This window comes from Pseudomonas sp. B21-051 (genome assembly GCF_024748795.1).
GTDB lineage: Bacteria > Pseudomonadota > Gammaproteobacteria > Pseudomonadales > Pseudomonadaceae > Aquipseudomonas > Aquipseudomonas putida_A.
In genome coordinates, this window is the sequence record NZ_CP087166.1 from 3,585,551 (window position 1) to 3,641,081 (window position 55,531).

Annotated in this window: 55 protein-coding genes and 1 pseudogene (1 of these 56 only partly in view); 19 read left to right on the forward strand and 37 right to left on the reverse strand. The window is 60.8% G+C overall.

Translation table 11 applies throughout. The annotated features are described in order from the left end of the window. The 12 genes from LOY52_RS15850 to LOY52_RS15905 all read right to left on the reverse strand — a co-directional run. A protein-coding gene (locus tag LOY52_RS15850) for a LysR family transcriptional regulator (protein ID WP_027613233.1) crosses the window boundary here: on the reverse strand, positions 1-267 show its 5' end (the start). It extends 648 nt beyond the left edge of the window; only the first 267 of its 915 coding nucleotides appear in the window; it begins with the start codon at positions 265-267; its stop codon lies off the left edge, out of view. 60 nt (positions 268-327) lie between these two features. After that, positions 328-951 (reverse strand): hypothetical protein, encoded by a 624-nt coding sequence (locus LOY52_RS15855; protein WP_258674953.1) that lies wholly within the window; start codon positions 949-951, stop codon positions 328-330. A 97-nt stretch (positions 952-1,048) separates the two neighbouring features. Further along, entirely contained in the window at positions 1,049-2,104 is a 1,056-nt protein-coding gene (locus tag LOY52_RS15860; protein ID WP_258674955.1) for a ketoacyl-ACP synthase III, read from the reverse strand. Then, positions 2,101-2,343 (reverse strand): acyl carrier protein, encoded by a 243-nt coding sequence (locus LOY52_RS15865; RefSeq protein ID WP_258674957.1) that lies wholly within the window; start codon positions 2,341-2,343, stop codon positions 2,101-2,103. The genes LOY52_RS15860 and LOY52_RS15865 overlap by 4 nt, the downstream gene beginning before the upstream one ends. A gap of 36 nt (positions 2,344-2,379) precedes the next feature. Beyond that, the gene (locus tag LOY52_RS15870; protein ID WP_258674960.1) at positions 2,380-3,735 is read right to left on the reverse strand and encodes a fatty acid--CoA ligase family protein; all 1,356 of its coding nucleotides are present in this window, start codon (positions 3,733-3,735) and stop codon (positions 2,380-2,382) included. Between the two features lie 18 nt (positions 3,736-3,753). Then, the gene (locus LOY52_RS15875; RefSeq protein WP_103484689.1) at positions 3,754-4,068 is read right to left on the reverse strand and encodes a hypothetical protein; all 315 of its coding nucleotides are present in this window, start codon (positions 4,066-4,068) and stop codon (positions 3,754-3,756) included. A gap of 41 nt (positions 4,069-4,109) precedes the next feature. Continuing rightward, the gene (locus LOY52_RS15880; RefSeq protein ID WP_258674962.1) at positions 4,110-4,928 is read right to left on the reverse strand and encodes an SDR family oxidoreductase; all 819 of its coding nucleotides are present in this window, start codon (positions 4,926-4,928) and stop codon (positions 4,110-4,112) included. Beyond that, positions 4,928-5,701, reverse strand: coding sequence for an SDR family NAD(P)-dependent oxidoreductase (locus LOY52_RS15885; RefSeq protein WP_003223958.1), 774 nt, complete (start codon positions 5,699-5,701; stop codon positions 4,928-4,930). The genes LOY52_RS15880 and LOY52_RS15885 overlap by 1 nt, the downstream gene beginning before the upstream one ends. Further along, positions 5,698-6,879 carry an NADH:flavin oxidoreductase gene (locus LOY52_RS15890; RefSeq protein WP_258674963.1) on the reverse strand — a complete coding sequence of 394 codons (1,182 nt, stop codon included), beginning with the start codon at positions 6,877-6,879 and terminating at the stop codon, positions 5,698-5,700. Before LOY52_RS15890 ends, LOY52_RS15885 begins: the two co-directional genes overlap by 4 nt. After that, entirely contained in the window at positions 6,876-7,952 is a 1,077-nt protein-coding gene (locus LOY52_RS15895; RefSeq protein ID WP_258674964.1) for an AfsA-related hotdog domain-containing protein, read from the reverse strand. Before LOY52_RS15895 ends, LOY52_RS15890 begins: the two co-directional genes overlap by 4 nt. A 60-nt stretch (positions 7,953-8,012) precedes the next feature. Further along, on the reverse strand, positions 8,013-9,146 hold the full coding sequence (locus LOY52_RS15900) for a DUF6537 domain-containing protein (protein ID WP_258674965.1): 1,134 nt from the start codon (positions 9,144-9,146) through the stop codon (positions 8,013-8,015). Further along, positions 9,097-11,661, reverse strand: a complete 2,565-nt coding sequence (locus tag LOY52_RS15905) for an indolepyruvate ferredoxin oxidoreductase family protein (RefSeq protein ID WP_258674966.1) — start codon at positions 11,659-11,661, stop codon at positions 9,097-9,099. The genes LOY52_RS15900 and LOY52_RS15905 overlap by 50 nt, the downstream gene beginning before the upstream one ends. Before the next feature lie 1,253 nt (positions 11,662-12,914). Between LOY52_RS15905 and LOY52_RS15910 the strand changes: the two genes are divergently transcribed. Beyond that, a complete protein-coding gene (locus LOY52_RS15910; protein ID WP_258674967.1) occupies positions 12,915-14,723 on the forward strand; it encodes a monovalent cation:proton antiporter-2 (CPA2) family protein in 1,809 nt (602 codons plus the stop codon). 181 nt (positions 14,724-14,904) lie between these two features. On the opposite strand, the gene hcnC is transcribed toward LOY52_RS15910, so the two are convergent. From hcnC to LOY52_RS15930, 4 genes are all read right to left on the reverse strand, one after another. After that, positions 14,905-16,164 carry a cyanide-forming glycine dehydrogenase subunit HcnC gene (gene hcnC, locus LOY52_RS15915; RefSeq protein ID WP_258674968.1) on the reverse strand — a complete coding sequence of 420 codons (1,260 nt, stop codon included), beginning with the start codon at positions 16,162-16,164 and terminating at the stop codon, positions 14,905-14,907. Then, entirely contained in the window at positions 16,157-17,566 is a 1,410-nt protein-coding gene (gene hcnB / locus LOY52_RS15920) for a cyanide-forming glycine dehydrogenase subunit HcnB (RefSeq protein ID WP_258674969.1), read from the reverse strand. Before hcnB ends, hcnC begins: the two co-directional genes overlap by 8 nt. After that, the gene (gene hcnA / locus LOY52_RS15925) at positions 17,563-17,877 is read right to left on the reverse strand and encodes a cyanide-forming glycine dehydrogenase subunit HcnA (protein WP_258674970.1); all 315 of its coding nucleotides are present in this window, start codon (positions 17,875-17,877) and stop codon (positions 17,563-17,565) included. Before hcnA ends, hcnB begins: the two co-directional genes overlap by 4 nt. Positions 17,878-18,363: 486 nt before the next feature. Beyond that, positions 18,364-19,305 carry a hypothetical protein gene (locus LOY52_RS15930; protein ID WP_258674971.1) on the reverse strand — a complete coding sequence of 314 codons (942 nt, stop codon included), beginning with the start codon at positions 19,303-19,305 and terminating at the stop codon, positions 18,364-18,366. 307 nt (positions 19,306-19,612) lie between these two features. Between LOY52_RS15930 and LOY52_RS15935 the strand changes: the two genes are divergently transcribed. Both LOY52_RS15935 and LOY52_RS15940 read left to right on the forward strand, forming a co-directional pair. Beyond that, on the forward strand, positions 19,613-20,296 hold the full coding sequence (locus LOY52_RS15935) for a response regulator transcription factor (protein WP_027613239.1): 684 nt from the start codon (positions 19,613-19,615) through the stop codon (positions 20,294-20,296). Beyond that, complete coding sequence (locus tag LOY52_RS15940) at positions 20,274-21,668, forward strand: HAMP domain-containing sensor histidine kinase (RefSeq protein ID WP_097088039.1); 1,395 nt, start codon at positions 20,274-20,276, stop codon at positions 21,666-21,668. Before LOY52_RS15935 ends, LOY52_RS15940 begins: the two co-directional genes overlap by 23 nt. A 113-nt stretch (positions 21,669-21,781) precedes the next feature. Here LOY52_RS15940 and LOY52_RS15945 read toward each other — a convergent pair whose 3' ends face one another. Both LOY52_RS15945 and LOY52_RS15950 read right to left on the reverse strand, forming a co-directional pair. Further along, positions 21,782-22,192, reverse strand: coding sequence for an SRPBCC family protein (locus LOY52_RS15945; RefSeq protein ID WP_258674972.1), 411 nt, complete (start codon positions 22,190-22,192; stop codon positions 21,782-21,784). A gap of 30 nt (positions 22,193-22,222) precedes the next feature. Next, positions 22,223-23,020, reverse strand: a complete 798-nt coding sequence (locus LOY52_RS15950) for an SDR family NAD(P)-dependent oxidoreductase (RefSeq protein WP_258674974.1) — start codon at positions 23,018-23,020, stop codon at positions 22,223-22,225. A 182-nt stretch (positions 23,021-23,202) separates the two neighbouring features. Here LOY52_RS15950 and LOY52_RS15955 point away from each other — a divergent pair, with 182 nt between their 5' ends. Beyond that, on the forward strand, positions 23,203-23,862 hold the full coding sequence (locus LOY52_RS15955; protein ID WP_258674976.1) for an isoprenylcysteine carboxylmethyltransferase family protein: 660 nt from the start codon (positions 23,203-23,205) through the stop codon (positions 23,860-23,862). A 103-nt stretch (positions 23,863-23,965) separates the two neighbouring features. Here LOY52_RS15955 and LOY52_RS15960 read toward each other — a convergent pair whose 3' ends face one another. Together LOY52_RS15960 and LOY52_RS15965 are read right to left on the reverse strand one after the other, a co-directional pair. Further along, entirely contained in the window at positions 23,966-24,634 is a 669-nt protein-coding gene (locus LOY52_RS15960; protein ID WP_258674977.1) for an HAD-IA family hydrolase, read from the reverse strand. A 78-nt stretch (positions 24,635-24,712) separates the two neighbouring features. Next, positions 24,713-25,126, reverse strand: coding sequence for a response regulator (locus LOY52_RS15965; protein WP_258674978.1), 414 nt, complete (start codon positions 25,124-25,126; stop codon positions 24,713-24,715). A gap of 199 nt (positions 25,127-25,325) precedes the next feature. Between LOY52_RS15965 and LOY52_RS15970 the strand changes: the two genes are divergently transcribed. Next, a complete protein-coding gene (locus LOY52_RS15970; RefSeq protein ID WP_258674979.1) occupies positions 25,326-26,267 on the forward strand; it encodes a class I SAM-dependent methyltransferase in 942 nt (313 codons plus the stop codon). A gap of 124 nt (positions 26,268-26,391) precedes the next feature. Here LOY52_RS15970 and LOY52_RS15975 read toward each other — a convergent pair whose 3' ends face one another. Next, positions 26,392-27,171: a helix-turn-helix transcriptional regulator gene (locus LOY52_RS15975; protein ID WP_258674980.1), complete on the reverse strand. Its 780-nt coding sequence runs from the start codon at positions 27,169-27,171 to the stop codon at positions 26,392-26,394. A 111-nt stretch (positions 27,172-27,282) separates the two neighbouring features. Between LOY52_RS15975 and LOY52_RS15980 the strand changes: the two genes are divergently transcribed. Both LOY52_RS15980 and LOY52_RS15985 read left to right on the forward strand, forming a co-directional pair. Beyond that, on the forward strand, positions 27,283-28,398 hold the full coding sequence (locus LOY52_RS15980; protein WP_258674981.1) for a polyamine ABC transporter substrate-binding protein: 1,116 nt from the start codon (positions 27,283-27,285) through the stop codon (positions 28,396-28,398). Between the two features lie 174 nt (positions 28,399-28,572). Continuing rightward, positions 28,573-29,691, forward strand: a complete 1,119-nt coding sequence (locus LOY52_RS15985; protein ID WP_258674982.1) for a P1 family peptidase — start codon at positions 28,573-28,575, stop codon at positions 29,689-29,691. 93 nt (positions 29,692-29,784) lie between these two features. On the opposite strand, the gene LOY52_RS15990 is transcribed toward LOY52_RS15985, so the two are convergent. After that, entirely contained in the window at positions 29,785-30,372 is a 588-nt protein-coding gene (locus tag LOY52_RS15990; RefSeq protein ID WP_258674984.1) for an NAD(P)H-dependent oxidoreductase, read from the reverse strand. An 86-nt stretch (positions 30,373-30,458) separates the two neighbouring features. Between LOY52_RS15990 and LOY52_RS15995 the strand changes: the two genes are divergently transcribed. Beyond that, positions 30,459-31,097 carry a TetR/AcrR family transcriptional regulator gene (locus LOY52_RS15995; protein WP_258674986.1) on the forward strand — a complete coding sequence of 213 codons (639 nt, stop codon included), beginning with the start codon at positions 30,459-30,461 and terminating at the stop codon, positions 31,095-31,097. Positions 31,098-31,289: 192 nt separating this feature from the next. On the opposite strand, the gene LOY52_RS16000 is transcribed toward LOY52_RS15995, so the two are convergent. Next, positions 31,290-31,976 (reverse strand): GNAT family N-acetyltransferase, encoded by a 687-nt coding sequence (locus LOY52_RS16000; protein ID WP_258674987.1) that lies wholly within the window; start codon positions 31,974-31,976, stop codon positions 31,290-31,292. 256 nt (positions 31,977-32,232) lie between these two features. Here LOY52_RS16000 and LOY52_RS16005 point away from each other — a divergent pair, with 256 nt between their 5' ends. Together LOY52_RS16005 and LOY52_RS16010 are read left to right on the forward strand one after the other, a co-directional pair. Continuing rightward, on the forward strand, positions 32,233-32,556 hold the full coding sequence (locus LOY52_RS16005) for a YXWGXW repeat-containing protein (protein ID WP_047295047.1): 324 nt from the start codon (positions 32,233-32,235) through the stop codon (positions 32,554-32,556). A gap of 41 nt (positions 32,557-32,597) precedes the next feature. Further along, complete coding sequence (locus LOY52_RS16010; protein WP_123588252.1) at positions 32,598-32,810, forward strand: YXWGXW repeat-containing protein; 213 nt, start codon at positions 32,598-32,600, stop codon at positions 32,808-32,810. A gap of 15 nt (positions 32,811-32,825) precedes the next feature. Here LOY52_RS16010 and LOY52_RS16015 read toward each other — a convergent pair whose 3' ends face one another. The 3 genes from LOY52_RS16015 to LOY52_RS16025 all read right to left on the reverse strand — a co-directional run bounded on the left by LOY52_RS16015 (position 32,826) and on the right by LOY52_RS16025 (position 35,944). Continuing rightward, positions 32,826-33,386 carry a YceI family protein gene (locus LOY52_RS16015; RefSeq protein WP_258674988.1) on the reverse strand — a complete coding sequence of 187 codons (561 nt, stop codon included), beginning with the start codon at positions 33,384-33,386 and terminating at the stop codon, positions 32,826-32,828. Between the two features lie 92 nt (positions 33,387-33,478). Then, positions 33,479-34,474 (reverse strand): acyltransferase, encoded by a 996-nt coding sequence (locus LOY52_RS16020; RefSeq protein ID WP_258674989.1) that lies wholly within the window; start codon positions 34,472-34,474, stop codon positions 33,479-33,481. 111 nt (positions 34,475-34,585) lie between these two features. Further along, positions 34,586-35,944 (reverse strand): MATE family efflux transporter, encoded by a 1,359-nt coding sequence (locus tag LOY52_RS16025; RefSeq protein WP_258674990.1) that lies wholly within the window; start codon positions 35,942-35,944, stop codon positions 34,586-34,588. Positions 35,945-36,070: 126 nt separating this feature from the next. Here LOY52_RS16025 and LOY52_RS16030 point away from each other — a divergent pair, with 126 nt between their 5' ends. The 3 genes from LOY52_RS16030 (at position 36,071) to LOY52_RS16040 (ending at position 39,037) form a co-directional block, all read left to right on the forward strand. Next, positions 36,071-36,640: a chorismate mutase gene (locus tag LOY52_RS16030; RefSeq protein WP_258674991.1), complete on the forward strand. Its 570-nt coding sequence runs from the start codon at positions 36,071-36,073 to the stop codon at positions 36,638-36,640. A 124-nt stretch (positions 36,641-36,764) separates the two neighbouring features. Next, a complete protein-coding gene (locus LOY52_RS16035; RefSeq protein ID WP_258674992.1) occupies positions 36,765-37,166 on the forward strand; it encodes a hypothetical protein in 402 nt (133 codons plus the stop codon). A 227-nt stretch (positions 37,167-37,393) separates the two neighbouring features. Then, positions 37,394-39,037 carry a diguanylate cyclase gene (locus LOY52_RS16040; RefSeq protein WP_258674994.1) on the forward strand — a complete coding sequence of 548 codons (1,644 nt, stop codon included), beginning with the start codon at positions 37,394-37,396 and terminating at the stop codon, positions 39,035-39,037. A gap of 23 nt (positions 39,038-39,060) precedes the next feature. Here LOY52_RS16040 and LOY52_RS16045 read toward each other — a convergent pair whose 3' ends face one another. Both LOY52_RS16045 and LOY52_RS16050 read right to left on the reverse strand, forming a co-directional pair. Continuing rightward, complete coding sequence (locus LOY52_RS16045; protein ID WP_258679883.1) at positions 39,061-40,146, reverse strand: polyamine ABC transporter substrate-binding protein; 1,086 nt, start codon at positions 40,144-40,146, stop codon at positions 39,061-39,063. Between the two features lie 51 nt (positions 40,147-40,197). Then, positions 40,198-41,499 carry an FAD-binding oxidoreductase gene (locus LOY52_RS16050; RefSeq protein WP_258674995.1) on the reverse strand — a complete coding sequence of 434 codons (1,302 nt, stop codon included), beginning with the start codon at positions 41,497-41,499 and terminating at the stop codon, positions 40,198-40,200. Positions 41,500-41,659: 160 nt separating this feature from the next. Here LOY52_RS16050 and LOY52_RS16055 point away from each other — a divergent pair, with 160 nt between their 5' ends. Then, positions 41,660-42,544 (forward strand): LysR substrate-binding domain-containing protein, encoded by an 885-nt coding sequence (locus LOY52_RS16055; protein WP_258674996.1) that lies wholly within the window; start codon positions 41,660-41,662, stop codon positions 42,542-42,544. Here the strand turns inward: LOY52_RS16055 and LOY52_RS16060 are convergent. Then, positions 42,541-42,927 (reverse strand): cytochrome c family protein, encoded by a 387-nt coding sequence (locus LOY52_RS16060; protein ID WP_258674998.1) that lies wholly within the window; start codon positions 42,925-42,927, stop codon positions 42,541-42,543. The genes LOY52_RS16055 and LOY52_RS16060 overlap by 4 nt on opposite strands. A 160-nt stretch (positions 42,928-43,087) precedes the next feature. Continuing rightward, positions 43,088-44,419, reverse strand: coding sequence for a PLP-dependent aminotransferase family protein (locus LOY52_RS16065; RefSeq protein WP_258674999.1), 1,332 nt, complete (start codon positions 44,417-44,419; stop codon positions 43,088-43,090). 91 nt (positions 44,420-44,510) lie between these two features. Between LOY52_RS16065 and LOY52_RS16070 the strand changes: the two genes are divergently transcribed. Beyond that, complete coding sequence (locus LOY52_RS16070; RefSeq protein WP_258675000.1) at positions 44,511-45,404, forward strand: DMT family transporter; 894 nt, start codon at positions 44,511-44,513, stop codon at positions 45,402-45,404. A gap of 105 nt (positions 45,405-45,509) precedes the next feature. On the opposite strand, the gene LOY52_RS16075 is transcribed toward LOY52_RS16070, so the two are convergent. Next, on the reverse strand, positions 45,510-46,955 hold the full coding sequence (locus LOY52_RS16075) for a SulP family inorganic anion transporter (RefSeq protein ID WP_258675002.1): 1,446 nt from the start codon (positions 46,953-46,955) through the stop codon (positions 45,510-45,512). A 157-nt stretch (positions 46,956-47,112) separates the two neighbouring features. Here LOY52_RS16075 and LOY52_RS16080 point away from each other — a divergent pair, with 157 nt between their 5' ends. Next, positions 47,113-47,403: a hypothetical protein gene (locus tag LOY52_RS16080; RefSeq protein WP_258675003.1), complete on the forward strand. Its 291-nt coding sequence runs from the start codon at positions 47,113-47,115 to the stop codon at positions 47,401-47,403. Positions 47,404-47,486: 83 nt separating this feature from the next. After that, complete coding sequence (locus tag LOY52_RS16085) at positions 47,487-48,032, forward strand: hypothetical protein (protein ID WP_258675004.1); 546 nt, start codon at positions 47,487-47,489, stop codon at positions 48,030-48,032. Positions 48,033-48,072: 40 nt separating this feature from the next. Here LOY52_RS16085 and LOY52_RS16090 read toward each other — a convergent pair whose 3' ends face one another. Continuing rightward, positions 48,073-48,708 carry a hypothetical protein gene (locus LOY52_RS16090; RefSeq protein ID WP_258675006.1) on the reverse strand — a complete coding sequence of 212 codons (636 nt, stop codon included), beginning with the start codon at positions 48,706-48,708 and terminating at the stop codon, positions 48,073-48,075. Between the two features lie 241 nt (positions 48,709-48,949). On the opposite strand from LOY52_RS16090, the gene LOY52_RS16095 reads away from it, so the two are divergent. Further along, positions 48,950-49,591 carry a TetR/AcrR family transcriptional regulator gene (locus LOY52_RS16095; protein WP_258675007.1) on the forward strand — a complete coding sequence of 214 codons (642 nt, stop codon included), beginning with the start codon at positions 48,950-48,952 and terminating at the stop codon, positions 49,589-49,591. Positions 49,592-49,877: 286 nt separating this feature from the next. Here LOY52_RS16095 and LOY52_RS16100 read toward each other — a convergent pair whose 3' ends face one another. Both LOY52_RS16100 and ggt read right to left on the reverse strand, forming a co-directional pair. Beyond that, positions 49,878-50,411: a cysteine hydrolase family protein gene (locus LOY52_RS16100; RefSeq protein WP_258675009.1), complete on the reverse strand. Its 534-nt coding sequence runs from the start codon at positions 50,409-50,411 to the stop codon at positions 49,878-49,880. A gap of 68 nt (positions 50,412-50,479) precedes the next feature. Further along, positions 50,480-52,207, reverse strand: coding sequence for a gamma-glutamyltransferase (gene ggt, locus LOY52_RS16105; protein WP_258675010.1), 1,728 nt, complete (start codon positions 52,205-52,207; stop codon positions 50,480-50,482). A gap of 150 nt (positions 52,208-52,357) precedes the next feature. On the opposite strand from ggt, the gene LOY52_RS16110 reads away from it, so the two are divergent. Next, entirely contained in the window at positions 52,358-52,873 is a 516-nt protein-coding gene (locus LOY52_RS16110) for a methylated-DNA--[protein]-cysteine S-methyltransferase (RefSeq protein ID WP_258675011.1), read from the forward strand. 128 nt (positions 52,874-53,001) lie between these two features. On the opposite strand, the gene LOY52_RS16115 is transcribed toward LOY52_RS16110, so the two are convergent. From LOY52_RS16115 to LOY52_RS16125, 3 genes and pseudogenes are all read right to left on the reverse strand, one after another. After that, complete coding sequence (locus LOY52_RS16115) at positions 53,002-53,592, reverse strand: NUDIX domain-containing protein (protein WP_258675012.1); 591 nt, start codon at positions 53,590-53,592, stop codon at positions 53,002-53,004. Between the two features lie 153 nt (positions 53,593-53,745). Further along, positions 53,746-54,747: pseudogene (locus tag LOY52_RS16120) on the reverse strand (chitinase); the annotation flags it as partial. Between the two features lie 40 nt (positions 54,748-54,787). Beyond that, on the reverse strand, positions 54,788-55,423 hold the full coding sequence (locus LOY52_RS16125; protein WP_258675013.1) for a lytic polysaccharide monooxygenase auxiliary activity family 9 protein: 636 nt from the start codon (positions 55,421-55,423) through the stop codon (positions 54,788-54,790). Positions 55,424-55,531: the final 108 nt, after the last annotated feature.

Below are 55,531 nucleotides of genomic sequence, written 5' to 3' on the forward strand. Positions count from 1 at the left end.
GACTTCACTGATGCCCAGCAGCGCCACGTCCAGATCATCCAGCAAACGCTCGACGCTGGGCATGAAACCACGCCCGGCCTGGGTCAGGCTGACTTTGCGCGTGGTGCGCTCGAACAGCTTTACGCCGAGGGCGTCTTCGAGTTTTTCGATGCGCCGGCTCAGGGCCGGTTGTGACAGGCGCACGGTGTCGGCAGCCTTGCGGAAACTGCCCTGCTCGACCACGGCGCGAAAGGCTTGCAGGTCGTTGAGGTCGAAGTTGATGGCCATGGCGGGACTCGGAGAGACTGATTCGCAGAGGCTATCAATGTAACCAATTGATGCAGTTTTTTACACAACCCGTTCCGTCGAAAATTGCCGCTGAATGGCAGCAAGGTTGCGCCGCCGAATCCAGCCGCTGGCCAGACGAATCAACAGCCAGTAAGGGGTAAACAGCACTTTGCTGCGCGTGGTGGCGCAATACACGAAGGTTTCGGTGCGCAGCGTACGCATGCCTTTAGGGTGTTCGACGACCTGAAAACGCAGCACCAGTTTGGCTACGTGTGGGTCATCCAGAACTTTGAATGCATGAGCGTCAGCGATGTGAGCGGTCTTCAGATCAGGGCGCCAGAAGCGTCCGGCCAGGCCTAGAGACACCTCAGTCGGGGTGCGTTCGAGCAAGGTGAAAGCGTCAAATCCGAACGGCGCAGGTTCCTGCTGCACTGTTCGGTCACCAAACTTGCGCAGTATTTTCCCCGGCAGTTCGCGCAGGGACAGCAGCACATCGACGACGCGGTCATCGCGCATGTTCAGCGCGCAAACTGCGGCGATGATGGCCTCGGGTTGCGCACGAATCGGGCCTGACTCATGGCGCTCGTGAAACTGGAACAGCGGCAGAAACGGCGAAGGATATTCCCATAGCAGATTGTCCTTGCGCCCGATGATACCCAGTGCGTTGCAGAAGGTGCGGCTCATGACAGCTGTCTCGTTTGATCAGTCGATTTGAACCCGGGCACGGCAGCTTTGCGGGTGGATGCGGGCTTCGCCGCGAAGCTGCCGTGCAATGCTTGATTCAGGCTTGCAAACGCTCACTTGCTGCCTGAGCGATTTTTTCCGGCACATCGCAAGGCGCCACGGCGACGGTCTGGCGCAGATCCGCCTTCAACGCACCCCACGACAACCCGGCGCCGAAACCGCACAGCACAACGTGTTCAGCCTGCGGCGTACCCATCGCGGCGTGGCGCGACAATACGATCGGAATCGAGGTGGAGCTGGTGTTGCCGACGCCATCGAGGTCGACCGGCATTTTCTCCGCTGCCACACCAATCATCCGCCGCAGGTAGTTGAGCATGAACGCGTTCGCCTGATGCAGCACCAGCAAGTCCAGCGTAGCCGGACTCAACCCCGTGGCATCGAGCAAGGCCTTGACGGTCTGCGGTACCCGGTTCAGGGCAAAGTTCATCACCGCCGTGCCGTCCATCTGCAAGCGCTGGATAGTCGCGCAGACGGGATTGCCGTCCTCTCTGGCGTAGGCGATGTCGGACTGCAGCGCCGTACCGCCGCTGCCGTCGGCGCCGCAGATGAATTCGAATTTGCCTTCACCTGCTTCCAGCAAGGTCGCCGACGCGGCGTCACCAAACAGCATTTTCACGTGACGGTCGCGCTCGTCGAGGATCCGCGTGGTGACATCACCGGTGCACAGCAGGATCTTCTTGCAGGCGCCGGAGGAGATCAGCGCGCCCGCCTGGACCAGCGCACTGATGTAGCCGGAGCAGCCAGCGGCCACGTTCAGCACCAGACAATGCTGTGGCAGGCCGAGCGCCTGCTGCACCACGAAACCGACACCCGGTACCCAGGAATCCGGGGTTTGGGTCACCACGATCAAACCATCGACTTCCTCTGCCGCAACATGCCCCTGATCGAGCAGGTTGCGGCACGCGGCGATGATCAGATCGGAGGTGTGCAGGGTTTTGGTTTCGCGGATCGAATGGATGCCGGTGCTCTTGGCGATGCGCTCAACTTCCTTGGCGCCGAACAGTTCGGCAAAGTCTTCTTCAGTCACACGACGCTCAGGCAGTGCGGCCGTGACCGCACGGATGGCGACGCCTTCAATGGTCAGCAGGCTCATGCGGCGTCCTTGATTTTCCGGTCGATCAGATCGAACAGATCCTGCACCGTGACCACGCGCTCGATCTCTTCGCCCGACACGCTCACGCCGGCTTGTTCGAACACCATGGCGACGATGCCGATTCGCGCCATCGAGTCCCAGTTGTCGCTGTTTTCCAGCACGGTTTCACCGCGCAGTTCGGCCGGCGCAATGAGCAGGATTTCAGCGATGCTTTCGCGTATTTTTACCAGATCAACCATTGGTCATTTCCTTATAACGTGATGAGTAAACCGGTCTCACGACTGGGCGAGAACGCCGGGGTGACGCATTTTCTTGAAACGGCTGGTGTACAGCGGGGTCTCGGCAATGGAGATCACCCTGGGCAGCTGCTCCTGCGCCAAGACACCACGAACGTGTTGATACAAGCGAACCTTGAACGCCTCCAGTGCCTCCGGCTCGATCAGCGTGAACCGCGCGGCAACGATCTGCCCGAGCAGCGGATTCGGCTGCGCGTACACGACCACGTCGGAGACGTTTTCCAGGCCCATCAGCACGCTTTCCACGTGCGACGGAAATACCTTCTTGCCGCCGACATTGATCAGATCGACCGCCCGCCCGGTCACCCGAAAGTAGCCGTCATGCTCCTCGGCCAGATCGTGGGTGATCAGGTAGCCATCGTGCGACAGGTCACCGGCGCTGGCCAGGTAGCCGAGCATGTTGGTCGCCCCGCGCACCTGCAAAATGCCGTCGACCACCCGCAGGCTGTAGTTCGGGTCGTCGATCTTCATCCACGCGCTGTCACCGTCCTTGCTGCGACATGGCAGCACGCCGATTTCCGACATCCCGTACAACTGCTGCAACTGCACTTGTGGCAGCAGGCTGGCAATGCGCTGGATCGCTTGCGGTGAACTCGGCTCCGAGCCGAAATAGATGCGCTCCAGGCTACGGGTGTCCCACTTCTGGAACACGCCGGTGACCGTCGCCAGATTGAGCAGCGTCGGCGATACGTGCAGGGTTTGCACATTGAACGATTCGATGCAGCGACCGACCTCTTGCGGCGAGCGCTCCTTGGGCAGGATCAACGTGCCGTGGGTAGCCAGCGCCTGCAGAACCGTGACCAGACCGCCGATGTGATCGAACAGTAAAAACGCCAGAATCGCGCCGCAACGCTCGGCACTCAGGTAGCGCTCGAAGAACGGCGAAATGGCATGCACCACGCCTTTGGCGGGACCTGTCGAGCCTGAGGAAAACACGATGAAACCGGCCTGACGGCGCGACAGCAGTCCGTCAACGGTCGGCGGCACCCGACTGTTTTCGTGAGGGTTGACCGCAAACTCCGGCGCCCCGCCGATCACGGAAAACCGTGCCCCCGCAGCGCCCGCCAGATTCGCCAGTTGCTCCTCGTCCTTGGGTACGGAAAGCGCGACCACGTTGTTGTGCTGCCACAGCGCGAACAGCATGCACACGCTGTTGAAGCTGTAGTTGTCGACCAGCAACACACACGAATCGCGCACGGATTTTGCCGCCAGCTCGTCGCCATATGCGGTTATCTGCTGATGCAACTGATCATAGGTAAAGCGGCCCTCATCGCTGACAATCGCCGCTTGGTTGCCGGCGCTTTTCAGATGCGCCAGAAATTCTTCAACTTGCATACACACCCCGTCGTTCGATCAAACCGCTTGAGCTTGTGCTTGCGCCGCCGACAGCCGATCCATGATGTAGGCGATCAGCGTGCCCAGCGTGGCAAACGGTGTGGCGGTGTCGGGCAGGTCGGTGGTATCGGCCAGACGCACGTCAACGCCGAGCTGGCTGCGCAGCTTTTCCTCGACATCGACGATGATCGAAACCAGGGTCAGGGAGTCGATGCTGCCGTCCACACCATAGAGACGGCTGTCTTCCCCACGGGACAAATCGATCGGGGTGCTCAACAACAGATCCTGTTGCCGCACGGCTGACTCGGTCAGCGCTTTGACTTGATTGAACATTCCAACATTCCTTTATTGGCTGATGCAGGTCCCTGCGTTCACTACGCCTGGGACAATGACGGGTGCGCTTTCTGGTGATCGGCCAGCGCCGTGCGCATGTCGACGAAGATTCCGCTCTTGATCCCGTAAGCCTCGGGCGCGTCAATCACCGCCAGGATGTCTGTTGCACGTTGCGCGGGCGACACCATGTAACCGGGCGCCAGGGCGCGTTGTTGCAGCGACTTGAGGTCGGCGAAGTCAGCGGTGCGCTGGCTGAAACTCACCTGCCGCGACAAACCGGTGTCGACGTTGCACAGGCCGAGTACGGCAAAAAAGATCTCCGGGTTTTCTTCGGCGTAGACGCCGGCCAATGCCGCCAGCGCGGCTTTCGACAGGCTGTACGGCAGCGTACCCGCGCGAAAGCGCACGCCGGCCATCGAGGCCGATAGCACGCAAGCCGCCGGCCGCTGTGCCGAAGCCAACATCAGATCGAGAATGGCTTTGTTGGCCAGCACATTGACGTTGAGCACATGCTGCAATTCGTCCAGGGTGAAGTCACCGCCACGTCCCGGCACGTTGCCGCTGACCCCGGCATTGAGGAAAAACCGGTCGACGCCGTGCTCCAGAACCTCGGCAAAGTTATCCTTGAACAGCTCGCCCATCTCACTCGGCCGCGAAAGATCGAACGGCCGAAAACGGAAATTCGGATGGTCCATCAGTGCATAGGGCTGACGCCGTGCGGTGCCAAAAACCGTATGGCCGTTTTGCAGATGCAGCTGCGCCAGCGCCTCGCCGATACCGCTGCTCACACCGGTGATGAACACCCGGTGTTTGCCCTTCTCACGCGAGCCGGCGCCGGAATTACGCTTGACCGTGTGCATCAGAATTTACCGGCGGAGAAGCCGCCATCCACCGGCATTACGGTGCCAGTGACAAACGAAGAGGCATCACTGAGCAGCCACAGGATCGCGGCAGAGATTTCACCGGGATTGGCGAAGCGTTTCATCGCCGTGACCTGCAACTTGTGCCGGGTGGATTCCGGATTGGCTTTCAGGCGTTCCTCGGAGTTCATGCCGCCCAGCGTCGGGCCCGGGCACACAGCGTTGACGCGAATCGAATGCCGCTCAGGCAAAGCCTCTTCAGCGCATTCAATCGCGCAAACCTGGGTCAGCATGTTCAGTGCAGCCTTGCTGGTGGAATAGGCGCTTTGCCTGGCCACCCCCAGCAGACCGGCGCAGGACGAGACGTTCACGATAGAGCCACCCGCATGCTTCGAGATCAGATTGGTCTCGTGCTTGAGCAACAGCAGCGGGCCCAGCAGGTTGATCTCCAGCACACGTTTCCAGTCAGGGAAATCCATGTCGCGGATCGGTGCATGTCTTGAGGTGACGCCGGCATTGTTCACCGCCAGATCGAGTCGGCCGTGTTTGTCATTGATGATGCGGAACAGCTCGATGACCGAAGCTTCGTCGGTGACGTCACTTTTGATGAACGTGCAGTTGTCGCCGAGGCGGCTTTGCGCCGTCAGGCCGTCGTCTTCGTTGCGTCCGGTGATGTAGCAGATGCAGCCGGCTTCGATGAGTTTCTGGCTGACATCGAAACCGATCCCGCGTGTGCCCCCGACAACAAGGGCGATCTTGGCGGTGAAGTTCATTTCAGGTTTTCCTCGTAGTGCTGTTGTAGTTGTTCTGGCCGTCGATAGTCAGGATTGACGCAGCAGTAGACGCGCTCGGCCATCGGTTCTTTCTTGTCGCGAAAACAAAAGGCATCGCCTCGACAGCGGTTGACCTGATCCGCTCGCCCCGCCAGTTGCTTGGCGACAAAGTGGTTGTCGGCGAGCATGGCGCGGCCGAAGCCGACAAAATCGGCATCGCCGCTGGCGATGATTTCGCTGGCTTGCGCCACGTCTGCCACTGAGCCGGTAAACCCCAGCGGAATGCGCACGAAGCGTTTCAGATAGCGGCAGCCCTCCCGCGACATGGCCAAGGCTTGATCGGGGTTCTTGAAAAAGAAGCGGAAGGTCTCGCTGATACCCAGCGAGCAGGTAATCGCTGCGACCCCGCTGGCTTCCAGCGCCGCGACGACGTCACCCAACAGCGCCGCGTGCTGCCCTTCTTCACCGAGGCCGTCGTCCATGCCCAGGCGCACGGTGACGGCCACTTTGTGGTCGGTGGCCTGGCGAATGCCTTCGACAATCGCCAGCAGCAGCTTGGCGCGCCTGAGCGGCGTACCGCCCCAGTCGTCCTCGCGTTGATTGGTCCTTGGCGAGAGAAAGCTGCTGATCAAATAGCCGTTGGACGCCTGCAACTGAATCAGCGTGGCGCCGGCCTGTTGCGCGTAACGGGCGGCAGCGCAGAACTGCTCGATGCAGCGCTGAATCTGCGCCTCTGACATCGCCACTGCCCGTGCCTGTGGATGGGCGCTGAGCACCGTCGGCGAGGCGATACCGCTGGGCGTCAGAATGATCCCTTGCTTCGACGGCAAAGACTGCGGCCCGTAATGCTGCAGTTGCACCCCCAGCGGAAAACCACGCTCCCGCGCCGCTTCAAACAGCGGACGCAGGGCCTGCGCGTGGGCTGCCGAAGTCAGACGCAGACCGCGACTGTTGTACCGCGCATCGGCGTCCACGCTGGCATTGCCGAGAAAACCGAAGCCGGCGCCGCCGTCCATCAAGGCTTGATAAACCGAAAAAAACGCCGGCAGCGGGAAGCCGTGTTCGTCACACAGATCCATACCGAGCGAAGAAAAATACAGACGGTTTTTCGCCACTGCATGCGCGCCGAAATGCAGCGCCTGGGTGGCCGCCTGCAAGCTTGGGTTTTCATTGATCATTGCTTCAGCGCCGCCAGCGCCGGTTCATCGAGGTGAACAAAGCCGCGTTTGATCATGTCGCTGATCACCTGCAGGCCGCTGAAATCCACCCCGGCAAACTCCCACGACGCATGCTGTCCCTGTCCGGCACGACGGATGCTGGCGGTGAAGCTCAGCTTGCCTTCGTAGACGATGTGCAGAGTGACCGGGTCGGGCAGATCCGCCGTGGTCGTTACGCAACCGGTCTTGCCCAGACCCAACAGTTGCACCTGGGCCTTGCGCCCCTGCTGGTCGCTGACCGTGCAGGCCAGCTTCGACGGCTGCAGCGGTGCAAACCAGTCATTGGAGTAGATGAAGATATTGCGGGTCTTTTCGAACAGCGGCATATCGATCACCGTGGCCTTGGTATCGACCGTGGCGAACAGGGCTTGGCGCTGATAGAACGCAACCCGCAGATGGATTTTCTTCGGTGAGGTGTCATCGCTCGGGGTCATGTTGTCGACCACCAGCTCAATTGGGTACATCAGCTCGGCGTAGGCGAAGAAGCTCGCGTTCAGCTCATTGACGCTGACGGTGACGGCGCCGCGTGCATGACCGGTGTGATGGTACAAATGGTGATAGACCGCCTGACGCGCCGCTTCAATGAACATCGTCCCCGGCACATGTTCGTGCGCCTTGCGATAGAAGAAGTAGTTGTCGGCGTTATTGATCAAGCGAAATGAACTGCCGCGGCGGATCGGCGGGATCGATTCGCACAGGGCGGCGACGGCAAACTCCAGGCTGTCGATCCCGGCTTCAGCCGATCCCAGTTGCGCGGCGACGATCTGGTAAGGCAGCGCTCGCACCTGGTTCCATTCATCATCGGCACCGACGCCGTCCATCCGGCTCTTCTTCTGCAGAACGGGCGCAATCTCGAAGCGCCGCTGCTGATTGGCGCCCGCGACGTAATTGCGCACCAACGGGTTATGCCCATTGGCCTCGATCAGTGCTTCGTTCGCATACAGCGGCAAGGCGTCTCTCGGTGCACAGATCAAAACGTCGTCAGCCGAACCCTTGTGCAGAAGGTCGGGGGAAATGCTGTCGTTATTCATCATGGTCAGCTCGTCTCGGTAGTTGTTGTATTTTTTCCTGTGCGGGGCTGGCGCCAGCCTCCGTCAGGAGGCTTCCATCACGTCGCGTTCCTCTTCTGCGCCCAGTTGCCTAGCGATGACGGTGGATGGCTGCCACGACTCGACACCGTGAATGACCGGTTTGTCCGCCAGAATCTGCTCAACGAGTTGTTGCTCGCGCAGGCGTGCCGCCGCGATCGAACGCTCCTTGACGTGGCCGTAGCCGCGAATCGAATCCGGCAGGTTCGCCCATGCGACGAACGCCGACAGGTTGTCCGAGTTCAGTTTCGGCAACAGGCGTTGCAGGGTTTGCTCGTAGTCACTCAGCAAGCGGCGTTCTTCGCGGCGCTCGGCGGAAAAGCCCAGCGGATCGAACCGGGTGTGACGCAACACTCGGCCCTTGGCCAGCACCTTCAGCAGCGGCAGAATCCAGCCGGAGAAAGCGACCTTTTTCGGCTCGCCAGTGCTGTCCTGCTTCTTGCGCAGCAGCGGCAAGGCAAAGTGGAATTTCAGACGAATGCCACCGTCGAACCGGGCTTTGAGCGAGTCGGTGAAACTGCGGGTGGTGAGCAGCCGCGCAACTTCGTACTCGTCCTTGTAGGCCATCAATTTGAACAGGTTGCGTGCCACCGCTTCGGTCAAGGCACTCTCATCACCGGCCGTCGGCAGCGCCCGCAGCTGCTCGATGACGTTGCGATAACGCGCCGCATACGCTGCGTTCTGGTAGCCCGTCAGGAACTCGCTGCGGTTGTCGATCAGCTGTTCGAGGCTTTCGCGGCGGCCGCGCATGTCGCTGATGTCGCGGATCGCAATCGTCGACACGGCATCCACTGGCTGATCGAGATAAGGCGCGGCAAACGCCGGGTCCTGCGCCCACAACCGTCCCCAGGCGAAAGCCAGATGGTTGGCAGCGGCGCTGCCGGCCAGATCGATGGCCTTCTGCAGTGCCGGCAGCGACACCGGTACCGTGCCCTTCTGCCAGGCGTAACCGAGCAACAACATGTTGGCCTGCATCGGGCTGACCAGCGAGTTCGCCAATTGCCCGGCGTCCAGGCTGTGGAACTGCCCGGCGCCGACCTTCTCTTTCAAAAATGCTTGTATCGCGTCGGTTTCAATACTCAGTTGCGTGTTACGCAACATCGCGCCGGTCTGGGTCAGCGCACTGTTGGCGATGACCACGGTTTTTTTTCCGCCGCAGCGTTGCCAGTGCATCGTCTTCGCTGGCCACCACCAGATCGGCCGCGAGCAGCAGGTCGGCGCCGCCGATATCGATACGATGCTGGTGCAGCGCATCGGCATGACCGGCCAGACGCACATGGCTCAACACCGCACCGCCCTTCTGCGCGAACCCGGTAAAATCGAGCACGCTGACCGCGCGGCCGTCGAGGTGGGCCGCCATGGCAATGGCCCGCGCCACGGTCACGACGCCGGTACCGCCGACACCGGCCAAAAGCATTTCGTACGGCCTGTCGAGCGACCGTGGTGCCTGCGGCAGCGCCAGCGCTTCGGCCCGCGCCAGCACTTCGGCGCTGTCGGCCAGTTTGCGCGGACGTTGCCGCGGCTTGCCGGTCACCGTCACGAAGCTTGGGCAGAAACCCTTGATGCACGACAGATCGGTATTGCACGAGTGCGGATCGATGCGGCGTTTGGCGCCGAACGGTGTTTGTACCGGGATCACCGACAGGCAGTTGGATTTGACCTGGCAATCGCCACAGCCTTCACAGACCGCTTCATTGATCACCACTTCGGTTTTCACCAACGGCGCCGGCAACTGCTTCTTGCGTCGACGCCCTTCGACCGCGCAGACCTGATCGAAAATCAGCACGCTGACGCCACGGGTGTCGCGCAACTGCTGCTGCACTTCTTCGAGCTTTTCCCGGTGAAACACTTCGATGCCCTGAGGCAGGCTGTCATGCGCCTGATAGCGCTGCAGGTCGTCCGCCACCACCACGATTCGCTGGGCGCCTTCGGCCTTCAGCAGCTCGACGGCTTTTTTTACCGTCAGCTTGCCGTCGATAGGCTGACCGCCGGTCATGGCCACCGCGTCGTTGTAGAGCAGTTTGTAGGTGATGGTCGCGCCGGCCGCGATAGCCTGCCGTACCGCGAGGAATCCAGAGTGGAAAAAGGTGCCGTCGCCAATGTTCTGAAAGATGTGCGGGGTCTGCACAAACGGCGCCTGCCCCAGCCAGTCGACCCCTTCCCCGCCCATCTGCACGCTGCCGGTGGTCGAGCGCTCGGGCATGCGTGCGGCCATGGCATGGCAGCCGATACCGAGCCGCGCTTCACTGCCCTTGGGCACCTGGGTCGAGGTGTTGTGCGGGCACCCCGAACACAGATAAGGCGTACGGCGGATCCAGTCTTCGACCCGCGAAACGCAGGGCGTAAGCCAGAAATCCGGAAGGCTCGGTTCGATGCCCAGAGCTGGCAGGCGCTGCAGCAGCAGCGCGGCGATGCGCGACGGGCGCAGCTCTTCGTGATCGGAGATCAGCGCTGCGCCGTTTTCGTCGGTCTTGCCGATGATCACCGCACGCTGGTCGTGGGCAGCGTTGTAATACTTCTGCTTGAGCTGCTCTTCGACGATTGCCTGCTTCTCTTCGATGATCAGCACCTTGCCAGCCCGCTGGGTCCAGGCGTCCAGCACCGGCGACAGCGGATAAACCAGGTTGATCTTGAGCAATGCGACGCCGGCATTTTCCAGCTGTTCGAGGGCAATGCCGCATTGCTGCAAGGCCTGGCGTACATCGCCATAGGCCTTGCCGACCGCGGCGATGACCAGTGTCGGTTGTGCCGGCGCGGTGATCGCCGTGTCGATCGGGTTGGCCAGGGCAAAGGCCCGGGCGGCATCGAACTTGAAGGCGGTGCGGCGTTCGATCTGCATGCCCGGCAGATCCGGCCAGCGCCAGTGCAGACCGTCCGGGCCCGGATTGATCTCGGGGGTGACGAATTCGGGCAGCGGCGAGGACTCAACCGAAGTCGTTGCCTCGACCGTCTCGGTGATCGCCTTGAAACCCACCCACAAACCGGAGACGCGTGACAGCGCCCAGCCCCACAGGCCGCAGCGTTCGTAGTCAGCCAGTCCCGCCGGGTGAATCACCGGCAAGCCCCATGCCATCAGCGTGCGATCGGATTGGTGGGACATCGACGACGACACGCAACCGTGATCGTCGCCGGTAACCACCAATACTCCGCCGTTGGGCGACGAGCCATAGGAACTGCCATGTTTGATCGCGTCTCCGGAACGATCGACGCCCGGCCCCTTGCCGTACCACATGCCAAACACGCCGTCATACAGACGCTGCGGATCGGTTTCGACGCGCTGGGTGCCGATCAGGGCCGTTGCGGCCAGATCCTCGTTGATCGCCGGCAAAAAGCGGATGTTGGCGTTTTCCAAAACACTCTTGGCCTTGACCAGTTCCCGATCCACGCCCCCCAGCGGCGAGCCGCGATAACCGCTGACGAATCCGGCGGTGCGAATGCCGTTGGATCGATCAAGGGCAGCCTGGGACAGCAGCAATCTCACCAGGGCCTGCTGCCCGCTGAGAAAGATGCGCTCATTGGGCTGCGCGTGTTCCCGGCAGTACATCGAGCGGCTGTCATGGTTTTCGATCCGCGACAAGGCGGTTTGCGCCTCATCAGCGGCGAGTTTGTCGGGTTGCAGGCGTTGACGTTCTGAATCAATGGAATCCAAGTACACAGTTTCAAATCCTTATGAAAACTTCACATTAAATGTGCTTATTTGCGCACTACAGCAGAGGGTTGCATCAAAACTTTCGACCGCAATACGACGGTGATTCGGGCGATATAAACACCTGATCAGACGCGCAGAAAGACGCACTCGCACGGTTCCACGGCATCACGGGAACACATCGATTTACTTCAATCTTTCTTAATAGTCAGCGCCAAACCAGTAACAAATCTTCAATTCCTTATGAAAACTTTACTTTAAGCACACTTACAATCTCACCAATTCGAGCACAACTCAGCCACACCATTTTGCACAGGCGATAGTTGCGTAAAACACGCAAAAAAGTTGTTCACGGGAACAATGACTGGATTGAATTACTGTCCCATCAAATGTAAGTAAAAAGTCTCAAATCCTTGTGAAAACCTTTCTTTCAATGCACAGACCAGCACGGCCGAATGCGTCACCTGCGGCTTGGAAAGCAAGCGAGTGCACAGGGGCTTTTCGGCTTTTTGAAAAGGAGAGGTTCTCGGCTGAATCCACGAATTTCCGGGGATCCATGGAATGATTGTCATGATTTTGACGACGTGACAATGACGTCGCGATTTCAGCTGCTGCACGATCCTGAGCGGCTCCCGGACAAATGCCGGGGACGAACTGATCGAGCCGAAATCGAAGGGGTTCCGATCCAATGGAGTCCAGATACAAAGTTTCATTCCTTATGAAAACTTCACACGACCGTCCTGGTCGCTTTATTACAGCCGTTATAAAACGGTCAGCATCTCGGGCAAAAAATAGTAGGTTCGGAGCGTCCCCTTGTCAATCGCTGTAACAAACATTTAATGGCAAATCGAAAACCATGAACTATCTGGTTCACGCAATCATCACAGTGCATTGTCCATGACAGGCTTTACATTATCGAATCGGTTGTCCAACTCTTGGATTAACACGCGGTCACTCTTCAATCGATTGCAATGCAAAACTTCGTCCATCGCCAGCAATTATCGGTCAGTCACGCAGTGGCTCGGCAATATCACGCCCGCGCACTCTAAGACCAAAGTATTACTTTACATAAACGGATAACAGGAAAAGCGCCTTTGCCCGTGCAACAACTTTCACGGCGTCTGATGCTCACCGATGCCAAGCCGTTCATGCCCCTATAAATATATGGATTGATGAATCGCTGCCTGACAGCAGCTGTGGTGTGACTGGAAGTCAGCCTTTATCCTTGTCACCCCCGCCGTACCGCTGTCAGGAGTCAACCCATGCCCCATGAAGGCAATCTGTTACAAGCCGCTGTCGTGTTTCTCTTCGCAGCCGTGCTCACTGTGCCCTTGGCCAAACGCCTGCAACTGGGCGCGGTGCTCGGTTATCTGTTGGCGGGGGTGATCATCGGCCCGTCGGTGCTCGGCCTGATCGGCAATCCGCAGAGCGTCGCGCATATTTCCGAACTGGGCGTGGTGTTGCTGCTGTTCATCATCGGCCTTGAGCTGTCGCCACGCCGCCTGTGGGTGATGCGCAAGTCGGTGTTTGGCGTAGGTCTGGCACAGGTACTGCTGACGGCGGCGGTGATCGGCGTGCTGGCGTTGTACGTGTTCGGTCAGCCGCTGAACAGTGCGATTGTGCTTGGCCTTGGTCTGGCGCTGTCGTCCACCGCATTCGGCCTGCAAAGCCTGGCCGAGCGCAAGGAACTGACCAGCCCGCACGGGCGGCTGGCGTTTGCGATTCTGCTGTTTCAGGACATCGCCGCGATCCCGTTGATCGCGCTGGTGCCGATGCTCGCTGGCGGCGGCCACGAAACCAGCAGCGCCGCAAGCCTCAATCACGGTTTGCAGGTGCTCGGCGGGATCGCCGTGGTGGTGGTCGGCGGGCGTTATCTGTTGCGTCCGGTGTTTCGCGTGGTGGCGAAAACCGGTCTGCCGGAGGTCTCCACCGCCACCGCATTGCTGGTGGTGATCGGCACGGCGTGGCTGATGGATCTGGTCGGCGTGTCGATGGCCCTCGGGGCTTTCCTCGCTGGCCTGCTGCTGGCGGATTCGGAATATCGCCATGAACTGGAAGCGCAGATCGAGCCGTTCAAGGGCCTGCTGCTCGGGCTGTTTTTCATCAGCGTCGGCATGGGCGCCAACCTGAGTCTGCTGCTGAGTGCGCCGATCACCGTGTTGGGCCTGACGCTGCTGCTGATCGGTTTGAAGTTGCCGCTGCTGTTTGTGGTCGGGCGTCTGGCCGGTGGGCTGACCAAGGTCAGTGCGATTCGCCTGGGTATCGTGCTCGCGGCCGGCGGTGAGTTTGCCTTTGTGGTGTTCAAGATCGGGCGCGATCAGGGCCTGTTCGAAGCGCGCCTGTATGACCTGCTGGTACTGACCATCACCCTGTCGATGGCGTTGACGCCGTTGCTGCTGCTGATCTGCGCGCGGTTGGTCAGCCCCAAGGTGCAGCCGGTGGAAGTGCCGGAGAAATTCCGCGAGATCGACACCGAGGCTCCGCGCGTGGTGATTGCCGGCATGGGCCGGATGGGCCAGATCGTGGCGCGGATTCTACGGGCGCAGAACATCAAGTTCGTGGCGCTGGACACGTCGGTGGAAACCATCGAACTGTCGCGCAGTTTTGGCGGCGTGCCAGTGTTCTATGGCGACCCGATGCGCCCGGAAATCCTCAATGCGGCAAAGGTTGGCGAGGCGGAGTATTTCGTGATTGCCACGGATGATCCGGAGACCAACATCAAGACCGCGGAGATCGTGCGCAAGCTGTATCCGCACATGAAGATCATCGCCCGCGCACGTAACCGTCAGCACGTGCACCGCTTGGTCGATGTCGGTGCCGAAGCGATTCGCGAGACCTATTACTCCAGCCTGGAAATGAGCCGCCGCACGCTGGTCGGCCTCGGTCTGACCCAAGCCCAGGCCGATGCGCGGATCAAGCGCTTCAAGCACCACGACGAACAGGTGCTGGAAGCCCAGCACGCGATCTACGACGACGCGGCCAAAGTCCTGCAAACCGCCCAGGAAGCCCGGGCGGAACTGGCGCGGTTATTCGAGTCGGATCAACTGGAAGAGGAAGCGCGCAAGGTCTGATCTCCTTGCACAGATCCAGACTTCAGGCCTACAGCACTGACGCCTTCGCGGGCAAGCCCGCTCCCACAGGTTTTGTGAACACCCGAAAACCCTGTAGGAGCTGCCGCAGGCTGCGATCTTTTGATCTTGCTTTTTAAGATCAAAAGATCGCAGCCTGCAGCAGCTCCTACAGGGGATTGGGTCAGGCCAGCTCTAACTCAAGCTCTTGCTTGACCGGCGCCACCGCAAACCGATCCGCCAGGAACGGTGTGATATCCAGCGGCAGCGCCTCCTGGTTGACCAGTTTGTCCAGCAGCACCCCGGTGATCGCCGAGGTCAGGATGCCGGTGCGGAAATGTCCGCAGGCATTCAGGTAACCCTCCACCCCGCGCATCGGTCCGAGGATCGGCAGTTCATCCGGCGAGCCCGGACGCAACCCGGCCCAGGTGCGCTTGAGATTGACGTCCTTGAGTTCCGGCAGGCAACGCACGGCGCCCTGCACCAGCCCGGCGATTTCCGGGTAGGTGGTGGTGACATCGAAGCCTTTGTCTTCGGTGGTGCTGCCGATCAGGATCTCGCCGTTGTCCTTCTGCGCCACATAGCAGTCGCTGGTGGTCAGGCAGCCGTTGAGGATCTTCGGCATGCGCTCGGTCAGCAGGATCTGGCCCTTGACCGGTTTCACCGGGATACGAATCCCCGTCGCCCACTCACTCAAGTCCGCCGCCCAGGCACCAGCGGCGTTGATCAGGGTCTTGCAGTGGAACACGCCCTCCTCGGCCGTCTGCACGCCAGTCACGCGGCTGCCGTGGTGCAACACACCGGTGACGTTAGTGTTGACGAAGATATCGACGCCATTCTGCCGCGCGCCTTCCATGTAGGCATCGGCGAGACGGAACGGGCTGACCTGGTGATCGCAGAGAAACTCCAGCGCGCCGCGCGCCTCGTGGCTGACGCTCGGCTCAGCCTCGCGCAGCGCGGCCTGATCGAGCCAGCGCACCTGATCGGCCAGATGCGGAATGCAGCTGACGATGTGCTCGGCATAGAGCCGGTCTTCGTCGTCATAGATGACGAATTTCAGCCCGGTCTTTTCGAACTTGAAATCCATCCCGTGCTTGTCGATCAACTCACGGTGCAGTTGCGGGTACAGCGCGTTGGACTGCAAGGCGAAATCGAAGAACGACTCCGGCAGGATGTGCGGCGTGCTGGCGTCCACCGCGACCGCCGCGCCCTGGGTTTCGCGCTTGCGGTTGGCCGACATCATGCGGAAGAAAATCACCCCGCAGCCCAGCCCCACCGACTCGCCGATGGCCCACAAGCCGCCGGCCGAAGCGCGGGTGGCGTTGCCTGGGCGCTTGGCGTCGATCAGCGCGACCTTCAGGTTCTCGCGCTTGGACAATTGATAGGCGCAGGACGCCCCGATCACGCCGCCGCCGGCAATGACCACGTCATAGAACTTACTCATGGGAAGCGGCCTCCGTGCCGACGGACTGGAAAGCGGAAAATGGAATCGGATCGATCGGGAAACGCGGACGCAGCCAGCCAACGTCCTTGCGCCCGGTGGCTTGGCGCAGACGGTCGCTGCAATAGCCGACGCACATCCGCCCCTGACAATCACCCATGCTGACGCGGGTGCGCATCTTCAGGCTGGCGATGTCCTGCACGCCCTGCTCCAGCGCCAGATCGATGTCGGCGCGAGTCGCGTGTTCGCAACGGCAGATCACCGTGTCGGCCGCCGGCAGCGCAGTCTGGCCGACGCCGCGTTCGGTGTAGCGATCCACCGCCGCCCGGAAGCGCACGATCGTTTTCAGTTTGCTCAGGAAGCGGTCGCGCCGCACCTGCGCCAGCTCTTCTTCGATAATCCCCCGTTGCAGCAGGATCGACGTCGCGGCGATCTTGCCCGCGAGCATTGCCGCTTCACCGCCGCGAATGCCACCCATGTCACCGGCCAGATGCACGTGCGGCTCGTTGCTTTGCTGCCAGGTGTTCGAATTGGCACGCAGGTAGCCGTCGTCGCTGAAGCCGTGATCCAGGCCCATCTGTTGACTGAGCTGAGTGCGCGGAATGAAGCCGTAGCCAACCGCCAGGGTCTTGGCCTCGAAGCGTTCGATGCGGGTCAGATCCGGCTCCCAGGTGGCCGAATACGGCGCGACAGTGACGCTTTTCAACTCGCCGTCGCCGTGGGCTTCGACCACGCCCCAGCCGTAGTGCATCGGGATGCCGTGCAGTTTCAGATAGGCGAGCATGCTCAGGCCATCGAGAAACAGTTGCGGCTTGTTCAGCAGCGCCAGGCTTTCGCGGGCGATCTTGCCGAATGCGCAGGCTTCATAGACGCCCGCGACCTTGACCCCGGACGCGTGTAACTGGGTCGCCACCAGCGGCAACAGCGGCCCGGTGCCGGCGATGATCACCGGCCCTTGCGGCTTGACCACACCACTTTTGATTTGCAGTTGCAGGCCACCGAGCATGATCACCCCCGGCAGTGTCCAGCCGGGGAACGGCACGCTGCGCTCGTGGCAACCGGCGGCCAGCAGCAATTGCGGATATTCGATCTCGTGCAGTTGCTCGTCGCCGTCGAGCACCACCAGCGCGCGGGTGCCTTCGGCGCCGACCACGCGGTGATTGAGGCGCACGTCGATCAGCCCGGATTGCTCCTGAAAATCACCGTGCAGTTTGCTCAGGGCTTCGGAATAGCGCGGCCCGAGATAATCCAGTTGCACGCCGTCGCGCAGCGGCCCGCGATAGACCACGCCGCCGAGGCGCGAGGCTTCTTCGAGCAAGGTGCAGCGCACACCATGGCGCGCCAGTTCGATGGCAGCCGCCATCCCCGCCGGACCACCGCCGACGATCACCGGTTGCAGGCTCATACAACCTCCTGCTCGTTGATGCGGTTGACCTGGGTTTCAATCTGCATGCCGTCGCGCACCACGGTCTGGCAGGCGCGGCGCTTGTGGCGGCCGTTGATTTTCACCAGGCAGCACTGGCACACGCCCATGCCGCAGTAGGCACCGCTGATCTGGTTGTGATCGTTGCGTGCGACCTGGCGCACGCCGAGGGACTGAATAACGCTGAGGACGGTTTCGCCGATGGCCGCGGTGACCGCTTGGCCGTTGATGTGTACGGTCATATCCGCCTGGGTCAGGGGCTGGATATCGAAGGTGCGTTCTAGGCAGTGCATTACGATGTTCATCCGTGAAAAGGTTCGGGTGGGGTTTACGTCAGCTCCTTGCTGCGCTCTGCCTGGCGACCCGCTCTGATTATTTGATGGGGGTCTGCCGGGCTACTCCATGAGCGCAGTAAATTGCGCACCGGAGCACTGTAGTCGATACCGCGACAAGGGCCTGGATCTTTTAAGTTAGGTGATATCGCGAGAGTGAATATTGATCCAGATCGACAAATCCACCTCTACCCCTGTAGGAGCTGCCGCAGGCTGCGATCTTTTGATCTTGATCTTAAAAATCAAAAGATCGCAGCCTTCGGCAGCTCCTACAGGGAGCATGGGGCGGGCATGAAAAAGCCGCTTTCACCGTGAAGTGAAAGCGGCCGAGGCATGGGCCTCAATAGAGCATCTGGATCAGTGTACGAACAGGGCGATCAGGATGATGATCGGGATCGGCACACCGAGGAAAAACAGAAGTAGAGAGCGCATGGTGATTCTCCTTGTTTAACGAACTGGAGGCAGTGTGGTGGTGGCGGTGTAGGTCTCGACTTCGACGTACTCCACCGCATCCCGACGACGACCGCCGTAAGTAGCGGCGAGACTGGCGAAGAACGCACCGGCCAACAGTGCAATGAACATCCACAACGAAGTCCAGGCAGCAACTTTGGCAGCGGTGTCGGCAGCCTGCTGGGCTTTGACCTTGGCGTCGGCGATGGCTTTCTGAGTGCGGGCATACACGTCGTCGACACGTTTCTCGGCGTCGGCCTGACTCAGGTTGGTCCGTTGTGCGACCAGTTGTGCAAGGTAGGTGCGGTCTTCAGGGCTGAGTTGGCCGTTGGCCAGGCTCTGGGCGAAGATCCGGGTCACCGCACCGTGGGCGGCGTCATCGCTGACGGACGCTGGACGGTCATCACGGAACAGGCTGTCGACAAAGTAACCGTACTGGTCGCTGTTGGTGTTGGCTGCGGCAGTACCGGCCGCCTGAGTCGCGGCAGCTGCTGCGCCACCGGCAACACTGGCACCGGCCTGCACACCGCCACTGATCACACTGCCGACCGAGCCGACCACCAGCACTGCGGTGACCAAAGTGGCCACACACCAGGCAAGGAAACCATGGGCGGTATCACGGAAGTACACTTCATCGCCGTGCATGTTGGCCCACTTCACTCGCAGGCGACCGGCGATGTAGCCACCGAGACCCGAAGCGACGATTTGCGTCGCTGCCAGCCAGACAATCGTCGAAATCCCCAGGCTCTTGGCGCTGACGCCCTCCCCGGCCCAAGGTGAAACGGCAGAGAATCCCAAACCGAAGCCGAGCAGCACCAGAATCATCGACAGTGCTGCGGCCGCCGCTGCGCCCGCGAAAATCGCGCCCCAGGACACGCCTGACACGTTGCTCGACTCTCCTTCGAAGGCAGGATAAAACCCATCAGAGGATCTATTCATTGTTGTAGTGCTCCAGGCATGAAAAATGGTGTTACAACTCGTCACGAGATGAATTGCAGCGACCGTGCCATTTGCCAGCTTTGAATAAGTCGTTAAATTTCAACAGGTTAAAAAGACTGAACTTCTTAGGACCATGCAATTTGCAACAATCGGTCGAAAGCAGCGGGTTTTATGCATTGAAGTCAAATCCGCAACGCTATCGGAATTTGCAGGAGTGACAGGCTATACATGAAAGTTAATTTAAAGCGCGCCGGAAAATACTTGGCAAAATGCTGCCATTCCGTTTGAACCGATCAAGGCTTGCTCTATGACTCGTATTTTGACCATCGAAGACGACGCCGTGACTGCCCGTGAAATCGTCGCCGAACTCAGCAGCCACGGCCTGCAAGTGGATTGGGTCGACAATGGCCGCGAGGGCCTGGACCGTGCCGTCAGCGGCAACTACGACCTGATCACCCTCGACCGCATGCTGCCGGAACTCGATGGCCTGGCCATCGTCACCACTCTGCGCACCATGGGCGTGGCCACGCCGATTCTGATGATCAGTGCCCTCTCCGATGTCGATGAGCGCGTGCGCGGCTTGCGCGCCGGCGGCGATGATTACCTGACCAAACCGTTCGCCACCGACGAGATGGCCGCACGTGTGGAAGTGCTGCTGCGCCGCCAGAACAGCGTTGCCACCCAGGCCACCACGTTGCAGGTTGCCGACCTCGAACTGGATTTGATCAGCCACGAAGCACGCCGCGCCGGGCAGGTGCTGACGCTGCTGCCCACCGAATACAAGCTGCTGGAATTCCTCATGCGCAACAGCGGCCAGATCCTGTCGCGGATGATGATTTTCGAAGAGGTCTGGGGTTATCACTTCGACCCGGGCACCAACCTGATCGACGTACACATTGGCCGTCTGCGCAAGAAGATCGACGCGGCGGGCAATGTTCCGCTGATTCGCACGGTACGGGGCTCGGGTTATGTCATTGCCGAACCCGTCTGACGGCTGGCGTTCCTCCAGCAGTCGACTGCTGGCGCTGTACAGTTCGCTGTTCGTGGCCTGGAGCGCGATCCTCATGGGGGTCATGTATTTCGAGGTGTCCAGCTACCTCGATAACCTCGCCAAGCATTCGCTGATGCAACGTCAGCATCTGTTTTCGCACTTTCGCGGTGAGCAGCTGGAAGAAGCGCTCGCCGCCAGCATGACCTTCGATATACGCGGCATCGACGCCTATGGCCTGTTCGACGCCCAAGGCGTTTACCTCGGCGGTGCTTTGCAGCAACTGCCCGAAGGCCTGCCGCTGGATGGCAAGATCCACACCCTGGATGACTGCGCCGACTCTGACGACCCGACCCTGCCCGCCGACAGCTGCGACGCCGTGGCAACCCAGACCCGCGACGGTCGCTGGCTGGTGTTGTTGCGCGACAACGGCTCGCTGTTCGCGGTGACGCGGATCATTTTGCATGCATTGTTCTGGGGTGTATCGCTGACCATCCTGCCGGGGATTGCCGGTTGGCATTTGCTGCGCCGCCGACCGATGCGCCGCATCCGCGCGATTCAAGACAGCGCCCAGGCGATTGTCGCCGGCGACCTGACCCACCGTTTGCCGCTGTCCAACCGCCGCGATGAACTGGACATGCTCGCCGCCATCGTCAACGCCATGCTCGATCGCATCGAGCGGCTGATGCATGAGGTCAAAGGCGTGTGCGACAACATCGCTCACGACCTGCGCACCCCGCTGACGCGTTTGCGGGCGCAGTTGTATCGCATGCAACAGCAGGCTGGTGAAGGTTCGCAGGAAGCGGCGCAACTGGACCTGGTGCTGGCCGAGGCCGATACGCTGATGGCGCGGTTTCGAGGATTGCTGCGGATTTCCGAGCTGGAAGACCGTCAGCGGCGCTCAGGTTTTGTCGAGCTGGATCCGGTGCAATTGCTCGAGGAACTGCATGAGTTCTACCTGCCGCTGGCCGAGGAAGGCGAACTGCTGTTCGTGCTGAACATGCCGGAGACCCTGCCGCCACTCAATGGCGACCGGGCGTTGCTGTTCGAGGCGCTGGCGAATCTGTTGAGCAACTCGATCAAGTTCACCCCGGCAGGCGGTACGGTGATTTTGCGTGGTGTGAACGACGGCGGGCATACGCGGATTGAAGTCCACGATTCCGGACCGGGTATCCCCGAAGCCGAGCGTGAGGCGGTGTTTCAGCGTTTCTATCGGGCCGAGGGTGGACAACCGCAGAGCGGCTTTGGTCTGGGTCTGTCGATTGTGGCAGCTATTGTCAGCCTGCATGGCTTCAATCTTGAGGTGGGCAGCAGTGAGCTGGGGGGTGCGAAGCTGGTGCTGGATTGTCGGCAGAGTTTGATCGCCAACTCCTGATCCCCTGTGGGAGCGAGCCTGCTCGCGAATGCGGTGTGACAGTCAATGCAGATGTTGACCGATCCGACGCCTTCGCGAGCAAGCTCGCTCCCACAGTTTTTGCGTTTTACCTGTCAAGCCGGGTAATTGGCCCGCAGCGCCTCAAGGCCACCCTGATAGATGCCATTGAACAGCGCCACCACTTCCTCATCACTCACGCCCTTGGCGTTGAAGCGTCCCGACCACGTCACTCGAGCGCCCTGCCCCTGAGCTTCAACCTTGATCGTCGCCAGATAGTCAGTCGCCGGGAACGGTGCCTGTTCGATCGAGTAGCTGTAGGTCCTGGCCGCGTTGTCGAACGCTTGCAGGCGCTCGATCACCACGCTGCCATCGGCGGTTTGCAGGGTGCGCACGCGTCCGCCTTCGCTCAGTTCACTCTTGGGAATCAACGGCAGCCAGTCCGGCAGCGTGTTGAAGCCGCCGATCAATTGCCAGACCTGATCGGCCGAGGCCGGGATTTCGATGGTTGCTGATGCAGTTGCCATAAATAAATGTTTCTCCAGAGTCTTCGCGGTTCAGATCGCCATACTGTCGACTACACCGCCATCCACGCGCAAGGCCGCGCCAGTGGTGGCGGAGGAAAACGGCGAAGCGATGTACGTGACCAGATGCGCCACCTCGGCAACATCGGCCACCCGCTGGATGATCGACGTCGGCCGCGCTCTGCGCACAAACGCATCAGCCTCTTCACGCAGATTACGGCCGGACTCGGCCGCAGCATCCTTGAGCATGTGTTCCACGCCACCGGTAAAGGTCGGCCCCGGAAGGATCGCATTGACCGTCACACCGGTGCCCGCCAGACGCTTGGCCAAGCCATGGGACACTGCAAGGTTGGCGCTTTTGGTCACGCCGTAATTAAGCATGTCGGCCGGGGTCGCCACACCGGATTCCGAAGACAGGAAAATCACCCGCCCCCAGCCCTGCTCGACCATCGCCGGCACGTAATGCCGCGACAGGCGCACGCCGGAGATCACGTTGACCTCGTAGAAGCGCGTCCACTCGCTGTCCGGGGTGTCGAAGAAATCCACGGCATCGAAAATGCCGAGGTTGTTCACCAGAATGTCCGCGCGCGGTTCGGCGGCGAACAGTTTTTCCGCACCTTCAGCGGTGCCCAGATCGGCCGTCAGACCGCGCAGTTGCGCACCCGGCACGTGCTGACGAATGCTCGCCAGCGCTTGCTCGACCTTGGCCGTTTCACGCCCGATCACCACCACCGTGGCTCCGGCTTCGGCCAGTGACTGACTGATGCCCAGACCAATGCCACCCGTGCTGCCGCTGACGATGGCCAGTTTTCCACTCAAGTCGATTTTCATGGGTTCACCTCTTCGATGGGCAATACACGGACAATTTGAAGGAATCAATCAGCGTAGACGTGATATTGGCCGAGTGAAGGCGTTGCCGACCAAAGACCGGCATTGCCGAAGGCGCTTGGCAACATCATGGCCGGTGGTGACGTCCTACACTGAAAGGGTCAGCCCTCAGTCAAGAGATAACCATGAAAATGTCTGCGCAAATGACCGTGGTCGCAGTGCTTGCCACCCTTGCCTATCTGGGGCTGGCGGTGTGGGGCATTGGTGGGCCGGCGGTGTTCTTTTCGCATGGGGCGCTGGTGCTGGTGGCGCTGGCCACGGTGCTGATGGTGGTGGCGTCGCTGTTCACCGACGTGAACATGAGTTCGGGCGAGCGCGAGGACCGGGCCAATCGCTGGGTGCTTCCGGCGTTCGGCGTAATCGGTCTGGTCAGCGGTTTTCTTCCGGCGTACTGCGATCGCATCGACTTCTGGACCTTCGGCGCGGGAGGCGTGCGCTGGCTCGGCGCCTTGCTGTTTATTGTCGGTGGCACGCTGCGGCTGTGGCCGGTGTTTGTGCTGGGCAAGCGGTTCAGCGGCCTGGTGGCGATTCAGCCGGGACATCGGTTGGTCACCGACGGTATCTACACACGACTGCGCAATCCGAGCTATCTGGGGTTGGTGGTCAACGCGGTGGGCTGGGCGCTGGCGTTTCGATCCAGCGTCGGGTTGATTCTCGCGGCGCTGACGCTGATTCCACTGATCGCACGCATTCACTCGGAAGAGGCGCTGCTGCGCGGGCAGTTTGGTGCTGAGTACGAGGCTTATTGCGCGCGCAGCTGGCGGTTGTTGCCGGGAATCTACTGACCCCTGTAGGAGCTGCCGAAGGCTGCGATCTTTTGTCTTTGATTTTCAAAAGCAAGGTCAAAAGATCGCAGCCTTCGGCAGCTCCTACAGGGAATGGGTGATATCAGGTTTTTTGCAGGTGCAGTTGGCCTTGGCTGTCGACAACGACGCTCAACGACTCATAACTGTCGATAGTCGCGTGGCGGGTTTCGAGCGGATGCTGGTGGGTTGTGGTGATGATCATCAGCGCCGCTCCGGCCGCTTCAGCGGCCTGGATACCGACGGTGGCGTCTTCGAAAATCAGGCAGTCGCCAGCCTCAAGCCCCAGGCGCTTCGCCGCCAGACGATAACCCGCCGGATCAGGCTTGCCAGCGGTCACATCCTCCGCCGTGATCATCACTGCAGGCTCGCCAATCCCCGCCGCCGCCATTCGCCGCAACGCCAGATCCCGTGGCGCCGACGTCACCATCGCCCAGCGCTCACTCGGCAAGGCTTCGAGAAACGCCGCGGCCCCGGGAATCTGCACGATCCCTTCGACATCATCGATTTCCGCCTGCGCGATAAACGCCGCCTGCGCCTCGGCGTCCACCCCCGGCAGGTTCAGCCGGCGGATGGTGTCGATGGCGCGGGCGCCATGGATGGTCGGCAGGAAGCGCTCGACATCAACCCCGTGGCGCTCGGCCCACGCGGCCCAGACACGCTCGGCAGCGGCAATGGAATTGAGGACGGTGCCGTCCATGTCGAACAGGAACGCGCCGAACGCGCGGTCGAAGACGTTATCGTGAGCAGACAAAAGGTCGCATCCTTTGACAGAACTGGGCGGATTGGCCGGGCAATGTAGCATTTTTGCCCGGCGATTCGACCCGGCGCTTCAATGCAGACGTGGCGCCTTGGACTTGAACGCGCTGTCGACACAATCGAGCAACTGGCCGATGGCCCATGGCTTTTTGATAAACGCGACCGGATGCTTGACCCCGGAAGTCTCCGGGGTTTCATAACCGGACATAACCATCACTGGCTTGTCCGGCCAGCGCTCGCCGACCAGATTGGCCAGCCCCGCCCCGTTGATTTCACCGGGCATGGTGATATCGGTGAGCAGCAGCGCGACTTCCGGCGCGTGCTCTTCCAGATACAGCTTGGCGGCATCCGCACTGGTTTGCGGCTCGACCTTGAAACCTTCCTCCTGAAGAATTTCGCAGAGAAACTCCAGAATCAACGGATCATCCTCAACCACCAGAATCAATCCGTCAGGAAGGTGCGCATCCGCCGTCGGTGTTGGGCACATGGAACTGCACTCCCTGAATTGCATTAACGATTTAGCGGCTTGAATCCGCTGCTTATCTGGTATGAGCAGCGCGCCCTGCATAAATTCATTTTTGATACAGGTCTTTTCTTAACAGTCCTGATCAGCGTTCGGCGACGGGCGTTCGCCAAGCGGTTTTTGTGGTTAAAATGCCGGCCCTTTTGCTTGCCGACCGTGACTGATGAACCCTGAAGCCCTCGCCACCCTCCGCGCCCATCTGCTGCCAGCGCTCGCCGCGGCACCGAGCGAAACCCGTCGCCTGTTCCATGGCCGCGGACGTTGCTGGCCGGGGCTGGAACAACTGACGGTGGACTGGCTGCAAGGCGTGGTGCTGGTGTCGCTGTTCAAGGAGCCGCTGCCGGAGCAACTCGACGCGCTCAAGCAATTGCTGCTCGACCTCAGCACTTCAGCCGAATGGCAACAGTGCGGCGCGCACACCTTGCTGCTGCAACATCGGTATTTGCCACAAAGCACCGCCGAATGGCTGCTGGGCAACGAAATCGACGAAATGAGCATCGTCGAGGGCGGCCTGCACTACCGCGTCGACCTGGGCCGCAAGCAAAACGCGGGGCTGTTTCTCGACATGCGCTATGGGCGCAACTGGGTGCGTGAGCAGGCTGCGGGCAAACGCGTACTGAACTTGTTCGCCTACACCTGCGGGTTTTCCGTGGCGGCCATCGAAGGCGGCGCCAGCCATGTGGTCAATCTCGACATGTCCCGCGCCGCACTGAGCCGTGGTCGTGACAATCACCGGCTGAACGGGCATGACCTGAGCAAGGTGAGTTTCCTCGGCCACGACCTGTTCAAATCCTGGGGCAAAGTGATCAACAACGGCCCGTACGATCTGGTGATCATCGACCCGCCGTCGTTCCAGAAAGGCAGTTTTCTGCTGACCAAGGATTACCAGCGCGTATTGCGTCGTTTACCGGAATTGCTCACGGCTGACGGCACGGTGCTGGCGTGCATGAATGATCCGTCGTTCGGTTCGGACTTTCTGATCGATGGCGTGACGCAAGAGGCGCCGAGTCTGCGCTTCGAGCAGCGGCTGGAGAACCCGCCGGAGTTTCCGGATATTGATCCTGAGAGCGGCCTGAAGGCGCTCGTCTTCAAACGCACAGATTGACCTGGCACCCCGATACCCATGTGGGAGCGAGCCTGCTCGCGAATGAGGTGTGTCAGCCAGGATTTCATCAACTGACAGAATGCTTTCGCGAGCAGGCTCGCTCCCACAGGGGGACGGGTGTGGATCAGGAAGTGGATGGGCGCAACACCAGCGCAAACAGCTCGCCATGCCCGGTCACATTGAGCTTGTGATACAGATTGCGCCGATGCACCTTCACCGTTTCCGGCGAGATGCCCATCTGCTGGGCGATGGCCTTGCTGGAAAAGCCCTGCAGAATCAGCCGCGCGGTGTCGACTTCACGGGTGGTCAGGCGCGCATCGAAGCGATCAAGCAGCGTCGCCAGATCCCCCGCCACCGGCTCGGTGCCAGCGCCTTGCGGCGGTAACAGCTGCACATGGCGGCGCATCGCCACCAGCACCCAGTCGCGCACACACAGCAGACGGCCCTGCTCGGCCAGATCGAAAGTCGTCGAACGCCCGAGTGACAGGCCAAGCACCCCGCTCTCGAGGTTGATCATGAACTGCAACTCGTCCTCACCGACCACCGAGCGAAAGTAGCTCTGGTAATACTCGCTGTGCAGAAACTGGTCCGGCGCCACCGAGGCCAGGCTGTGCAGGCCATCGGCAATCCCGGTCGAGGCGGTTTGGTAGAACGGATCGAGCAGGTACATCCCGGCGCTGTAGCTGGCCAGTTCTTCCTGCTCGTCGGCGCGGCCCTTGCTGTCGAAGTCGATCAGCAATTGCGGCGCCTGCCCCGCCTTCATCAGCGCCACCAAAGCGTTGTCCAGCGGTACCAACAGCCGCAGCGTGTCGACCAGCGCCCGCCAGAAACCGTCCTGGCCGACTGTGGCGAACACCCGCGCCAGACTTTGATGCACCGGCAACTCCTGCAACAACGCGTCCACGCTCTACCCCTTTTGAGTAACCCATGATGGGAATGGGTCAGGCGTACCCGCCCCGATAGGCTGAGCACTCCTGTCAATCACCGGCCTGCCGCAGGCCAGGAGTGCCGCATCATGCGTTGTCGTCGTGGCTATATCAACCGGGGCATCAACCTTGGCCTGCTCGCCTGTTTTGGCGTCGCTTCCGCCGCCAGTGCCGCCGACGCACCGAGCGTGCACGTCTACAACTGGTACGACTACATCGGCCCCACGACCCTGGCTGACTTCAAGCGCGACAGCGGCATTCAGCCGGTTTACGACACCTTCGACAGCGCCGAAGTGCTCGAAGGCAAATTGCTGACCAGCCGCAGCGGTTACGACGTGGTGGTGGCGAGCAACTTCAGCCTGCCGACGCTGATCAAGGCCGGCGCCCTCGCCCCGCTACCCCGCGATCAACTGCCGGGCTGGAACAATCTGGACAGCGATCTGCTGAGCAAACTGGCCAACAACGACCCCGGCAATCAATACGCCGTGCCGTATCTGTGGGGCACCAACGGCATTGGCTACAACGTCGACAAGGTGCGCGCCGCGCTCGGCGACAAGGCGCCGCTGGATTCGTGGGATCTGGTGTTCAAGGAAGAGAACCTCGCCAAGCTCGGCCAGTGCGGGGTGGCGATGCTCGACTCGCCGTCGGAAATGCTCCCGGTGGCCCTGCACTACCTGGGATTGCCGCCCAACAGCACCAACCCCGAGGACTATCAGAAAGCCGAAGCGCTGCTGCTCAAATTGCGCCCGCACATTGCCTACTTCAATTCCTCGAAATTCATCAGCGACCTGTCCAACGGCAACATCTGCGTAGCGGTCGGCTGGTCCGGCGCAATGCTCGAAGCCAAAACCAACGCCGAGCAGGCGAAAAACGGCGTGAAGATTGCCTACAGCCTGCCCAAGGAGGGCGCGCCAGTGTGGTTCGACACGCTGGTGCTGCTCAAGGATGCGCCGAACCGCGCTCAGGGTCTGGCGTTTATCGACTACCTGCTGCGCCCGGAAGTGATCGCGCCGGTCAGTGATCACCTGTCGTACCCCAACGGCAACCGCGCCGCGACGCCACTGGTGGCCGCGGCCACGCGGGATAACCCGGCGGTGTATCCGTCCGCGGCGGCGATGGCCACCCTGTACACCCTGGAACCGCTGCCCAAAGCCACCGAACGCGTGCGCACGCGGGTGTGGAGCAAGGTCAAAAACGGCCAGTAACCCCACCTGAAAGACGCCACAAAACCTGTGGGAGCGTGGCTTGCCCGCGATGACGGTGTGTCAGGCGACACATGCATTGGCTGGACGGACGCCTTCGCGGGCAAGCCACGCTCCCACAGGGTTTTGTGTTCAGCCCCGCTCATTCATTTCTGCCTTGTTATAGAGAGACAAACCATGAAACCCCGTGCCCGTGACCTCAACATCCGCATCGGCCAACTGCAACCCGGCCCGCTCAATGCCATCACCGACGTCCCCGGCGTGCGCGTCGGCCACAGTAACGTGCGTGGCCGCAGCGACAGCGGACGTGACATCTGCACCGGCGTCACAGTGATCGAACCGCGCCGCGGCTCGACCAACCAGCAACCGTGTTTCGCCGGGGTGCATGTGCTCAACGGCAATGGCGATGCCACCGGCCTTGAGTGGATTCGCGAGGCCGGGCTGCTGACCAGTCCCATCGCCTTCACCAACACCCACAGCCTCGGCGTCGTGCGCGATGCGTTGATTGCGCTGGATCGCCAACAGCAACCGGACGACGGGCGCCTCTACTGGAACATGCCGGTGGTGCTGGAAACGTTCGATGGCTTGCTCAACGACATCAATGGTTTTCACGTCAAACCCGAGCATGTCGCCGAGGCACTGAATTCTGCGCATGACGGTGCCGTTGAAGAAGGCGCCGTCGGCGGCGGCAGCGGCATGATCTGCCACGAATTCAAGGGCGGCATCGGCAGCGCGTCACGCCGTTTGAGCAGCGCTCAGGGTGGCTGGACGGTGGGCGCGATCGTCCAGGCCAATCACGGCATTCGCAGCGAGTTGCGGGTCGACGGTTATCCGGTGGGGCGCTACATGGAGCAGGTCGATTCGCCGTTCCTGCGGGCTTCGCTGCCGCATCCGGGCATGGGTTCGATCGTGGTCTGCCTGGCCACCGACGCGCCACTGCTGCCGCATCAATGCACGCGCCTGGCACAGCGCGCCAGCCTCGGTCTGGCGCGCAGCGGCGGTGGTAACGAAGATCACAGCGGCGACATCTTCATCGCCTTCGCCACCGGCAACGAACAGGTGCCGCCCGCCGCCTACGAGGGCAAAGGCGCGCCGACCTGCGACGGCTTGCGCATGGTCAACAACGACCACATCAGCGAGCTGTTCCTTGCCGCCACCGAAGCGGTCGAAGAAGCGATCATCAACGCCCTGCTCGCCAGCAACAGCACCGAGGGCAACGGGCATGCGGTGCAAGGGCTGGATTCAGAAACGCTGCTCGCCGCCCTCGCCAAGGCTGGCTGGCCCGGCGCCCGCTGACCTGTAGGAGCTGCGGCACGCTGCGATCTTTTGATCTTGCTTTAAAAAAATCAAAAGATCGCAGCCTTCGGTAGCTCTTACAGGAGGTGCGACTCAGGTGAACATCTGGGCACCGATGTGCCGTGCCGTCTGCAGATGTTCCTGTGGATCACGCACTTCCGATTCCACCATCAGAGTCGAGCTGACCACCGTTGCCCCGCTGTAATCGAAAATCCCGTGCTCGATCTGCGCCTTCATCGCCGGCCCGTAACCGTGGCGCTCGTAGGCGCGCTCATCCGCGCCGGCGAGGCCGACCAGATGCACGCGCAGGCGCTGCAGCTTTTTCACATGCTTGAGGTCGCCAGCGAAATCAAACGCCCAGCCATTGCTGAACACCCGGTCAATCCAGCCCTTGAGCAGTGCCGGCATCGACCACCAGTACACTGGGAATACCAGCACCAGCGCGTCGGCTCGATCAATCCGTGCCTGCTGCGCCAGCACGTCGGCGGGTGGTTGCGCTTCACGGTGATGCACGGCGAAATCCGCCGCGCCGAACACCGGCTGAAACCCCTCGGCGTACAGATCGGCGATCTCATAGGTATTGGCCGAATCGGCCCGGGTCAAGCCTTGGGCAATCTGCGTCGCCACGCTGTGGGTCAACGAACGCGGCTCGTGATGCGCCACAACAATCAATGCACGCATGGGAATTCTCCTGTAAGTTTGCGCTGACCAAGGGCTATGTACTCTTGGTAAGTTACGAACAGTAAGTTACGTTTGGTATATTAGCGATGTCAACCACTGAAATGATCGAAGCCGATTCCCCTGCCCAACCGCGCCGTCGCCTGTCGCGCGATGATCGCAATCGCCAGTTGCTCGATGTCGCCTGGCAGGTCATTCGCGCCGAGGGCACCGAGGCGCTGACTCTGGGTTATCTGGCGGAGAAGGCCGGGGTGACCAAACCGGTGGTCTACGACCATTTCACCACGCGCTCGGGTCTGCTCGTGGCGCTGTACCGGGATTTCGATACGCGCCAGACCGCAGTGATGGACGCCGCCATCGATAATTGCCCGCCGACGCTGATTGATACCGCCACGGTAATCGCCACGGCGTACGTCGATTGCGTGCTGTTGCAGGGCAACGAGATTCCGGGGGTGATTGCAGCGTTGGGCAGCACGCCGGAGCTGGAGAAGATAAAACGCGATTACGAGGTGATCTTCCTCGAAAAGTGCCGCAGCGTGTTGCAACCGCTGGCGGCTGGCGGTGAAATCACCCAGGCAGCGCTGCGCGCCATGCTTGGCGCCGCGGAAGCATTATCCAATGCCGCTGCCAGCACTGAAATCAGCGCCGGGCAAGCGAAGGACGAATTGTTCGCGACCATCATCGCGATGGTGGAACGGGCCGCCGCCCGTGCGACTAGCGGTACTTGAGTCGGCACCTGCGCGTTCCCATGATGAAGGTACGCAGGCGCTTCACTCCTGAGCGACTGCGTAGGGAACGGGTGTTCTGAACCCCAAATCAAGCCTGTTCCCTGTTTCATGCGCAGCTTGAGCCTCATGGGCTCTACTTCTCCCCATCAAAGAGCCTTGAGGCTCTTTTTTTGTCCGTTTTTTGTCGCTGACTCAGTGCAACGTCAGCCGCTGACGCACGAATTCTTCAGTGTGTCGGGTGACCTGATCCAGATGCCGGTCCCGCTGTTTCTCGGCATCAAGCATCGCGCGCTTGCCGTTTTTCTGCAGCAGGTAGGTGTGAATCTGCTGCACTTCCAGCGAGCGATAGATCGGCGTGGTGTCGATAAAACCGCGCAGACCGTTGCTGCGGTAATGGCGGGTGCTCATCAGCACCTGGGTTTCGCGTGCGCCAATCACCTCGAAGCCCAGCGCCTCGAAGTACGGCACCTTGCCAACGCTGCAGGCCAGCTCGGCATGCGGATAACGGCTGACCATCTCGCCAATCATCGCCCGCGCCAACCCTTGGCGCCGATAGCCTTCGCGCACCGCCATATAGGCGACGCTGCACGCTTCCCAATCGCCCTGCACCGGCAGATACAGGAGGAAACCGGTGATCTTTTCCGGATCATCCTCGGCGGTCGCCACCAGCAATTCCACCTCGGTGCCCTTCTCGCCGTTCAGCGCTTCCAGATACAGATGCACCTCATAGCCGACCGCGTATTGATAGACGTTGTACAGCAGATTGCTCGGGCCAAGACCGACCGCGCTGATGTCGGTGAGGTAATCGACTACCAGTTGCAGAATCTGGCTGTTGACGCTTTCGGGGCATGGGGATTTGTAGTGGGTGATGCGTGACATGACAGCTGAACTCCGGCGGAAAACCGCGACATCATACCCCGCCCCGACGCCCGCTTTATGTAGGAGCTGCCGCAGGCTGCGATCTTTTGATTTTTTAAAAGCAAGATCAAAAGATCGCAGCCTTCGGCAGCTCCTACAGGGAAGCTCGCGGTTGAGCTGAAGAAAATTTCATCTGCTGCAGAGCGGATCTTTCACCGATTTGGCGTCCAACTCTTCAACTGCGTTCACTTTTTCACGCAGGCCTTGAGGGTTTGTCATGAGCGTTTTGCGTTCACTGTTCAAATGGCGAAAGACCCTGCTGCTGGTGCCGATGACGCTGGCGGCGCTGGCCAGCGCGCCAGTGTTTGCCCAGCAGGTGGTGATTGTTCAGCAAGCCCCACCGCCAATGCGCATGGAAGTGATGCCCGGCGCGCGTCCCGGCTATGTCTGGGATCAGGGCCACTGGCGCTGGGAAGGCCGCGGTTATGTGTGGATGCCCGGCCACTGGCAACCGGTGCGCCATGGTGCGCACTGGCGGCCGGGGCACTGGCAGGCACGCGGGCCGAACTGGTTCTGGGTTGAAGGGCGCTGGGTGCGCTGATTGGCCGTCGACCTGCACACTTCTTCTATAAGGAACAACCCATGTCCAGAAGCGCTAAAGCCTTGCTCGTCGCCGCACTGGCGGCGATTACCCTGTCCGGCTGCATCGTCGAACCGGTCCGTCCGCATCGACCGCCGCCACCGGTTGAAGTCGTGCCGGTCATGCCAGCACCCGGTTACCACTGGGTCGCCGGCCACTACCGCTGGGATGGCCGTGAGTGGCGCTGGGCACCGGGGCACTGGCGCGCGTATTGATTGCCAGCGGTGGCGTCACTGTTGTGGCGCCACCACCTTGAAGGTGATGGCAATATCGTTGGATACCACGGTGTCCGCCCACTCCCCCGCACCGAGCCCGAATTCACTGCGCTTGAGCACCAGTTCGCCGTCGAAAATGCCGATCACGCTGTCCGGTTTCAGCTCGACCGGCACCTGCACCTCGCGGGTGATGCCTTTGACGGTGAGCTGGCCGGCGACCAGATAGTGATTGTCTGCCACGCGGGTAAAACGGCTGGATACGAACACCGCTTCGGGAAAGCGCTGGGTATCGAACCACGCCGGTTTCACCAGTTCGGTGTTGGCGTCGTCGCTGCCGGCATTGATGCTGGCCAGGTCGATGTGCAGCGTGGTGTGGGCGTTGGCGAGGTTGTCACTGTCGAACTGCAGCGTCGCGTCGAACTTGCCGAAGGTGCCATAAACCTGATTGCCGAATTGCTTGTAAATGAAGCTGATCTTGCTGGCGGTAGTGTTGACGCGATTGTATTCAGTGGCCTGCGCGCAGGTCATGACGCACAGGCCGGTGAACAGTGCCACAGCGGTGAATCGAGCACGCATTGGATTCTCCGGACAGGGCAAACCTTCGAGGCCTCGATTGACTTAAGCAAACAACCGGCGGTTGCGCCATGTCATCTGTCCGCCGAATTGGCTCAGGCAGTCGTCTCGGCGCGCTGCGTTTGAACGTTCTGCCGCTGCCCGCGACGCAGGCGATGGCGCAGCTTCAGTGCCGGGCGTTCGACGCAGTAGTAGGAAACCCCGCTCAGCGCAAAGGCCAGCACCAGCACCGCCACCACGATCTCGGCGTCGTAGGCAACCGGCCAGAAACCGCGCAAGAAGTACATCACCACAAAGTGATTGAGGAACACCCCGTAACTGATGTTGCCGAGGAACTCGTCAACCCGGTGATATTTGAATCGAGTCAGCAGATACACCGCAGGGATGCCCAACGCGATACCCAGGCTCACCTCCGCGTTGAACGGGCGACGTTCGATCAGCCCTGCCATGATCGCGACGAAGAGCAACCCTGCCAGCACCGCCGTACCAGCGGCGATCGCCAGGCCTTTGGCCTGAGGCCGGTACAGGTAACTGCCGCACAGGAAGATAAAAAGTACACCGGGCAGCAACCGGTAACCGTAGATATCGGTGTTGAGGTAACCCAGACACGCCAGCATGAAAATGCCGACCGAGAGCACAAATGCAGCGCCCCGCAGCTTGAAAATCAGCAGGAACGGGATCACCAGGTAGAAACACATCTCCAGGCCGAGCGACCAGGCCGGGGGGACGATTTCGGTTCCCGCCACTCCGAACATGTAGAAGCCGAGCGGCAGCATGAGCACGCTGCTGGCGATTGTTTTAAGCGTCAGTTCCGCCGCCTGAAGGGTACCGGGCAGAAGGAAATGGATCACCGTACAAGAGAGGACGAAGTAGAACAGGAACTGCGGGTACAACCGCAAGGCCCTGTCCATGTAGAACAGGCCGATTTTCCCGGGGGCACTGTAGTTGCGCTCGATCAGCGAGGTCATGACAAAACCGCTGATGATCAGAAAGGAGATGACCGCGACCACTCCCGGGTTGAACCCTGCAACTGTTTTGCCCATATGAGAAACGGCGACCAGAACGGCCAGCAACAGACGAAAAGCTCCCATCGATACCCTCAAGCGTCCTTATCGTTATGGCGGGTAAGCTACGACGCTTTGGTCGACAATGCCAGCGAGACAAAAAGGGCCGCCCCAAAGGATGGCCCTGTCTTAATCCCGTCAGACCAGCCGCTCGATCTTCTGATGCTGCCAGACCAGTTTGTAATACAGCGTCTGCAACACCAGCATGCCCAGATATGCCACCGGAAACGCCATCCACACACCCTGCAAACCGTACTGACCGTCCAGCCAGTAAGCCGCCGGCAACTGCACGCCGACCACGCAGACAATCGCGATAACGACTGGCACCAGCACCGTGCCGCTGGCGCGCATGATGCCGCCGATGATCGCCTGGAAGCCAAACACCAGCAGGCTCCATAACATGATGTGCAGCAAGTGTTCAGCCATCGCCCGGGTCGAATCTTCGGTCAGGAACAATCCCAGCAACCAGTGCGACAACAGGTAACCGAGCACGATCAAACCGCCGGTCAGGCACACATTGATCAACAGCCCGGTGCGCAGGATCGCTCCCAGACGCTGCAGTTGCCCGGCACCAATGGCCTGGGCGCCGAGGATCGAGGCGGTGATGGCAATCGACAGCGCCGGAAACTGCACGTAGTTGACGATCTGCGTCACCGCGCCATAGGCCGCCGTCGCTTGGGAGCCGTGCTGGTTGACCAGCGCCAGGATCACCAGCTCCGACAGCGACAACACGATCATCTGCACCCCGGTCGGCAGGCCGATGCGCAGCACCTTGCCGAGGATCGCCGCATCCAGCCGCAGTGCCGCGAAGAACTCGCGGTCCGGCGCCAGCGGATGCTGCTTGCGAATCAGCCGCCAGGCCAGCCACGCCATCGCCGACAGGTTACCGGCAAGCCCGGCGAAGGCGGCGCTCTGGATTCCCAACTGGGGCAAACCGAACCAGCCACGGATCAACGCCGGGGTCAGCGCCAGCCCGACCGAGGTCGACACGATCAGCGCCAACAGAGGCGACACGGTGTCGCTGACTCCGCGCAGCAATTGCGTGAACAGCACAAACACCAGCATCGACGGCAGAATCCACATCATCACGTGCGCATACGCCACTGCGTCGTCCAGTACATCCGCCGGCGTTCCTAACCCTTGCAATGCCTGACGCGCAAACACGCTGCCGAGTACCGCCGCCAGCAAGCCGATCAACACCCCCAGCAACAGCGTGGCCCCGGCGATCGCCTTGACCATGTGTGCCTCGCGCGCGCCCCACGCCTGGCCGATCAACACCCCGGCGCCCGCGCCCAGGCCGATCACCAGTGCGATGAAGAAAAAGATGATCGGAAACATCCCCGACACCGCCGCCAGCGCCTGCGTACCGAGCATCTGCCCAATGTAAATGCTGTTGACCGTGCCCGACATCGATTGCAGGAAGTTGGACAGCACCATCGGCGCGAGGAACAGCAGGTAGGTTTGCCAGAGGGGTTTGGTGGTGGCGGGGCTTTGCATTGAAGATCCGTCTCGGGGTGGGAGATGCGTTGGATATTACGCTAGATGGACGGATTAAAGTCGGTCGACATCGCCTCTGCTCAAGGCTTAAATGTCGGCACTATTTTCCGTGGAACGCGCCTGCCCATGACCCCGTTGCGAAATGCCCTGACCTGTTCCCTGCTGGTGGTTTTCAGCCACCTTGCTGGCGCCGCCGAAGCCCCTGCTCCCGCCGAATCATTGCGTCCCTTGCTGGCAACCTTGAATGAGCGCCTGAACATCGGCGACCTGGTGGCGCTGACCAAATGGGACAGCGGCAAGCCGATTCAGGACAGCCCGCGCGAAGCCCAGGTCATCGCCAATGCCCGCACCCTGGCGACCGAACACCAGCTCAACCCCGAAGACGTCGCCCAGTTGATCGCCGCGCAAATGGAGGCAAACAAACTGGTGCAGTACGGATTGCTCGCGCAATGGCAAACGACCGGTGCGGCGCCGGACACCCCGCGACCGGATCTGGCGAAGCAGATTCGCCCACGCCTGGACGAGTTGCAAACCCGCCTGCTGCAACAGTACGCCGACTTCGCGCCGCATCGCCGCGACCCGAATTGCCCGGTCTGGCTGGCCAAGGCCCGGCAGGGTCTGACCCACGATGCACTGCATGATCTGGCCCTGATCCGCGCCACCGGAGAGCTGTGCATTCGGGCACAGCAGCTCTAGATCAGCAGTTGCTGCACACATCGCTGGCGTCGATAGTCACCATCACGTCAATGAAGTTCTCATAAAAAATCCGCGGCGTAACATCGGCTCCATACCAACCCAATACACCCCGGAGCACACGATCATGAAACGCCAAACCATCCTCGGCATCGCTTTCTCGGTTCTTGCAGTCAACGCTTTTGCAGCAACACCCGCTCACACCCTGGTCGCTGAAGGCGGCTCGGACAAGTTGATTGAAAGCCGTTTGGCGGAAGGTGGTTCTGATCGTTTGCTGGAACGCCGTGTGGCTGAAGGTGGCTCGGATCGTCTGCTGGAACGCCGCGTGGCTGAAGGTGGCTCGGATCGTTTGCTGGAGCGCCGTGTGGCTGAAGGTGGCTCGGATCGTCTGCTGGAACGTCGCGTTGCTGAAGGTGGCTCGGATCGTTTGCTGGAACGTCGCGTTGCCGAAGGTGGCTCGGATCGTTTGCAAGAGCGCCGCGTGGCTGAAGGTGGCTCGGATCGTCTGATCGAAAGCCGCAACGCATAAAACAATGGTTCTGAAGCAGTCAAAGCAAGCCCGGCCTGATCAGCCGGGCTTTTTCATTCCGTCGTTTGCAGGCGTGGTTCTTTTCAACGATCAGCGTCAGAAAAGATCTTGCCCTGTAGAGCACTGGCGAAACTTCCGACGGTGCTTATCCGAAGCGACCGACTGGCAGCCCGACGCTTAATGCGCATACCATGCGGCCACAACTTCCAAACAGAATTTGCCTGCCCATGCTCAAAGCCAGTCTGCGAAGCCACCTGACCCTCTGGTTCGCCGGTTTGTCCCTGCTGACCCTGGTGAGCGTCGGCTTCTATGTCGGTCATATCGCCACCGAACAGATGAAACAGGCCAGCGGCAATGCACTGCTCAATACCGCGCGCTCGGCGGCGACATTGCTCGGTGACCAGTTGCGCGAGCGCCAGTTGGAGGTTTATCTGCTCAGCCGTGCGCCGCATCTGGAACGCGGCGACCTCGACAACCCGGCGATTCTCAAATCGATGCAACTGCGCACCCAGGCCCGTGCCGAGTATGCGTGGATGGGCGTGACCGATGCTGAAGGCAATGTGCATCAAGCGGTCAATAACTTGCTGGTCGGGCAATCGGTACAGCAGCGGCCATGGTTCCAGGCTGGCCTGCGCGGTGAGTACACCGGTGATCCGCACGAAGCGGTGTTGCTGGCCAAACTGCTACCGGGAACGCCCAACGGCGAACCACTGCGTTTCATCGACTTCGCCGCCCCGATCCGCAACGCCGACGGTCAGGTGATTGGCGTGCTGGGCGCGCACGCGCACTGGAGCTGGGTCACGCGCATCGTCGAGTCGGCAGCGTTCTCGCATAAAAATGCGTCACCGGATATCGAAGCGCTGATCATCGATCACGACGGCAAGGTGCTGTATCCGGAAGCCTTGATGGGCCAACAACTGGCGGTGAATGATTCGAAGTTTCCGGGCTGGTCGGTCGGCAACGGTTACCTGACCAGCATGGTCACCGTACCGACGCCTTCGAGTACCGCGCTGTCCTGGTCGATTGCCGTGCGCCAGCCTCTGGACACTGCTTTGGAGCCGGCACACCTGCTGCTCTATAAATTGTTAATGCTGGGTGTAGCCGCCGCAGTGGCGTTCGGCCTGGTGGCGTATTACCTCGCGCAATACCTGAGCCGGCCAATCGAACAACTCGCGCACTCGGCCAAACAGGTGCAGAACCAGCAGCCCGGTGCACACTTCCCGCTGCAACATCCGGTGCGGGAAATTGCCCAGCTCGGGCAGTCGCTCGACGCCATGACCCGGTCGCTGCTGGCCAAGGAACGCGAACTGCAGGAAGCCAACGCCTCGCTGGAAGCCACAGTCACCCAGCGCACCGCCGCATTGATGCAAGCCAATGCCGAACTGTTGAGTCTGGCGACCCACGATGCCCTGACCGGCGTCTTCAACCGCCGCCGCTTCGATGAAAAACTCAGCGAATACAGCCTGCTGTTCCGCCGTACCGGACGACCGTTTGCCCTGCTGCTGATCGACGCCGATCACTTCAAGCGCGTCAACGACACCTACGGCCACGCGGTGGGTGACGACGTGCTGCTGCAGTTGGCGCAACTCATCCAGGTCAGCGTGCGCGCCACCGACTTCGTCGCCCGTTACGGCGGCGAGGAATTTGCCGTACTGCTGCCGGAAGTCGCCCAGCCTGATACGCCAGAGGTGGTCGCGGAAAAGATCCGTGTCGCCGTGGCCCAGGCGCACTTTCCCAACATCGGACAACTCACCGTGAGCATTGGCGTCGCTCTGGCCGATCCGGCGGACAACAGCCACACGATGCTGATCAAACGTGCCGATCAGCAGCTGTATCAGGCGAAAGCGGCGGGCCGTAATCAAATCGCCTGATCGCCAATTGCTCCCGCGCAGGATCAGGTATTGGTCTTCAACCTGGTCCACAACCGCGTCGACAACCGCGCAATCGCTGCCGGCAGCTCTTCCACGGTGAACAGCCGTTGCATCACGTCCTTGGGCGGGTAGATCGCCGGATCCTGTTTCACATCCGCATTGAGGTACTGATCCGCCGCCGCGTTGGGATTGGCGTAGTGAATGCTGTTGCTGATGTTGGCCACCACTTTGGGGTCGAGCAGGTAATTCATGTAGGCGTAGCCGTTCTTTTCGTGCGGCGCGCTTTTGGGCATGACCACCATGTCGAACCACAGGGTCGTGCCTTCCTTAGGGATCGAATAGGCGATGTTGATGCCGTTCTTCGCTTCCTTGGCGCTGGCGGCGGCCTGAACGATGTCGCCGTTGAAACCGATCACCGCGCAGACGTTGCCGTTAGCAAGGTCGCTGATGTACTTCGAGGCGTGGAAGTACTGAATGTACGGACGAATCTTCAGCAATTGCTGTTCGGCTTGTTTGTAATCCGCCGGTTCGTGACTGTGTGCTGGCAAGTGCAGGTAGTTGAGCGTGATCGGCAGAACTTGCGTCGGGTTGTCGATAAACGCCACGCCGCACTGGCTCAGCTTCTTGATGTTTTCTTCCTTGAAGAAAAAGTCCCATGACTGCGTGACATCGATGTTGCCGAAAATCGCCTTGATCTTCTCGACGTTGTAACCGATGCCGGCGGTGCCCCACATGTAGGGGTAGCCATACTGGTTGCCGGGATCGTTGACTTGAAGTTTTTGCAACAGCACCGGGTCGAGGTTCTTCCAGTTCGGCAGTTGCGACCGGTCGAGTTTCTGAATCGCCCCGGCCTTGATCAGTCGCGACAGAAAGTGGTTCGACGGGCTGACCACGTCATAACCGGTGTTGCCGGTCATCAGCTTCGATTCCAGCACTTCGTTGCTGTCGTGAATGTCGTAGGTGGTCTTGATCCCCGTGGCCTGGGTGAAATTGGCCAGGGTGTCCGGAGCGATGTAGCTGTTCCAGTTGGAGATATTGACGGTTTCGTCGGCACAAGCGGCCGCGCTGGCCGCGAGCAGGACTGCCAGGAAAAGTGGGTGGATGCGTATGGTCTGTCACCTGTGATGAGTGTTTTTTGTTGTTGTGCGGTAAGTGAAACTTCAGATTTCTGTTCTGGCCCGGACTGCCTCCACGCGCATGCGCAGCATGGCACCGATGTCGAAAAAAGGTCGCGGTGGCAGCCAGCCGGGTTCGGCCCGTTGCATCACCGAATGCAGCAACGGTGAATCGACGCCGGACGCCAGTTCCGCCAGCAAGCGTCCCCACAGCGTGCCGCGCGCCACCCCGGAACCGTTGCAACCGGCGACGGCAAACACGCCCTCTTCCACCTTCTGAAAAAACGCCTGACCGCTGCGGGTCGCGCTCAAGTGGCCGGTCCAGGTGTATTGAATGTCTTGCTCGTCGAGGAACGGAAAGCGTCGTTGCAGACCGCGCACATGATGTTCGCGGCGCAGCGCCAGTTCGCTTTCTGACAGATCGCGCGTACGGTACTCGGCGGTGTTGCGGATCATCACTCGCCGGTCCGGGGTCAGCCGCACCGTGGCGCCCAACGGCCGGGTCGAGAGCACGCCCCACGGTTCGACGGCACCGATCGCCTGAAACTCCTGGTCGCTGAGTGGCCGGGTAAGACTGGCGCTGAGTTCCATCGGGAAGGTCGCGCTGTCATGAATGCCGATCCGGGGAATGAATGCGTTCAGGCACACCAGCACGCGCTTGGCCTCAACGCTGCCACCCACCGCATTGGCCCGCAGCCGGCCGTGGCTGATGCGCTCCAGACCACAGATGTCAGCGTGCTCGTAAACGCTGATATTGCCCGGCAGCGCATTGAGCAGGCCCTTCACGTATTTGCCCGGTTGCAACAGCGCATTGCCGTTGCCGCACCAGATCCCCGCCGTGTAGTGCCGGGTGCCGAGTTTCTGCGCCAGCGCATCGCCCTGGAGAAATTCTGCGCGGGCACCGAGGGCGCGCAAGGTCGCCAGTTTGGCGTCGACATGGCTGAGCTTGGCGGCGTCGCTGACCGCGAAGAAATACCCGTTGTCGCGAAAGTCGCAGTCGATGGCATGTTGCGCGATAGTCTGGCGCACGGCGTCGGCGGCAGTACGGGAAATTGCCGTGTCGATTTCAAACCCGGCAAAGCCTGGCGCGCCGAGCAATTCACTGTCGCCCGGATGTTCGTGGGCCACGACAAAACCCGAGTTGCGCGCCGAAGCGCCCTGCGCCGCACGCTGGCGGTCAACCACCACGATGCGCGCCTGCGGGTGCATCTGTGCCAGGTTGTGCGCGGCGCTGAGGCCGGTAATCCCGCCACCGATCACCAGCCAATCGGCTTTCTGCGCACCGCTCAGGCGACCGCGCTGCGGCGAGCTGCCGGCCTGGGCGATCCAGCCACATACGTTTTCCATTGCTGACCTCATTCGACTGTCGTTGCGCGGCTTGCCTTTCACCCTCGCTCATGCGTGAATCGCATGGAGAAAGCATAAGGTTCGCCGCCAGAGCTAAAATCTATAAGGTCTCGGCTGGCCCAACCAACGTTATAAAATCATCGAGCCATTCTGAAAACGCATGGATAAAATCCGCCACGTGCCCTCCCTGCAGGCCATGCAGACGCTGGTAGAAGTCGCCCGTTGCGCCAGCTTCACCCAGGCCGCGCAACAGCTGTGCCTGACCCAAAGCGCGGTGAGCCGGCAGATCCAGCAACTGGAAAGTCACTTCAATGTCGCGCTGTTCATCAGGACCAGCCGCAGCCTGCGCCTGACCCCGGAAGGCGAACAGGTACTGGCCAGCGCCATTAGCATCCTCGGTCAATTGAAAACCCTCGAAGAGCGCCTCGCTCCGCAGCAACGCCCGTTCCGCATTCGCATGCATGTATCACTGGCGGTGCGCTGGCTGCTACCCAAACTCAGCGACTTCTACCTCAGCCACCCCGAGGTCTCACTGGCGATAGAAACCGTTGCCACCGAAGTCGTCGAGCCGGCCAGTGACAGCGATGCCTATATTCTTTATTTGCCGCAGCCAACCAGTGACGCGGATTGCATGACACTGTTTGAGGAAACACTGGTGCCCGTCTGTTCGCCCAGTCTGGCAAACGCGCCGCGCTCGGTCGAAGACTTGCTGGGGTTCGCCTTGCTGCATCGTTCTGCCGATCGGCAAGCGTGGATCGAATGGCTGACGGCCAACGGCGGCGAGCCGCTGGAAAGTTACCGGCATATTCCGTTCAACCTTGATGAGTTGGCACTGGATGCGGCCGCGCGAGGCTTGGGCGTGGCGGTGACCGACATGACGCTCGCGGCAGAGTCCATCGAGCGCGGCGTGTTGGTGGTGCCGTTCGGCCCCCCGCTGAAGACGGGAGGAATTTACGCGTTATGCCTGCAACCGGCGGCGGCTTCGCATGCGGCGTGCGCGGAGGTCATGCAGTGGTTTGCCGCGCAGGCCGAGAAAACTCTTTAGTTGGCGAACTGCTGCAGATACGCCAACAAATTATCGATCTTCTCCTCATCACTCAGCCCCCAGAAAATCATCCGCGTGCCCGGCACCACGCCCTTTGGATCTTTCAGATACGCCGTCAGCGTTTCGCGGTCCCAGGTCTTGCCGGAGTTTTTCATCGCCTCGGAATACACGTAATTGGCCGAGGTCCCGGCTGGTCGGCCGATGATGCCGTTGAGTTGCGGGCCGAACCCGGGACGCGCATCCGGGCCCACCTGGTGGCAGCCGCCGCACAGACGCGGGAAGATCTTTTCGCCGGCGGCTGGATCGCCTGCGGCGTGGGTGGTTGAGCTGAACAGCACGGCGGTTGCGGTCAGGGCAAGAAGCAGTGAAACGGTGTTTTTCATCGGGCGTTCCAAAACGGTGTGATGCAGTTGGGGCAAGGCTAACACTTTGTGGTGAGGGAGCTTGCTCCCGCCGGGTTGCGTAGCGACCCCGGTATGGGCCTGCCATGCAGGCCGGCGGGAGCAAGCTCCCTCGCCACAGGTGTATTTCACAGCAGGTGTTTTACAGATAAGCGCCGATGACCTTTCTGACGGTGATCAATGCCTGGCGCAGCACAGCCATTGGCACCGACCCCAACGCCAGCCGAATCGCATGCGGCACGTGCGCCGACACCGCGAACGGTTCGGCGGTGGTCACCGAAATCTGCTGGTGCATCAACTCCACCACAATCTGATCCGCGCGTACGTCTTCGGGCAGCGGCAGCCAGAGGAAATAGGAGGATGGATGACCGATGCAAGTCAGCCCTTGCAGCAACTCGCAGGCGAGTATCTGCCGGGCCTTGGCGTCGTCGCGTTTTTGTTGTTCCAGCAGGGTGACGGTGCCATCGTCGAGCCAGCCGCAAGCCATCGCGGTCATCACGCCGGGGGTGTTCCAGGTGGTGGCGCGAATGATCCTCTCCAGCGCCGGCACCGTCTGCAGCGGCGCGGCAATGAAACCGACGCGCAGGCCAGTGGCAATGTTCTTCGAAAGTCCCGAGACGTAAACCGTGCGTTCCGGTGCCAGATCGACCAGGGTACGCGGTGGGTTTTCCACCAGAAAGGCGTAGGCCGCGTCTTCGATGATCGTCAGATCATGGCGGCGGGCGAGCGCGACCAATTGCTCGCGCTGTTCGATCGGCGTCACCCAGCCCAATGGATTGTGCAGCGTCGGCATGCTGTAAATCGCACGCACCGAACGGCTGTGGCAAAGTTTCTCCAGCGCCATCAGATCCGGCCCGTGATCACCGGACGGAATCGCCACCACTTCCAGATGCAGCGCTTCGGCCAAGACCTTGAAGCCGGAATAAGTCAGCGCATCCGCTGCAATCACATCACCGGGTTTGAGCAAGGCCATCAGCGTCACCGCCAACCCTTGCTGGGCACCGTTGACGATCAACACCTGCCCGGCATCGACCTGCACCCCGCGAGCCTGCAAATGCTGCGCGATCGAGGCGCGCTCATGCTGGCGCCCGGCGTGGGGTTGATAACGCAGCAAGGCTTCCAGATCACCGGACAGCGCCAACTGGCGTAACGCCGTACGCAACAGGTCGGCCTGACCGGGAAGCGACGGATAGTTGAAATTCAGGTCGATCATGCCGACTGCCACGTCTTTCTGATCGATGCCCTGCCCCGGCGACAACGAGGTTTCGCGCACAAACGTCCCGCGCCCGGTTTCGCCGCTGACCAGCCCCATCGCCTCAAGCTCGGCGTACACCCGCGACGCGGTGACCAGTGCCAGCCCCGCACTGGCCGCCAGTTCCCGGTGGGTCGGCAGTCGGGTTCCGGGCGCCAGACGCCCCGCGCGAATGTCCGCGGCATAGGCGTCAACGAGGGTCTTGTAGCGCGAGCGCGGCATGTCGGATGTATCCATGACAATTATTTGATTGTGCTGATTCTCGGCCCCAGGATGGCTCGAAAGCAACCCACCTTTTTGAGCGTAACCTTGTATGGAACGGACTTCGAACCTGGTTAACCCGGCCCTGGAAAAAACCAGCGGCTGGATCAATGGCTTCATCGGCGTGGTGATCTTCAGCGGATCGTTACCCGCCACGCGCCTGGCGGTGCTGGAATTCGATCCGGTGTTTCTCACCGTGGCGCGCGCGGCCATTGCCGGCGTGTTGGCGGTCATTCTGTTGTGGCTGTTTCGCGAACGGCGTCCGGCACGCGATCAATGGTTGTCGTTATTGATCGTGGCGCTGGGCGTGGTGCTGGGCTTTCCACTGCTGACGGCATTGGCGCTGCAACACGTGACGTCGGCGCATTCGATTGTGTTTGTAGGATTGCTCCCCCTGGCAACGGCGATTTTTGCCGTGCTGCGTGGCGGCGAGCACCCGCGACCGGTGTTCTGGGTGTTCTCGATTCTAGGTAGCGGCTTGGTCGTTGGCTTCGCCCTGTCACAGGGACTGACCGCTTCGCCCACCGGTGATCTGCTGATGCTCGCGGCGATTCTGGCCTGCGGTCTGGGTTATGCCGAAGGCGCGAAACTTTCGCGGGTCCTCGGCGGCTGGCAGGTGATCTGCTGGGCGCTGGTGTTGTCGCTGCCGGTGATGGCCTTGCTCAGCCTGTGGCTGGCGCCCGCTTCGTTCAGCCACGTCAGCCTGTCGGCCTGGATGTGCCTGGCCTACGTGGCGCTGTTCAGCATGCTGATCGGCTTTGTGTTCTGGTATCGCGGCCTGGCCCAGGGCGGGATCGCGGCGGTTGGTCAACTGCAATTGCTGCAGCCGCTTTTCGGCCTGGCGCTGGCGGCGACGTTGCTGCATGAACAGGTCAGTGTCGGCATGCTTGCGGTGACGGCAGGCGTCATTCTCTGCGTAGCCGGGGCAAAAAAATTCGCCAGATAACCACACCGCCTCTGTAGGAGCTGCCGCAGGCTGCGATCTTTTGATCTTGTTTTTTAAAAGATCAACATCAAAAGATCGCAGCCTGCGGCAGCTCCTACAGGGGGATCAGTGGTGTTCGACGCCGGCGCGCTTGAGCAGTTTCTTGCAGCGCTCAGACAGATGAAACACCTGCAACTCTTTCCCGGCCTTGGCGTATCGCTCACGCAAGGTTTTCAACGCGGCAATCGCCGAGTAATCGACAAAGCTCAGATGCCGGCAATCCAGCGTCACCCGGGCCGGGTCATTGGCCGGGTCGAACTGGTTGAGGAACGGCGTGGTCGAGGCAAAGAACAGTGTGCCGTGCAGACGGTAGAGCTTGCTGCCGTCGGCTTCGAGATGCTCATCGGCGTACAACTCGCGGGCCTGCTGCCAGGCGAAATTCAGCGCGGCGATGATGATCCCGCACAGCACGGCGGTGGCCAGATCGGTAAACACGGTGATGCTGGTCACAGCGCTGATCACCAATACATCGTTGAACGGCACTTTGTTCAACACCCGCAACGAGGCCCAGGCGAAGGTCTGCTGCGAGACCACGAACATCACGCCCACCAGCGCCGCCAGCGGAATACGCTCGATCAGTGGCGACAGAAACAGGATGAACAGCAGAATCAACACCCCCGCCACCACCCCGGACAACCGCCCACGGCCGCCGGAGCTGAGGTTGATCACGGTCTGGCCGATCATCGCGCAACCGCCCATGCCACCGAACGCGCCCGAGACCACGTTCGCCGCGCCCAGCGCCACGCATTCGCGATCCGGGTAACCACGGGTTTCGGTGATTTCGTCGGTGAGGTTCAGGGTCAACAGGGTTTCCAGCAGGCCGACCAGTGCCATCAGAATTGCGTACGGGGCAATGATGCGCAGGGTTTCCAGCGTCCACGGGATGTCCGGCAGCGCGAAGCTCGGCAGGCCGCCAGCGATGTGCGCCATATCGCCAAGGGTGCGGGTCGGCAGGCCGAACAGGTAGACCAGCAGGCCCACGCCGAGGATCGCCACCAATGCCGGCGGCACCGCACGGGTCAGGCGCGGCAGGATGTAGACGATGGCCATGGTCAGCAGCACCAGCCCGGTCATCAGGTACAGCGGCGTGCCGCTGAGCCAGTGTTCGCCGCTCTTGAAATGCTCCAGCTGCGCCAGCGCAATAATGATCGCCAGACCGTTGACGAAGCCGAGCATCACCGGATGCGGCACCATGCGCACCAGTTTGCCCAGACGCAGCAGCCCGAACGCCATCATGATCAGCCCGCCGAGCAACACCGTTGCCAGCAGGTATTGCACGCCGTGCTGCACCACCAGCGCGACGATCACTACCGCCATCGAACCCGCCGCCCCGGAGACCATTCCCGGCCGGCCACCGAACAACGCGGTCAGCGTACAAATGATGAAGGCGCCGTACAGGCCCATCAGCGGATTGAGATGCGCCACCAGCGCAAACGCAATGCATTCGGGCAACAGGGCAAACGAGGTGGTGAGTCCGGCCAGGACATCGGCGCGCAGACGTTTCGGTTTCATGGCTTACCTGACTGACGGCCGACGAGTACGGCCGCTGATGTTCGTTAAAAAGTGGGGTGCGGATGTTACGGAATAGTTCGGAATCGGGCCAGTGATCGCTGACACCCTTGGCCGGGCGATTTATCCTGACGCGCTTGTGCCTCCACCGAGTACGACCATGATTGCATTGCTGACCGCCCGCGACGTTTGCCAGCGCTTGCGCGAGGCTGCGCTGGGCGTGCTGATGTTCAACAGATCCGAGACGCCCGCTGATACCGGACTGGTTACGGTCGATATCGAGGGCTGGCGCCTGGTGCTGGATTTTGAGGGTGGGCGCTTGCATCACTGTGAACAGTGCCACTGCCCGGATGGACGCGAATGGCAATTCAACAGTCGTTACGGCACCGACCCGGTGAATCTGCTCAGTACCTGGGAACTGGCGCAGATCGAGAATCTGTTGAAGCTCTGAGCGCTTCACGGTGAAGTCGGTTGCCCAATGATGGCACTCTGCCGATAATTCGCCCCCCCTTATTCCTCACGCAAGGAAACGCCGTGAAAAAGTCTCTGTTGTTGATCCCGATGCTGGCCGTGTTGCTGCAAGGTTGTGGCATGACCATGACCCGCTATGAACCGAGCTTCGATAACGTTCAAAAGCTCAAGCAGACGCCGCCGCTGCAGGCGATCAGCAATCCTCAGGTAACTGCCGAGTCCGGTGAAGGTTCGCTGACAGTGCGGGCCAATCCGGTGCGCTCGCCGTCCGGCAGCATCCCGGCGCATATCCAGGACGCGATCACCGAAGAACTGCGCAAGGCCGGTCTGCTTGATCCGCAGGCTCAGCGTCAGTTGAAAGTGCTGGTGGTGAAGAACAATCTGTCGGCCGGCATGGGCACGGGCGAAGGCCAACTCGCTGCACGCTTCACGTTGCTTAATGGACAGAATGTGATCTACGACGCGACCAAGCATGTCACCAGCCAGTGGAGCAGCAGCTTCTTCGGTTTCATTGCGATTCCGAACGCGGTCAACGCCTATAACCCGATGCTGCGCGATCTGCTGAAGGAACTGTACAGCGATCCTCAGTTCATCCAGGCCCTGAAGTAAGGGCAAAAAAAGAGCCGCAATTGCGGCTCTTTTTTTGGCATCAGGCCCGCGGAGTGCGAGTCTCGAGCGCCGAGTATTTCAGGTTGTTGTTGTCGATCATCTGCTTGAGCAGCGCGTTGACCTGACGGGCGAAGGTGTCGTTGACCGCCGCCTTCGGGGTGTTGCCCATCAACGGAATGAACCAGATACCGATCCAGGTACCGACCGCATCATGGTTGCTCGCGGTGGTCAGCGCCTGACCCATTCCGTCCACGGCTTCGAGGCTCATGGTGTACTGATCGGTGCCGTATGCCGGAATCACCCCCAGGCTGAAACCACTGATGAAGCCCAGCACCATCGAACCGGCATTCGGCGGATGGTTGTACATTTTCAGACGCAGGCTGTAGTCACCCGGCTGCTTCTGGAACTCGTCCAGGGTGACGCGGCCGAACAGGCCCGAATCGGTCAGAATCTTTTGCAGCTCTGGCTTGAGCTGATCTCGCGCTTGCGGCACTTCTACGGCCGAAGCGCTTTTCGGCTCGCCCTGATAGAAGTCGAAGTCCACATAGACATTCGGTTTGTTCGCGTAGCTGGTCATCGATGGCAGCTTGACCGGCGCCACTTCGTCTTTGGTGAAACTGGCACAACCACCGAGCGCAAGCACCAGGCCCAGCGCCAGGATTTTCCCGAATTGCATGTTGTCTTCCCTATGTGAACCGAGCCAAATGATAGCAATGAGCCTCCATTGCGGAGGCGGGGCGGATTCTAGAGAGAGCGCTCGCTTGAGGAAAGGCCGCATCGGAAAATTTACACAAAAATATTCGCTCAGCCCTGCCGCAAATCGAGCAGTCAGCTGGCCTCACCGCTATATAGTTTTGTATATTTCGAAACCGAATTTGCCAGTATCCGCCCATGCCATTCATTCACACCGTGTTCCCATGAGCGCCATTCGCGTACGCAACGAGCAACTGATCCTCGCCGCCGCCAGCGAAGAGTTCGCCGCCAACGGCTTCGACGCCACCCAGACCCGCGACATCGCCGCCCGTGCCGGCGTGCCCAAGGCCAACCTGTATTACTACTTCCAGACCAAGGAAAACCTCTATTCCAAGGTCCTGCTGGGATTCGTCGAACCGCTGCTGGAAGCCTCGGCGGCGCTGCGCGAAAGCGACGATCCCATGATCGGCCTGCGCGCCTACGTCGCCGCGCGTATCCGCATCGCCCGTGAACACCCAGCCATCGCCAAGGTCTTCAGCGGTGAACTGCTGCTTGGCGGTCGCCAATTGCCGGACGAATGCCGCGACCTGCTGCACGCCGAAGCCCGACGCAACGTCGACTGCCTGCGCAGCTGGATCGACCGCGGCCTGCTGGCGCCGGTGGATCCGGAGCACCTGATGCTGTTCATCTGGTCGGCAACCCGCACCTACACCAATATTGGCTGGCAAATGGGCTGCATCACCGGACGCGAAGTGCCGCAGGATGAGGATTACGCGACGGCTGCCGAGACCATTACGCGGTTGGTGCTGGAGGGCGTCGTGGCCCCGCGGGTTGGGGCGATTCGTGGGGTTTTGTTTGCGACTTGAGGTGTGAGGGCTGCTACGCAGCCCGGCGCGAGCAAGCCCGCTCGCCACAGGGGATTTGGGATGGGAATGGGAATTTGGTCACCCCATCGACCATTGTGGGAGCCAGCCTGCTGGCGATTGGGTCCGCATAGCTGGCATTTTCATTGACAGGTTCGCCGCCATCGCTGGCAGCCCAGCTCCCACAGTGATCCATGTTGTTCATGGATTTTGCGATCCATGCCAAACCCTGTGGGAGCTGGCTTGCCAGCGATGAGGCCAGTAAGACCAACAGAGGAATTTTCGGGCCTCAGAAAGTGATTTCGGCTGCGGGTTTGACGTCGATGCGACCGGTAGCGCCGGTCAGGTGCGCCAGATCCTTGTTATGTTCGGCGATGATGTCTTCGGCGCTCATGTTGCCGTTGTCGAGGGTGGAATGGGCGTCTGCCACGAGCACGACGTCGTAACCCAACTGATGGGCCTGACGCACGGTGGCGTTGACGCAGTAGTCGGTCTGCAGGCCGCAAATTATCAGTCGTTCGAAGTCTTCGCTGGGCAGCAACTTGCCCAGCTCGGTCTGGTAGAAGGAATCCGGGGTGGTTTTGCGTACGCGCAGGTCTTGCGTGGCCGTCAGCAGGCCGGCGGCGAGTTGCCAGCCTTCGGCACTGTAGGCCAAAGGACTGTCCTTTTCTTCATGCTGAATCAGCACCACCGGCACGCCGGCCTCACGCGCACGCGTGCTGAGCTGGTTGATGGTGGCGATCACGCGGTGGATGTCGAAGCACTGATACTGACCCGAGCAAAGAGCCTGTTGGACGTCGATGATCAGCAATGCGCTAGACATGATGGGCCTTCCTTGATCGATCCTTGAGACAGGGGCGGAGCTGAGCCCCGCCGCCCTTTTTACGCTTCTCAGTAACCCAATGACAACCCGGTATTGCGCCGTGGATCGTTGGCCCCGTAGAAACGGTTTTTGCCCACCGGTTTACCGCCCAGCGACGGCGCGCCGACCAGGATCGCGGCGATGTGGTTGGCATCCTGCGGCCCGGCGAATTTGTGGCCCCAGCTCTCGAGGATCTTCTTCGTATCCGGACTGGCGGCGAAGTCTTCGAGGTTGGTTTCCTCTGGCATCCATTGCTGGTGGAAGCGTGGCGCGTCGACCGCTTCCTGCAGGCCCATGCCGTAGTCGATGACATTGAGCATGGTCAGCAAGGTCGCGGTGATGATGCGGCTGCCACCCGGGGTGCCGACCACCATCACCACTTTGCCGTCCTTGGTGACGATGGTCGGACTCATCGACGACAGCGGGGTTTTGCCCGGAGCGATGGCATTGGCCTCGCCCTGCACCAGACCGTACATGTTCGGCACGCCGACCTTGGAGGTGAAGTCGTCCATCTCGTCGTTGAGGATCACCCCGGTCTTGCTCGCCATCACCCCGGCGCCGAACCAGTCGTTGAGGGTGTAGGTCACCGACACTGCGTTGCCCCACTTGTCGACGATCGAATAGTGCGTGGTGTTGTTGCCTTCATGCGGCGCGACGCCGGGTTTCAGCTCGGCGGAGATCCCGGCCTTCTGCGGCTGGATCGCGTCGCGCAGCTTGGTGGCGTAGTTCTTGTCCAGCAGGTGCTCGATCGGGTTCTTCACGAAATCCGGGTCGCCCAGATAGCTGTTGCGGTCCACGTAGGCGTGGCGCATCGCTTCGATCTGGTAGTGCATGCCCTGGGCGGAATGGAAGCCAAGATCCTTCATCGGATAGCCTTCGAGGATGTTCATGATCTCGCAGATCACCACCCCGCCGGAGCTTGGCGGTGGCGCCGAAACCACATGGTAGCCACGGTAATCGCACTCCACCGGGGCCAGTTCGCGGGTCTTGTACTTGTCGAGGTCAGCCTGGGTGATGATGCCCTTGTTGGCCTGACTGGAAGTGACAATCGCGTCGGCCACCCAGCCCTTATAGAAGCCATCGGCGCCTTTTTCGGAAATCGTGCGCAGGGTTTTCGCCAGATCCTTCTGCACCAGTTTCTGCCCGACCTGCATCGGTTCGCCGTTGTGCAGGAAGATCGAACCGGAATCGCGCATGTCCTTCTTGAACACATCAGTGGCATAGTCCAGCAGATCGACGTCGCCCTGCTCCAGTTCGAAACCGTCCTCAGCCAGCTTGATCGCCGGAGCGATCATCTCCTTGCGCGGTTTGGTGCCGTACTTGCTCAGCGCCAGCTCCATGCCCGACACGGTGCCCGGCACCGCCACGGCGAGGTGACCACGAGTGCTCAGATCCGGAACGACGTTGCCGTCCTTGTCCAGGTACATGTTGGCGGTCGCCGCCAGCGGGGCTTTTTCGCGGAAGTCGAGGAAGGTCTTGCGCCCGTCCGCCAGTTGAATGGTCATGAAACCGCCACCACCGAGGTTGCCGGCCGCGGGATACACCACCGCCAGCGCATAGCCCACGGCGACCGCTGCATCCACCGCATTGCCGCCGTTTTTCAACACATCGACGCCAACATGTGAGGCCAGGTGTTGGGCGGTGACCACCATGCCGTTTTCGGCGGCAACCGGTGCCACCGAAGCGGCGTGGGCCATCAGGCAGCTCAGTGCCAGTGAAGTCGCGATCAGCGTTTTGGCCAAAGGTTCGTACTTCATGAGTCGATCTCTTTTTTGTTTTCGGGTTCTGTGCAGAGCAGAAGGGAACGCTGCAAAAGCACCAAGCAGTATGGTCGCTATTGCGATTTGCGCCTCCCCGATCAGGCAGTATGCTGGTTGCCGTTGCCGCGCCGACCCGGAGTTTTGCCCATGCCCTACACGTTCATCACCCTGCCCTCACCGGTCGGCGAATTGAAGCTGGTTGCGAACGGCTCGCGACTGGCGGCCATCCTCTGGGAAAACGACAAACCGGGCCGGGTGCGCCTCGGTCCGATGAGCGAAGCGCCGGACAATCCGCTGCTGCAGCGAACCGCACAGCAGCTCGAAGAATATTTTGCCGGCGGCCGTGATCGCTTCGAACTGGAGCTGGATTTTGTCGGCACCGATTTTCAGAAAAAGGTCTGGGCGGCGTTGCTGACCATTCCGTTTGGCGAAACCCGCACTTACAGCCAGATCGCCGAGCAGATCGGTAATCCGACAGCCGTGCGCGCGGTGGGAGCGGCGAATGGGCGCAATCCGATTTCGATTGTGGCGCCGTGTCATCGGGTGATTGGCGCGTCAGGGAAGCTGACCGGGTTTGCGGGCGGGCTTGAGGCCAAAGAGCGATTGCTGGTGCTGGAGGGGGGTGACTGGTCTGATGTCGGTAGAACAGGCGACCTGTTTTAACCCTGCAAATGCCATTGTGTGGCGAGGGAGCTTGCTCCCGCTCCAGTGCGTAGCACTGGCAAAAACCTGGGGGCCGCTGCGCAGCCCAGCGGGAGCAAGCTCCCTCGCCACAATGGATTGGCGCTGAATCAGGTGTTGAACAGGTTATTCATTGCTGCGTACTGCAACAGCATGATGGTCTTGGCATCGCAGATCTCTCCACGCTGGAATGCAGCCAGTGCTTCATCGAAGCCCCATTCGAGCACTTCCAGTTCTTCGGTTTCTTCTTCCAGGCCACCGCCCTCACTGACCTTCGACTTTGCGTCGTACTCGGCAATGAAGAAGTGCAGTTTCTCGGTCACCGAACCGGGGCTCATGTAAGCCTCGAATACCTTCTTCACGTCATGCACGCGGTAGCCGGTTTCTTCTTCGGCCTCGTCGCGAATCCGCTGTTCCGGCGCCGCGCCTTCCAGCAGCCCCGCCGCTACTTCGATCAGCAATCCATCGTGACCGTTGACGAACACCGGCAGGCGGAATTGGCGGGTCAGCACCACCGTGCGCTGTGAGCGGTTGAACAACAGGATCGCCGCACCATTGCCACGGTCGTAGACTTCGCGGGTCTGCCGCTGCCAGTCGCCGTTGTTGCGCAGGTAGTCAAAGGTGATCTTCTTCAACAGGTACCAGTCGTGGGACAACACCTCAGTGTCGACAATGTTGACCCGCTCGGCTGTCTTGGTCATGAAGCCTGATCCTTGTGTCATCGGAAAACGCCCATAGTCGATTAATCGTGCCCACAAAAAAAGCCCGGCAGCGCTACCGGGCTTCTTTATTTGCGATTAACGGGCGATGCGCGACAACGCATCATCCGTTTCCTGCACCGCTGTTCGGGTGCCGTGAACCAGCGGCCCATAACGCCGACTGAACTCCCAGTTGTACGGCACGCGATCCTTGCTGACGCCGTTGTCCCAGTTCACCGACCAGGTCATCAGGCCTTTGATCGGCAGCCCTTTGATCGCCAGACGCTTGAGCGCATTGCCCACCGCGGTGCTGTCGATCACATAACCGGTGGCGGCTGCATCGACGTTGGCCGGCAGGCCGATGACGAATTTGTCCGCCGGGATTTTGGTGAAGCCCCGGGTCCCGGTCACCAGACTTTCGGTCAGGTAATAGAGGAAGTCCTCTTTCAGCGCATCGTTGTTCTGCGCGATCCACGCACCATTGCCATTATTGGCTTCCGGCACCCAGACCCCGTCGCCGCCCTGGTTGTAGAACTGCGGCGCAATGAAGTCGTAATAGCCTTCCAGTGCCTGCAGGTATCCGACGTATTTGCCGTTGGTGGTCAGGTACGGAAACTCCGGGGCCATGCTGATGATGAAGTGCTTGCCCTGGCCTGCGTAGTGATCCTTGACCAGTTTCAGCGCGGCCGGCAGCACGGTCTTGTTGGCAGCGAAATCAATCGCGCTCTGTTCAAGATCGATGTCCAGCCCATCGAAGCCGTAGACTTCCACCAGACGGATAATTTCATTGGCCAGCGGTTGTTCCTGCCCGCTGCGCAACTCGATGTGCGCATCGGCGCCCCCCAGGGACAGCAACACCGCCCGGCCCTGGCTGTTGAGCACGCCGACCTGACGTCGAAACTCTGCATCGGAAACGTTGTAGGGCTTGAAAGTCGGAATTCCGCTGCCCTTCATGAACGCCACCGCGACCACGTTGTACTCCTTGGGTACCGCTTCCAGCGCGATCTCGGCGAAGCGACCCTGACGGTAGCCGTCACTCGGACCCGCCGGCCAGTTGTGCCAGAAGCCCATGAGTATTTTCTTGCCGGCGATGCTCGGCATCAGCGAGGCCGCGTCGGCCGCCTGGTTTTGCACTAGCGTGAAGTCGATATTTGACATGTTCTAATCCTTCAGAACCTGAGGGTTGAGCGAAACGCCGTTATTTGAAGTCGACGTCGAACGCCTGATAGAACGCGTTGCCGGTGTTGGCAACGATCCACATCAACACGATGACGTGACGGCCCTTTTTGTTGGCCGGCAATTTCACCGAATGATTGACCTTGGCCTTCAATTCCCCCGGATAGCTGTAATACGGCACCTGAGTGTAGAAGTCTTCGGCGAAAGGCTGCGCTTCGAGCTGCGCACGGGAAATACGTTGCTTCGGATCCCAGCCATCCTTGGTGATCAGCCAGCGGTAGCCGCGGGTGGTGTGTGGCGCGGTGTATTCCCACTTCACTTCCAGCGTCTGACCCGGGGTGACACTGAGCAGTGGCCAGTTGAATGGACGGTTGAGCTTTTTGCTCATTTCCTCGTCGGTGAAGTTCACGCAGTCACGGGCATCGGTCTTGCCACCGCTGAGAATGTAGCCGTCGGCTGGCGGCGTGACACTGTCAGAGTCGGTCTGATATGGCGCCGGGAAGGCGCCCGCCGTCAAAGCGGGGAAGTTCTTGCCGCCTTCCATTTCGTTGACCTGCCAGGCACCGAGCAATCCTTGCTCGATGGCTACCGCACCGCGGCTGGCTGGGGAGGTGACGCGACCGTGTCGCAGTTGGGTTTGAGCTTGTGGTTGGTTCATGTTTTTCACTCCGTTGATTTAAGAACTCTCCTGTCCGAGGAGAGGCCTTCAAGCTAACGGAGGTGGTTTTTTTGTCCATCGGCGGTTTTGTCGCAGGCAATCGGCGTC

Coding starts and splice junctions, on each gene's coding strand:
- LOY52_RS15855 (WP_258674953.1), bottom strand. CDS start 951: ATGAGCCGCACCTTCTGCAACGCACTGGGTATCATCGGGCGCAAGGAC.
- LOY52_RS15860 (WP_258674955.1), bottom strand. CDS start 2,104: ATGAGCCTGCTGACCATTGAAGGCGTCGCCATCCGTGCGGTCACGGCC.
- LOY52_RS15865 (WP_258674957.1), bottom strand. CDS start 2,343: ATGGTTGATCTGGTAAAAATACGCGAAAGCATCGCTGAAATCCTGCTC.
- LOY52_RS15870 (WP_258674960.1), bottom strand. CDS start 3,735: ATGCAAGTTGAAGAATTTCTGGCGCATCTGAAAAGCGCCGGCAACCAA.
- LOY52_RS15875 (WP_103484689.1), bottom strand. CDS start 4,068: ATGTTCAATCAAGTCAAAGCGCTGACCGAGTCAGCCGTGCGGCAACAG.
- LOY52_RS15880 (WP_258674962.1), bottom strand. CDS start 4,928: ATGCACACGGTCAAGCGTAATTCCGGCGCCGGCTCGCGTGAGAAGGGC.
- LOY52_RS15885 (WP_003223958.1), bottom strand. CDS start 5,701: ATGAACTTCACCGCCAAGATCGCCCTTGTTGTCGGGGGCACACGCGGG.
- LOY52_RS15890 (WP_258674963.1), bottom strand. CDS start 6,879: ATGATCAATGAAAACCCAAGCTTGCAGGCGGCCACCCAGGCGCTGCAT.
- LOY52_RS15895 (WP_258674964.1), bottom strand. CDS start 7,952: ATGATGAATAACGACAGCATTTCCCCCGACCTTCTGCACAAGGGTTCG.
- LOY52_RS15910 (WP_258674967.1), top strand. CDS start 12,915: ATGCCCCATGAAGGCAATCTGTTACAAGCCGCTGTCGTGTTTCTCTTC.
- hcnC (WP_258674968.1), bottom strand. CDS start 16,164: ATGAGTAAGTTCTATGACGTGGTCATTGCCGGCGGCGGCGTGATCGGG.
- hcnB (WP_258674969.1), bottom strand. CDS start 17,566: ATGAGCCTGCAACCGGTGATCGTCGGCGGTGGTCCGGCGGGGATGGCG.
- hcnA (WP_258674970.1), bottom strand. CDS start 17,877: ATGCACTGCCTAGAACGCACCTTCGATATCCAGCCCCTGACCCAGGCG.
- LOY52_RS15930 (WP_258674971.1), bottom strand. CDS start 19,305: ATGAATAGATCCTCTGATGGGTTTTATCCTGCCTTCGAAGGAGAGTCG.
- LOY52_RS15935 (WP_027613239.1), top strand. CDS start 19,613: ATGACTCGTATTTTGACCATCGAAGACGACGCCGTGACTGCCCGTGAA.
- LOY52_RS15940 (WP_097088039.1), top strand. CDS start 20,274: ATGTCATTGCCGAACCCGTCTGACGGCTGGCGTTCCTCCAGCAGTCGA.
- LOY52_RS15945 (WP_258674972.1), bottom strand. CDS start 22,192: ATGGCAACTGCATCAGCAACCATCGAAATCCCGGCCTCGGCCGATCAG.
- LOY52_RS15950 (WP_258674974.1), bottom strand. CDS start 23,020: ATGAAAATCGACTTGAGTGGAAAACTGGCCATCGTCAGCGGCAGCACG.
- LOY52_RS15955 (WP_258674976.1), top strand. CDS start 23,203: ATGAAAATGTCTGCGCAAATGACCGTGGTCGCAGTGCTTGCCACCCTT.
- LOY52_RS15965 (WP_258674978.1), bottom strand. CDS start 25,126: ATGTGCCCAACACCGACGGCGGATGCGCACCTTCCTGACGGATTGATT.
- LOY52_RS15970 (WP_258674979.1), top strand. CDS start 25,326: ATGAACCCTGAAGCCCTCGCCACCCTCCGCGCCCATCTGCTGCCAGCG.
- LOY52_RS15980 (WP_258674981.1), top strand. CDS start 27,283: ATGCGTTGTCGTCGTGGCTATATCAACCGGGGCATCAACCTTGGCCTG.
- LOY52_RS15985 (WP_258674982.1), top strand. CDS start 28,573: ATGAAACCCCGTGCCCGTGACCTCAACATCCGCATCGGCCAACTGCAA.
- LOY52_RS15990 (WP_258674984.1), bottom strand. CDS start 30,372: ATGCGTGCATTGATTGTTGTGGCGCATCACGAGCCGCGTTCGTTGACC.
- LOY52_RS15995 (WP_258674986.1), top strand. CDS start 30,459: ATGTCAACCACTGAAATGATCGAAGCCGATTCCCCTGCCCAACCGCGC.
- LOY52_RS16000 (WP_258674987.1), bottom strand. CDS start 31,976: ATGTCACGCATCACCCACTACAAATCCCCATGCCCCGAAAGCGTCAAC.
- LOY52_RS16005 (WP_047295047.1), top strand. CDS start 32,233: ATGAGCGTTTTGCGTTCACTGTTCAAATGGCGAAAGACCCTGCTGCTG.
- LOY52_RS16010 (WP_123588252.1), top strand. CDS start 32,598: ATGTCCAGAAGCGCTAAAGCCTTGCTCGTCGCCGCACTGGCGGCGATT.
- LOY52_RS16015 (WP_258674988.1), bottom strand. CDS start 33,386: ATGCGTGCTCGATTCACCGCTGTGGCACTGTTCACCGGCCTGTGCGTC.
- LOY52_RS16020 (WP_258674989.1), bottom strand. CDS start 34,474: ATGGGAGCTTTTCGTCTGTTGCTGGCCGTTCTGGTCGCCGTTTCTCAT.
- LOY52_RS16025 (WP_258674990.1), bottom strand. CDS start 35,944: ATGCAAAGCCCCGCCACCACCAAACCCCTCTGGCAAACCTACCTGCTG.
- LOY52_RS16030 (WP_258674991.1), top strand. CDS start 36,071: ATGACCCCGTTGCGAAATGCCCTGACCTGTTCCCTGCTGGTGGTTTTC.
- LOY52_RS16035 (WP_258674992.1), top strand. CDS start 36,765: ATGAAACGCCAAACCATCCTCGGCATCGCTTTCTCGGTTCTTGCAGTC.
- LOY52_RS16040 (WP_258674994.1), top strand. CDS start 37,394: ATGCTCAAAGCCAGTCTGCGAAGCCACCTGACCCTCTGGTTCGCCGGT.
- LOY52_RS16050 (WP_258674995.1), bottom strand. CDS start 41,499: ATGGAAAACGTATGTGGCTGGATCGCCCAGGCCGGCAGCTCGCCGCAG.
- LOY52_RS16055 (WP_258674996.1), top strand. CDS start 41,660: ATGGATAAAATCCGCCACGTGCCCTCCCTGCAGGCCATGCAGACGCTG.
- LOY52_RS16060 (WP_258674998.1), bottom strand. CDS start 42,927: ATGAAAAACACCGTTTCACTGCTTCTTGCCCTGACCGCAACCGCCGTG.
- LOY52_RS16065 (WP_258674999.1), bottom strand. CDS start 44,419: ATGCCGCGCTCGCGCTACAAGACCCTCGTTGACGCCTATGCCGCGGAC.
- LOY52_RS16070 (WP_258675000.1), top strand. CDS start 44,511: ATGGAACGGACTTCGAACCTGGTTAACCCGGCCCTGGAAAAAACCAGC.
- LOY52_RS16075 (WP_258675002.1), bottom strand. CDS start 46,955: ATGAAACCGAAACGTCTGCGCGCCGATGTCCTGGCCGGACTCACCACC.
- LOY52_RS16080 (WP_258675003.1), top strand. CDS start 47,113: ATGATTGCATTGCTGACCGCCCGCGACGTTTGCCAGCGCTTGCGCGAG.
- LOY52_RS16090 (WP_258675006.1), bottom strand. CDS start 48,708: ATGCAATTCGGGAAAATCCTGGCGCTGGGCCTGGTGCTTGCGCTCGGT.
- LOY52_RS16095 (WP_258675007.1), top strand. CDS start 48,950: ATGAGCGCCATTCGCGTACGCAACGAGCAACTGATCCTCGCCGCCGCC.
- LOY52_RS16100 (WP_258675009.1), bottom strand. CDS start 50,411: ATGTCTAGCGCATTGCTGATCATCGACGTCCAACAGGCTCTTTGCTCG.
- ggt (WP_258675010.1), bottom strand. CDS start 52,207: ATGAAGTACGAACCTTTGGCCAAAACGCTGATCGCGACTTCACTGGCA.
- LOY52_RS16110 (WP_258675011.1), top strand. CDS start 52,358: ATGCCCTACACGTTCATCACCCTGCCCTCACCGGTCGGCGAATTGAAG.
- LOY52_RS16115 (WP_258675012.1), bottom strand. CDS start 53,592: ATGACCAAGACAGCCGAGCGGGTCAACATTGTCGACACTGAGGTGTTG.
- LOY52_RS16125 (WP_258675013.1), bottom strand. CDS start 55,423: ATGAACCAACCACAAGCTCAAACCCAACTGCGACACGGTCGCGTCACC.